The 55,622-nt window shown below is 45.7% G+C and carries 70 protein-coding genes and 1 other annotated feature; of the genes, 68 read left to right on the forward strand and 2 right to left on the reverse strand.

Annotated features, from left to right (window positions below; genetic code table 11):
• Positions 1-436: 436 nt before the first annotated feature.
• The 67 genes from AR337_RS21425 (at position 437) to rpsI (ending at position 52,956) form a co-directional block, all read left to right on the forward strand.
• Positions 437-898, forward strand: coding sequence for a CtsR family transcriptional regulator (locus AR337_RS21425; protein ID WP_059174099.1), 462 nt, complete (start codon positions 437-439; stop codon positions 896-898).
• 47 nt (positions 899-945) lie between these two features.
• Positions 946-1,494: a UvrB/UvrC motif-containing protein gene (locus AR337_RS21430; RefSeq protein WP_059174100.1), complete on the forward strand. Its 549-nt coding sequence runs from the start codon at positions 946-948 to the stop codon at positions 1,492-1,494.
• Between the two features lies 1 nt (position 1,495).
• Positions 1,496-2,569, forward strand: a complete 1,074-nt coding sequence (locus AR337_RS21435) for a protein arginine kinase (protein ID WP_059174101.1) — start codon at positions 1,496-1,498, stop codon at positions 2,567-2,569.
• A 13-nt stretch (positions 2,570-2,582) separates the two neighbouring features.
• Complete coding sequence (gene clpC / locus AR337_RS21440; protein WP_059174102.1) at positions 2,583-5,021, forward strand: ATP-dependent protease ATP-binding subunit ClpC; 2,439 nt, start codon at positions 2,583-2,585, stop codon at positions 5,019-5,021.
• Positions 5,022-5,151: 130 nt separating this feature from the next.
• Positions 5,152-6,531, forward strand: a complete 1,380-nt coding sequence (radA, locus tag AR337_RS21445; protein WP_059174103.1) for a DNA repair protein RadA — start codon at positions 5,152-5,154, stop codon at positions 6,529-6,531.
• Between the two features lie 141 nt (positions 6,532-6,672).
• Positions 6,673-7,755, forward strand: a complete 1,083-nt coding sequence (locus AR337_RS21450; RefSeq protein ID WP_059174104.1) for a PIN/TRAM domain-containing protein — start codon at positions 6,673-6,675, stop codon at positions 7,753-7,755.
• 54 nt (positions 7,756-7,809) lie between these two features.
• Positions 7,810-8,502 carry a 2-C-methyl-D-erythritol 4-phosphate cytidylyltransferase gene (gene ispD, locus AR337_RS21455; protein ID WP_059174105.1) on the forward strand — a complete coding sequence of 231 codons (693 nt, stop codon included), beginning with the start codon at positions 7,810-7,812 and terminating at the stop codon, positions 8,500-8,502.
• Positions 8,503-8,551: 49 nt separating this feature from the next.
• Positions 8,552-9,034: a 2-C-methyl-D-erythritol 2,4-cyclodiphosphate synthase gene (gene ispF / locus AR337_RS21460; RefSeq protein ID WP_059174106.1), complete on the forward strand. Its 483-nt coding sequence runs from the start codon at positions 8,552-8,554 to the stop codon at positions 9,032-9,034.
• A gap of 85 nt (positions 9,035-9,119) precedes the next feature.
• Complete coding sequence (gltX, locus tag AR337_RS21465) at positions 9,120-10,577, forward strand: glutamate--tRNA ligase (protein WP_059174107.1); 1,458 nt, start codon at positions 9,120-9,122, stop codon at positions 10,575-10,577.
• A 358-nt stretch (positions 10,578-10,935) separates the two neighbouring features.
• On the forward strand, positions 10,936-11,583 hold the full coding sequence (gene cysE / locus AR337_RS21470; RefSeq protein ID WP_059174167.1) for a serine O-acetyltransferase: 648 nt from the start codon (positions 10,936-10,938) through the stop codon (positions 11,581-11,583).
• Between the two features lies 1 nt (position 11,584).
• Positions 11,585-12,982: a cysteine--tRNA ligase gene (gene cysS / locus AR337_RS21475; RefSeq protein ID WP_059174108.1), complete on the forward strand. Its 1,398-nt coding sequence runs from the start codon at positions 11,585-11,587 to the stop codon at positions 12,980-12,982.
• A gap of 4 nt (positions 12,983-12,986) precedes the next feature.
• Positions 12,987-13,415, forward strand: coding sequence for a Mini-ribonuclease 3 (locus AR337_RS21480; protein WP_059174109.1), 429 nt, complete (start codon positions 12,987-12,989; stop codon positions 13,413-13,415).
• Positions 13,408-14,151, forward strand: a complete 744-nt coding sequence (gene rlmB / locus AR337_RS21485; RefSeq protein ID WP_059174110.1) for a 23S rRNA (guanosine(2251)-2'-O)-methyltransferase RlmB — start codon at positions 13,408-13,410, stop codon at positions 14,149-14,151. Before AR337_RS21480 ends, rlmB begins: the two co-directional genes overlap by 8 nt.
• Positions 14,152-14,153: 2 nt before the next feature.
• Complete coding sequence (locus tag AR337_RS21490; RefSeq protein WP_059174111.1) at positions 14,154-14,663, forward strand: NYN domain-containing protein; 510 nt, start codon at positions 14,154-14,156, stop codon at positions 14,661-14,663.
• 76 nt (positions 14,664-14,739) lie between these two features.
• Positions 14,740-15,384: an RNA polymerase sporulation sigma factor SigH gene (gene sigH / locus AR337_RS21495; RefSeq protein ID WP_172797587.1), complete on the forward strand. Its 645-nt coding sequence runs from the start codon at positions 14,740-14,742 to the stop codon at positions 15,382-15,384.
• A 108-nt stretch (positions 15,385-15,492) separates the two neighbouring features.
• Complete coding sequence (gene rpmG / locus AR337_RS21500; protein WP_059174113.1) at positions 15,493-15,642, forward strand: 50S ribosomal protein L33; 150 nt, start codon at positions 15,493-15,495, stop codon at positions 15,640-15,642.
• A gap of 43 nt (positions 15,643-15,685) precedes the next feature.
• Positions 15,686-15,868, forward strand: a complete 183-nt coding sequence (secE, locus tag AR337_RS21505; RefSeq protein ID WP_059174114.1) for a preprotein translocase subunit SecE — start codon at positions 15,686-15,688, stop codon at positions 15,866-15,868.
• Between the two features lie 309 nt (positions 15,869-16,177).
• The gene (nusG, locus tag AR337_RS21510; protein ID WP_059174168.1) at positions 16,178-16,711 is read left to right on the forward strand and encodes a transcription termination/antitermination protein NusG; all 534 of its coding nucleotides are present in this window, start codon (positions 16,178-16,180) and stop codon (positions 16,709-16,711) included.
• 223 nt (positions 16,712-16,934) lie between these two features.
• On the forward strand, positions 16,935-17,360 hold the full coding sequence (rplK, locus tag AR337_RS21515; RefSeq protein ID WP_059174115.1) for a 50S ribosomal protein L11: 426 nt from the start codon (positions 16,935-16,937) through the stop codon (positions 17,358-17,360).
• 184 nt (positions 17,361-17,544) lie between these two features.
• Positions 17,545-18,243, forward strand: coding sequence for a 50S ribosomal protein L1 (rplA, locus tag AR337_RS21520; protein WP_059174116.1), 699 nt, complete (start codon positions 17,545-17,547; stop codon positions 18,241-18,243).
• Positions 18,244-18,289: 46 nt separating this feature from the next.
• Positions 18,290-18,433 (forward strand) — a sequence feature (ribosomal protein L10 leader region).
• Between the two features lie 32 nt (positions 18,434-18,465).
• Positions 18,466-18,966, forward strand: coding sequence for a 50S ribosomal protein L10 (gene rplJ, locus AR337_RS21525; protein ID WP_059174117.1), 501 nt, complete (start codon positions 18,466-18,468; stop codon positions 18,964-18,966).
• 56 nt (positions 18,967-19,022) lie between these two features.
• Entirely contained in the window at positions 19,023-19,385 is a 363-nt protein-coding gene (gene rplL / locus AR337_RS21530; RefSeq protein ID WP_059174118.1) for a 50S ribosomal protein L7/L12, read from the forward strand.
• 64 nt (positions 19,386-19,449) lie between these two features.
• Entirely contained in the window at positions 19,450-20,052 is a 603-nt protein-coding gene (locus AR337_RS21535; protein WP_059174119.1) for a class I SAM-dependent methyltransferase, read from the forward strand.
• A gap of 297 nt (positions 20,053-20,349) precedes the next feature.
• On the forward strand, positions 20,350-23,910 hold the full coding sequence (gene rpoB / locus AR337_RS21540) for a DNA-directed RNA polymerase subunit beta (protein ID WP_059174120.1): 3,561 nt from the start codon (positions 20,350-20,352) through the stop codon (positions 23,908-23,910).
• Positions 23,911-24,000: 90 nt separating this feature from the next.
• Positions 24,001-27,594, forward strand: coding sequence for a DNA-directed RNA polymerase subunit beta' (gene rpoC, locus AR337_RS21545; RefSeq protein ID WP_059174121.1), 3,594 nt, complete (start codon positions 24,001-24,003; stop codon positions 27,592-27,594).
• A gap of 169 nt (positions 27,595-27,763) precedes the next feature.
• A complete protein-coding gene (locus AR337_RS21550; protein WP_059174122.1) occupies positions 27,764-28,012 on the forward strand; it encodes a 50S ribosomal protein L7ae-like protein in 249 nt (82 codons plus the stop codon).
• Between the two features lie 100 nt (positions 28,013-28,112).
• Positions 28,113-28,535 (forward strand): 30S ribosomal protein S12, encoded by a 423-nt coding sequence (gene rpsL, locus AR337_RS21555; protein WP_059174123.1) that lies wholly within the window; start codon positions 28,113-28,115, stop codon positions 28,533-28,535.
• Positions 28,536-28,579: 44 nt separating this feature from the next.
• Positions 28,580-29,050 (forward strand): 30S ribosomal protein S7, encoded by a 471-nt coding sequence (gene rpsG / locus AR337_RS21560; protein WP_059174124.1) that lies wholly within the window; start codon positions 28,580-28,582, stop codon positions 29,048-29,050.
• A 155-nt stretch (positions 29,051-29,205) separates the two neighbouring features.
• Positions 29,206-31,287 carry an elongation factor G gene (gene fusA, locus AR337_RS21565; RefSeq protein ID WP_059174125.1) on the forward strand — a complete coding sequence of 694 codons (2,082 nt, stop codon included), beginning with the start codon at positions 29,206-29,208 and terminating at the stop codon, positions 31,285-31,287.
• A 115-nt stretch (positions 31,288-31,402) separates the two neighbouring features.
• Entirely contained in the window at positions 31,403-32,590 is a 1,188-nt protein-coding gene (tuf, locus tag AR337_RS21570) for an elongation factor Tu (protein ID WP_059174126.1), read from the forward strand.
• 558 nt (positions 32,591-33,148) lie between these two features.
• Positions 33,149-33,457, forward strand: a complete 309-nt coding sequence (gene rpsJ / locus AR337_RS21575) for a 30S ribosomal protein S10 (RefSeq protein WP_059174169.1) — start codon at positions 33,149-33,151, stop codon at positions 33,455-33,457.
• A 35-nt stretch (positions 33,458-33,492) separates the two neighbouring features.
• The gene (rplC, locus tag AR337_RS21580; protein ID WP_059174127.1) at positions 33,493-34,119 is read left to right on the forward strand and encodes a 50S ribosomal protein L3; all 627 of its coding nucleotides are present in this window, start codon (positions 33,493-33,495) and stop codon (positions 34,117-34,119) included.
• A 28-nt stretch (positions 34,120-34,147) separates the two neighbouring features.
• Positions 34,148-34,771 (forward strand): 50S ribosomal protein L4, encoded by a 624-nt coding sequence (gene rplD, locus AR337_RS21585; protein ID WP_059174128.1) that lies wholly within the window; start codon positions 34,148-34,150, stop codon positions 34,769-34,771.
• Positions 34,768-35,055 (forward strand): 50S ribosomal protein L23, encoded by a 288-nt coding sequence (gene rplW, locus AR337_RS21590; RefSeq protein ID WP_172797588.1) that lies wholly within the window; start codon positions 34,768-34,770, stop codon positions 35,053-35,055. Before rplD ends, rplW begins: the two co-directional genes overlap by 4 nt.
• A 29-nt stretch (positions 35,056-35,084) precedes the next feature.
• The gene (gene rplB, locus AR337_RS21595) at positions 35,085-35,915 is read left to right on the forward strand and encodes a 50S ribosomal protein L2 (RefSeq protein ID WP_059174129.1); all 831 of its coding nucleotides are present in this window, start codon (positions 35,085-35,087) and stop codon (positions 35,913-35,915) included.
• A 60-nt stretch (positions 35,916-35,975) separates the two neighbouring features.
• Positions 35,976-36,251 (forward strand): 30S ribosomal protein S19, encoded by a 276-nt coding sequence (rpsS, locus tag AR337_RS21600; RefSeq protein WP_053364773.1) that lies wholly within the window; start codon positions 35,976-35,978, stop codon positions 36,249-36,251.
• Positions 36,252-36,271: 20 nt separating this feature from the next.
• On the forward strand, positions 36,272-36,613 hold the full coding sequence (gene rplV / locus AR337_RS21605; protein ID WP_059174130.1) for a 50S ribosomal protein L22: 342 nt from the start codon (positions 36,272-36,274) through the stop codon (positions 36,611-36,613).
• 3 nt (positions 36,614-36,616) lie between these two features.
• On the forward strand, positions 36,617-37,273 hold the full coding sequence (gene rpsC / locus AR337_RS21610; RefSeq protein WP_059174131.1) for a 30S ribosomal protein S3: 657 nt from the start codon (positions 36,617-36,619) through the stop codon (positions 37,271-37,273).
• 2 nt (positions 37,274-37,275) lie between these two features.
• Positions 37,276-37,710 (forward strand): 50S ribosomal protein L16, encoded by a 435-nt coding sequence (rplP, locus tag AR337_RS21615; RefSeq protein WP_053364776.1) that lies wholly within the window; start codon positions 37,276-37,278, stop codon positions 37,708-37,710.
• Entirely contained in the window at positions 37,700-37,903 is a 204-nt protein-coding gene (rpmC, locus tag AR337_RS21620) for a 50S ribosomal protein L29 (protein WP_043931561.1), read from the forward strand. Before rplP ends, rpmC begins: the two co-directional genes overlap by 11 nt.
• A gap of 19 nt (positions 37,904-37,922) precedes the next feature.
• Positions 37,923-38,186, forward strand: coding sequence for a 30S ribosomal protein S17 (gene rpsQ, locus AR337_RS21625; protein ID WP_059174132.1), 264 nt, complete (start codon positions 37,923-37,925; stop codon positions 38,184-38,186).
• 39 nt (positions 38,187-38,225) lie between these two features.
• On the forward strand, positions 38,226-38,594 hold the full coding sequence (gene rplN / locus AR337_RS21630) for a 50S ribosomal protein L14 (protein ID WP_059174133.1): 369 nt from the start codon (positions 38,226-38,228) through the stop codon (positions 38,592-38,594).
• 54 nt (positions 38,595-38,648) lie between these two features.
• Positions 38,649-38,954 carry a 50S ribosomal protein L24 gene (rplX, locus tag AR337_RS21635; protein WP_059174134.1) on the forward strand — a complete coding sequence of 102 codons (306 nt, stop codon included), beginning with the start codon at positions 38,649-38,651 and terminating at the stop codon, positions 38,952-38,954.
• Between the two features lie 25 nt (positions 38,955-38,979).
• The gene (gene rplE, locus AR337_RS21640; protein WP_059174135.1) at positions 38,980-39,519 is read left to right on the forward strand and encodes a 50S ribosomal protein L5; all 540 of its coding nucleotides are present in this window, start codon (positions 38,980-38,982) and stop codon (positions 39,517-39,519) included.
• A 24-nt stretch (positions 39,520-39,543) separates the two neighbouring features.
• On the forward strand, positions 39,544-39,729 hold the full coding sequence (gene rpsN, locus AR337_RS22960) for a 30S ribosomal protein S14 (RefSeq protein WP_009499044.1): 186 nt from the start codon (positions 39,544-39,546) through the stop codon (positions 39,727-39,729).
• 29 nt (positions 39,730-39,758) lie between these two features.
• Positions 39,759-40,157 carry a 30S ribosomal protein S8 gene (gene rpsH, locus AR337_RS21645; protein ID WP_059174136.1) on the forward strand — a complete coding sequence of 133 codons (399 nt, stop codon included), beginning with the start codon at positions 39,759-39,761 and terminating at the stop codon, positions 40,155-40,157.
• A gap of 30 nt (positions 40,158-40,187) precedes the next feature.
• A complete protein-coding gene (gene rplF / locus AR337_RS21650; RefSeq protein WP_059174137.1) occupies positions 40,188-40,724 on the forward strand; it encodes a 50S ribosomal protein L6 in 537 nt (178 codons plus the stop codon).
• 32 nt (positions 40,725-40,756) lie between these two features.
• Positions 40,757-41,119 carry a 50S ribosomal protein L18 gene (gene rplR / locus AR337_RS21655; protein ID WP_059174138.1) on the forward strand — a complete coding sequence of 121 codons (363 nt, stop codon included), beginning with the start codon at positions 40,757-40,759 and terminating at the stop codon, positions 41,117-41,119.
• A 24-nt stretch (positions 41,120-41,143) separates the two neighbouring features.
• Positions 41,144-41,644 carry a 30S ribosomal protein S5 gene (gene rpsE / locus AR337_RS21660; RefSeq protein ID WP_059174139.1) on the forward strand — a complete coding sequence of 167 codons (501 nt, stop codon included), beginning with the start codon at positions 41,144-41,146 and terminating at the stop codon, positions 41,642-41,644.
• Positions 41,645-41,658: 14 nt separating this feature from the next.
• The gene (gene rpmD / locus AR337_RS21665) at positions 41,659-41,841 is read left to right on the forward strand and encodes a 50S ribosomal protein L30 (protein ID WP_059174140.1); all 183 of its coding nucleotides are present in this window, start codon (positions 41,659-41,661) and stop codon (positions 41,839-41,841) included.
• A gap of 31 nt (positions 41,842-41,872) precedes the next feature.
• A complete protein-coding gene (gene rplO / locus AR337_RS21670) occupies positions 41,873-42,313 on the forward strand; it encodes a 50S ribosomal protein L15 (protein WP_059174141.1) in 441 nt (146 codons plus the stop codon).
• Positions 42,313-43,608 (forward strand): preprotein translocase subunit SecY, encoded by a 1,296-nt coding sequence (gene secY / locus AR337_RS21675; protein ID WP_059174142.1) that lies wholly within the window; start codon positions 42,313-42,315, stop codon positions 43,606-43,608. The genes rplO and secY overlap by 1 nt, the downstream gene beginning before the upstream one ends.
• 59 nt (positions 43,609-43,667) lie before the next feature.
• A complete protein-coding gene (locus AR337_RS21680; protein WP_059174143.1) occupies positions 43,668-44,318 on the forward strand; it encodes an adenylate kinase in 651 nt (216 codons plus the stop codon).
• Positions 44,318-45,064, forward strand: coding sequence for a type I methionyl aminopeptidase (gene map, locus AR337_RS21685; protein WP_059174144.1), 747 nt, complete (start codon positions 44,318-44,320; stop codon positions 45,062-45,064). The genes AR337_RS21680 and map overlap by 1 nt, the downstream gene beginning before the upstream one ends.
• Positions 45,042-45,377: a KOW domain-containing RNA-binding protein gene (locus AR337_RS21690; protein WP_253702073.1), complete on the forward strand. Its 336-nt coding sequence runs from the start codon at positions 45,042-45,044 to the stop codon at positions 45,375-45,377. Before map ends, AR337_RS21690 begins: the two co-directional genes overlap by 23 nt.
• Positions 45,370-45,588, forward strand: coding sequence for a translation initiation factor IF-1 (infA, locus tag AR337_RS21695; protein ID WP_048823029.1), 219 nt, complete (start codon positions 45,370-45,372; stop codon positions 45,586-45,588). The genes AR337_RS21690 and infA overlap by 8 nt, the downstream gene beginning before the upstream one ends.
• Before the next feature lie 37 nt (positions 45,589-45,625).
• Positions 45,626-45,739 (forward strand): 50S ribosomal protein L36, encoded by a 114-nt coding sequence (gene rpmJ, locus AR337_RS21700; RefSeq protein ID WP_000868344.1) that lies wholly within the window; start codon positions 45,626-45,628, stop codon positions 45,737-45,739.
• 24 nt (positions 45,740-45,763) lie between these two features.
• On the forward strand, positions 45,764-46,129 hold the full coding sequence (rpsM, locus tag AR337_RS21705) for a 30S ribosomal protein S13 (protein ID WP_059174145.1): 366 nt from the start codon (positions 45,764-45,766) through the stop codon (positions 46,127-46,129).
• 22 nt (positions 46,130-46,151) lie between these two features.
• Positions 46,152-46,541 (forward strand): 30S ribosomal protein S11, encoded by a 390-nt coding sequence (gene rpsK / locus AR337_RS21710; protein WP_043931544.1) that lies wholly within the window; start codon positions 46,152-46,154, stop codon positions 46,539-46,541.
• Between the two features lie 169 nt (positions 46,542-46,710).
• Positions 46,711-47,655 carry a DNA-directed RNA polymerase subunit alpha gene (locus AR337_RS21715; RefSeq protein ID WP_059174146.1) on the forward strand — a complete coding sequence of 315 codons (945 nt, stop codon included), beginning with the start codon at positions 46,711-46,713 and terminating at the stop codon, positions 47,653-47,655.
• A gap of 57 nt (positions 47,656-47,712) precedes the next feature.
• The gene (gene rplQ, locus AR337_RS21720) at positions 47,713-48,075 is read left to right on the forward strand and encodes a 50S ribosomal protein L17 (RefSeq protein WP_059174147.1); all 363 of its coding nucleotides are present in this window, start codon (positions 47,713-47,715) and stop codon (positions 48,073-48,075) included.
• A gap of 546 nt (positions 48,076-48,621) precedes the next feature.
• Entirely contained in the window at positions 48,622-49,461 is an 840-nt protein-coding gene (locus AR337_RS21725; protein ID WP_059174148.1) for an energy-coupling factor ABC transporter ATP-binding protein, read from the forward strand.
• On the forward strand, positions 49,437-50,303 hold the full coding sequence (locus tag AR337_RS21730; protein ID WP_059174149.1) for an energy-coupling factor ABC transporter ATP-binding protein: 867 nt from the start codon (positions 49,437-49,439) through the stop codon (positions 50,301-50,303). Before AR337_RS21725 ends, AR337_RS21730 begins: the two co-directional genes overlap by 25 nt.
• Complete coding sequence (locus tag AR337_RS21735; protein WP_059174150.1) at positions 50,300-51,097, forward strand: energy-coupling factor transporter transmembrane protein EcfT; 798 nt, start codon at positions 50,300-50,302, stop codon at positions 51,095-51,097. Before AR337_RS21730 ends, AR337_RS21735 begins: the two co-directional genes overlap by 4 nt.
• Before the next feature lie 11 nt (positions 51,098-51,108).
• Positions 51,109-51,852, forward strand: coding sequence for a tRNA pseudouridine(38-40) synthase TruA (gene truA, locus AR337_RS21740; protein ID WP_059174151.1), 744 nt, complete (start codon positions 51,109-51,111; stop codon positions 51,850-51,852).
• Positions 51,853-52,107: 255 nt separating this feature from the next.
• Positions 52,108-52,545, forward strand: coding sequence for a 50S ribosomal protein L13 (gene rplM / locus AR337_RS21745; RefSeq protein WP_059174152.1), 438 nt, complete (start codon positions 52,108-52,110; stop codon positions 52,543-52,545).
• Positions 52,546-52,563: 18 nt separating this feature from the next.
• Positions 52,564-52,956: a 30S ribosomal protein S9 gene (rpsI, locus tag AR337_RS21750; RefSeq protein WP_059174153.1), complete on the forward strand. Its 393-nt coding sequence runs from the start codon at positions 52,564-52,566 to the stop codon at positions 52,954-52,956.
• A 204-nt stretch (positions 52,957-53,160) separates the two neighbouring features.
• On the opposite strand, the gene AR337_RS21755 is transcribed toward rpsI, so the two are convergent.
• Together AR337_RS21755 and AR337_RS21760 are read right to left on the reverse strand one after the other, a co-directional pair.
• Positions 53,161-54,084 carry a DsbA family protein gene (locus AR337_RS21755; protein WP_059174154.1) on the reverse strand — a complete coding sequence of 308 codons (924 nt, stop codon included), beginning with the start codon at positions 54,082-54,084 and terminating at the stop codon, positions 53,161-53,163.
• A 45-nt stretch (positions 54,085-54,129) separates the two neighbouring features.
• Entirely contained in the window at positions 54,130-54,693 is a 564-nt protein-coding gene (locus tag AR337_RS21760) for an NADPH-dependent FMN reductase (protein WP_059174155.1), read from the reverse strand.
• Between the two features lie 177 nt (positions 54,694-54,870).
• Here AR337_RS21760 and AR337_RS21765 point away from each other — a divergent pair, with 177 nt between their 5' ends.
• A complete protein-coding gene (locus tag AR337_RS21765; protein ID WP_059174156.1) occupies positions 54,871-55,440 on the forward strand; it encodes a TetR/AcrR family transcriptional regulator in 570 nt (189 codons plus the stop codon).
• Positions 55,441-55,622 lie beyond the last annotated feature (182 nt).

Raw genomic sequence — 55,622 nt, forward strand, 5'->3', positions numbered from 1 at the left:
GTAGTTGGGGCCTTGCCCCTGTGAGAGTAGGACGCTGCCGGGCAATGCGAAAGGCAACCTTATAAAAGGGTTGCCTTTTTTGTATTTCCACCACTTTTAAGACAGTTGCCTAACTTTCCGGTATAAAGTGAACTGAAAGCTTTTTAAAAACATTCCCTTCTTTTAAACAGACCTACCCCAAAAACTACATTATTAAAGCCCACACATCGGACGATACCAGAAATATATTACAAATGAAAATCTTTTAAAACTAAGGGGTACCTGTTTAATTTTACGAAACTAGGGTAGAAGAAAAACCCCTTCTTAAAACATCCCATAGAGGTTTTGAGTCAGCCGTAATTGGAGAAAATATCTATGATTAAAAAAATTGCAAGTACATAACACCATCATGTATAATAAAAGTCAAATATAGTCAAAGTCAGAAGGGGGTGGCAAGTTGAGAAATATCTCTGATATAATCGAAAACTACTTGAAAAAGGTTCTTGAATTAAGTGAGGAGGACCTTGTTGAAATCAGAAGGAGTGAGATTGCGGATAAATTTCAATGTGTCCCTTCCCAAATAAATTATGTAATAAATACAAGGTTTACTATAGAGCGGGGATACATTGTCGAGAGTAAGCGTGGTGGTGGCGGATATATACGGATTATGAAGGTCCAGTCGAATGATCATGCCCATTTGCTCGATCATGTTCTTTCCCTTATTCAGGAACATGTCAGCCAAAGCAGGGCTGAAGCAATTATTATCCGATTAATTGAAGAAAAGGTAATTACCGAGCGCGAAGCAAAAATTATGTTAAGTGTAATTGACAGATCAATATTGTTTATTGATTTACCCTACAGGGATGAGTTAAGGGCTCGGATGCTAAAGGCAATGCTGACAACTCTTAAATATAAATAAGAAAGGGCAGAATTTGCCCGCCATTTACGTACTAAGAAGGTGAGAAGATGATTTGCGATGAATGCAAACAAAAGCCGGCAACGATGCATTTTACAAAAATCCTTAATGGTCAGAAAACCGAATTTCATCTTTGCGAACATTGTGCACGTGAAAAGGGCGACATGTTTATGATGAATGGAGGGGCAGGATTTTCGATTAACAATCTGTTAGCCGGCCTCCTTAATTTCGATAATACTTACCAGCAATCTGGACAGGACGCATTCAAGAAGGAAGAAGTTCAGCAATGTCCCGAATGTAAAATGACGTTCCCGCAGTTTGTTAAATTGGGGAGATTTGGATGTGCCAATTGTTATAGTGCATTTTCTAGTAGCCTACAGCCTATTTTGAAGCGGCTGCATGGCGGTAATTGGAAACATAATGGGAAAATACCTAAAAGGGTTGGCGGAACCATTCATATTCGTAAAAAGCTCGAAGAAACAAAGCGTCTATTGAAGGAACTGATTTCCAGGGAGGAATTCGAAAAGGCAGCAGAAATCCGCGACGAAATCCGCGCGTTGGAACACCTGATGAAAGGTTCAGCCGGAGGTGGAAAGTAATATGTCTTTAGAGAATTTCTTAAATCATGCTGTTAGCTCCTGGATGAATGAGGAAGGCCCGGATTCGGATATTGTCCTTAGTTCAAGGGTCAGGCTGGCTAGGAATTTTGAAGAATATAAATTCCCGACGCTTCTTACTAGTGAAGATGGTCAGGCGATTATTTCAAAACTGAACGAAATGGTAGACAATCACGCAATCACATCATTTGGGAAACTTGAGCTTCTCCCAATGCATGAGCTTAAGCCGCTGCAAAAAAGGGTGTTAGTCGAAAAGCATTTAATAAGCCCCAATTTGGCAGAGGATTCTCCTTTCGGGGCATGCCTACTCTCAGAAAATGAAGAAATCAGTGTGATGGTTAATGAGGAAGACCACATCAGGATTCAATGCCTGTTCCCCGGACTCCAGCTTTCAAAGGCGCTGGAGGCGGCAAATGGGTTTGATGACTGGTTGGAAGAGAAAATAAAGTATGCTTTCAGTGAAGAACTCGGCTATTTGACCAGTTGTCCAACAAATGTGGGAACCGGACTACGGGCTTCGGTAATGATGCATCTTCCAGGATTAATATTAACACAGCAAATTAGTGGAATTATACCAGCCATTAACCAGCTTGGCCTGGTTGTCCGGGGGATTTATGGAGAAGGCAGCGAGGCTCTTGGAAATATTTTTCAAATATCCAACCAAATTACACTAGGAAAGTCGGAAGAGGACATTGTCGAGGATTTAATTAGTGTTGTAAGGCAGCTAATTGCACAGGAAAGGGCTGCAAGGGAAGCATTGGAGAAAACATCCCACATACAATTAGAAGACCGGGTATTTCGCTCATTTGGAATCCTCGAAAACAGCAGGATTATTGAAACAAAAGAGGCAGCTCGGTGTTTATCAGATGTTAGGCTTGGAATTGATATGGGGTATATAAAGAATATCTCCAGAACAATATTGAATGAACTGATGATTTTAACACAGCCGGGGTTCCTTCAGCAATATGCTGGCGGGCCATTGAGGCCGGAGGAAAGGGATATCCGACGTGCTGGCCTTATCAGGGAACGATTGAAACTGGAAATGGATAATAGATGAGGAGGAAACCACGATGATGTTTGGCCGTTTTACAGAAAGAGCCCAAAAGGTACTGGCTCTCGCGCAGGAAGAGGCAATCCGCCTCGGACACAATAATATTGGAACTGAACATATTTTGCTCGGCCTCGTCCGTGAGGGAGATGGAATTGCCGCAAAAGCTCTGTATGGACTAGGGCTTGGTGCTGAAAAAATTCAAAGTGAAGTTGAGACGCTTATTGGAAGAGGGCAGGAAGTCCCGCAGACGATCCATTATACCCCGAGAGCTAAAAAAGTTATTGAATTATCAATGGATGAAGCCAGGAAGCTCGGCCACTCGTATGTTGGAACAGAGCATATTCTTCTTGGCCTCATCAGAGAAGGCGAAGGGGTTGCGGCAAGAGTACTAAACAATCTTGGGGTGAGCTTGAATAAGGCGCGCCAGCAGGTTCTCCAGCTTCTCGGCAGCAATGAATCCGGAGGGCACCCAGGGAGTACTTCTGTCAGCGCCAATACGCCGACGCTAGATAGCCTGGCAAGAGATTTAACGGTCATTGCAAGGGAAGGCACCCTTGACCCCGTCATCGGCCGGAGTAAGGAAATTCAGCGCGTAATCGAAGTCCTCAGCCGCCGGACGAAAAACAATCCGGTGTTAATTGGGGAGCCGGGTGTAGGGAAAACAGCTATTGCCGAAGGGCTTGCACAGCAAATTGTTAATAATGAAGTTCCTGAAATCCTTCGTGACAAGCGTGTTATGACCCTGGATATGGGGACGGTTGTTGCTGGTACTAAATACAGGGGTGAATTTGAAGATCGCCTGAAAAAGGTTATGGATGAAATTAGGCAGGCAGGAAATATCATACTTTTCATTGATGAATTGCATACATTAATTGGCGCTGGCGGTGCGGAAGGAGCAATTGACGCATCGAATATTCTTAAGCCGTCCCTTGCAAGGGGGGAACTGCAATGTATTGGTGCTACAACCCTTGATGAATACAGGAAGTACATTGAAAAGGATGCAGCGCTCGAACGCCGTTTCCAGCCAATCCGGGTAGAGGAACCGACGGCGGATGAATCTGTTCAAATTCTGCAAGGATTGCGCGATCGTTATGAGGCCCATCACAGGGTAACGATTACTGATGAGGCAATCGAGGCAGCTGTTAAGCTTTCTGACAGATATATTTCCGATCGCTTCCTGCCTGATAAGGCCATTGACTTAATTGATGAAGCAGGCTCAAAAGTACGCCTTCGTTCTTACACCACACCTCCTAACCTGAAGGAACTGGAAGTGAAACTTGAAGAGGTGAGAAAGGAAAAGGATGCTGCCGTCCAAAGCCAGGAGTTCGAAAAAGCGGCATCATTAAGGGATTCGGAACAGCGTCTTCGCGAACAGCTTGAAGAAACAAAGAAAAGCTGGAAAGAGCAGCAGGGCAAGGAAAACAGCGAGGTTACAGTTGAAGATATTGCACATGTCGTTTCCAGCTGGACCGGCATTCCGGTTTCAAAGCTTGCCCAGACTGAGACACAAAAACTGCTTAACCTTGAAGAAATTCTCCATTCAAGGGTCATCGGTCAGGAAGAAGCAGTAAAGGCTGTTTCAAAAGCTGTCCGCCGTGCCCGGGCAGGCCTAAAAGATCCAAAGCGTCCCATTGGTTCATTTATATTCCTCGGCCCAACCGGGGTAGGGAAAACAGAGCTTGCACGCGCTCTTGCGGAAGCGATGTTCGGCGATGAGGATGCCATGATCCGGATTGATATGTCCGAATACATGGAAAAACATTCAACATCAAGGCTGGTTGGATCCCCTCCAGGATATGTGGGGTATGAGGAAGGCGGGCAACTTACCGAAAAGGTCCGCCGTAAGCCATATTCCGTTGTCCTTCTGGACGAAATTGAAAAGGCGCATCCTGACGTGTTCAATATCCTGCTTCAAGTATTGGAGGATGGGCGCCTGACGGATTCAAAGGGCCGGACAGTTGACTTCAGGAACACAGTTTTGATTTTGACGTCTAACGTTGGTGCTGAAGCGCTTAAGCGTAACAAATATGTAGGCTTCAATATCCAGGACGGGGAACAGGATTACAAGGATATGAAGGGGAAGGTAATGGAAGAACTGAAAAAAGCGTTCCGTCCAGAATTCCTTAACAGAATCGATGAAATTATCGTCTTCCACTCCCTTGAAAGGAAGCATCTTAAGGAAATTGTTACCCTCCTATCCGACCAACTGATCAAGCGCTTGAAAGAGCAGGACATTACATTGGTCTTGACCGATACGGCTAAGGAAAAAATTTCGCAGGAAGGCTATGACCCTGAATATGGTGCACGCCCGCTACGCAGGGCTATCCAGAAGCATATTGAAGACCGCCTGTCGGAGGAATTGCTTAAAGGTACATTATTGACTGGCCAGCATGTTATAATCGATGTAGATAATGGCGAGTTCACTGTGAAAACGGCGGCAAAGGATGCTGTTAGATAAGACCGGCCGCAGTTTTGGATAGTTTATTAATCAAGGAGGTCCGCGCTTATTTATCTGGCGGTACCTCCTTGCTTTTTTTCCTTTATTCCAGTGAATCTATAAAATTTAGAAGTGATGGAGAGAGCAAGAGATGGCAAAACGTAAAACAAAGTTCATGTGTACGAGTTGCGGATACGAGTCGCCAAAATGGATGGGGAAATGCCCAGGCTGTGGGGAATGGAACAAGATGGTTGAAGAAATGGAACCCGCTTCGACTGGAAGAAGGGGTGCTTTTGCCCATTCCGAGGGTTCAGCGGTTGCTTCAAAAGCCATGCCCATTACCGCCATTGAAACTGTCAGTGAACCAAGAATTTACACCGAAATGGCCGAAATGAACCGTGTGCTTGGCGGCGGGGTAGTTAAGGGCTCGCTTGTATTGATTGGCGGTGATCCGGGAATTGGGAAATCAACCCTTCTCCTTCAGGTATCTTCTCAGCTGGCGAATAACGGGCATAAAGTCCTCTATATATCTGGAGAGGAGTCACTTAGGCAAACAAAATTACGCGCTGAAAGGCTCGGGGTTGCCTCGGAGAATCTTCTGGTGTACTCTGAAACCAATCTTGAAGAAATCAGCCGGACAATTGAACAGGCTAATCCGGAATTTGTTATTGTAGATTCCATACAGACCGTTTTCCATCCTGAGGTAACCTCGGCTCCGGGCAGTGTCTCACAGGTTAGGGAATGTACAGCAGAGCTGATGAGGATCGGGAAAACAAAAGGAATCGCCATTTTCATTGTCGGCCATGTAACAAAGGAAGGCAATATTGCCGGCCCTCGGCTTTTAGAGCATATGGTTGATACAGTTCTTTACTTTGAAGGGGAACGGCATCATACGTATCGGATTCTCCGGGCTGTCAAAAATCGTTTCGGCTCAACGAATGAAATGGGTATTTTTGAAATGAAGGAAGCAGGCCTTGAAGAAGTCGAAAATCCATCGGAAATCTTTCTGGAGGAGCGCTCCCGGGGGACGGCAGGGTCTACGGTTGTTGCTTCCATGGAGGGGACTAGGCCGGTCCTTGTTGAAATACAGGCTCTTATTTCGCCTACCAGCTTTGGGAACCCACGACGGATGGCGACAGGAATAGACCATAACAGGGTTCCGCTTTTAATGGCTGTCCTTGAAAAACGGGTTGGCATGCTGCTGCAAAACCAGGATGCCTATCTGAAGGTTGCAGGGGGAGTCAAGCTGGATGAGCCAGCCATTGACCTTGCAGTTGCGGTGAGCATCGCTTCTAGCTTCAGGGATAAGCCAACGAGACCGACCGATTGCATAATCGGCGAGGTGGGGCTGACCGGTGAGGTAAGGCGTGTATCTAGAATCGAACAGCGCGTCCAGGAGGCGGCAAAGCTAGGGTTTGAGCGTGTCATCCTCCCTGCCAATAATATAGGCGGATGGACAGGGCCAAAAGGAATGGAACTTATCGGTGTGTCAACTGTAAGCCAAGCGCTCAAGGCAGCGCTCGGAGAATAACGAGGCATAGCCGCTGTTGAGGGCTGCTTGCCTTAAAGTGTACGGTTGTGTAAGAAAAATGCTTCTATTTGGAAAAATGTCAAGATATTTAAGGTTTCAATTAAAGGTTTTTGTTTATAATGATTAAAAGGAGGTGAAGGGATGTTAAAACGAATCGTTCAGGCGTGTTTTCTCATTACCGGGGGAACGCTTGGGATCTTTTTAATTCCACTATTATTAACTATTATTAAGGCTGACGGAATTTCGTTTTTGAATAATTCCTATATGGCAGCCATAATAGGTGCACTTATTTTTTATTTTCTTACTTTTTGGGCTATTGAGTACGTAATAAATTTTGTTAAATGGGTTGAAGATACCCTTGTTAGGGTTCCGGTGACCGATGTCCTTTTTGGGAGCCTTGGGCTGACATTCGGTTTGATTGTTGCTTTCTTGGTCGGCTTTGCCCTTAATGCTATCGAAGTACCTGTCCTTAATACTGCTGCACCAATTCTCCTCACCCTTCTTTTTGGGTATCTGGGCTTCCAGGTAGGCTTTAAAAAGCGGGATGAAATGATGAATCTTTTTTCAAGTAAAAAGAAAAAAGCAACGGAAGAAGAGCAGGATAAAGCCGCCACGTATTCTTTTAAAATACTCGATACGAGTGTTATCATCGATGGTAGGATTGCGGATATTTGCCAGACAGGTTTCCTTGAGGGAACGATTGTAATTCCGCGTTTTGTTCTTGAGGAACTACAACATATCGCGGATTCCTCGGATGTACTGAAACGGAACAGGGGGAGGCGCGGCCTTGATATCCTGAACCGGATTCAGAAAGAGATTGCTGTAAATGTTGAAATCTGTGAAACTGATTTCGATGATATACAGGAAGTGGACAGCAAATTGGTGAAGCTTGCTAAGGAAACAGGCGGAATCCTCGTTACCAACGATTTTAACCTGAATAAGGTAAGCGAATTCCAGAATGTTTCCGTCCTGAATATTAATGACCTTGCCAATGCGGTTAAGCCTGTTGTTTTGCCTGGAGAAGAACTGAGTGTCCAGGTCATAAAGGATGGCAAGGAGCATCACCAGGGAGTTGCCTATCTAGATGATGGAACGATGATTGTCGTAGAAGAGGGCCGCGAGTATATTGGCAAAAGAATTGATGTCATGGTAACGAGTGTTTTACAAACTTCGGCCGGCAGGATGATTTTTGCGAAGCCGAAGCTTTATGAAAAAGCATTGTAAGGAATGCGACCATTAGAAGGCTAATGGACTAATATATGAATTTGGGGTTATTTTATGGCTTATAAAGTGATTCTTCCGGCTGCCGGCCGGGGGAAACGAATGGGAGCGGGAATCAATAAGCTTCTGCTTGACCTTAATAGTGTGCCCGTCCTCATTCATACACTTTTGATATTTGAAAGTGATGAAGAGTGTGAAGGCATGATCCTGGTAGTAAATCCGGACGAGCAAGCGGAAATGAAAGGCCTTCTCGATGAATATAAAATCCGGAAGCCGATTGCTTTTGCCAAGGGAGGAGCTGAGCGCCAACAAAGCGTCTATAACGGGTTAAAGAAAGCCGGCGATTCTAGGCTGATTCTTGTCCACGACGCAGCCCGCCCATTCATCACAATAGGTCTGATCAGGAAGCTTTGTGAAGCGGCGGTACGCGATGGGGCGGCTGTGTTGGCAGTGCCAGTAAAGGATACAGTAAAAAAGGTATCCGGGAATCATGTTGCGGAAACAATTGAACGTTCCAGCTTGTGGGCAGTCCAAACCCCACAAGCTTTTCGCATTTCGGTACTCCATGAGGCGCATGAAAGGGCCGAGCGGGACGGCTTTCTTGGTACGGATGATGCGAGTCTGGTGGAAAGGCTTCACCATCCTGTTGCAGTTGTCCAAGGGGATTACAACAATATTAAACTGACAACCAGGGAAGACCTCGTTTTTGCGGAAGCGATTTTAAAACAGCGGGGCAGCCAGGACAACTAACATGGCATGGGAAAACGAGCTTTTATTTTATTTTAAAGGAGATACGAATATGTTTAGGATAGGACAGGGGTTTGATGTTCACCAGCTGGTGGAAGGCCGCCCGCTTATTATCGGGGGGATTACCATCCCATATGAAAAAGGTCTGCTTGGCCATTCTGATGCGGATGTTCTTTTGCATACTGTAGCGGATGCCTGCCTGGGAGCAATTGGAGAAGGGGATATCGGAAGGCATTTCCCGGATACCGATGAAGCATACAAGGATGCAGATTCTGCAAAATTGCTCGAACACGTATGGGCCAAGGTTAAAGAACAAGGGTTTGAGCTGTGCAATGCAGATTGCACCATCATTGCCCAGAAGCCGAAAATGGCTCCCTATATTGAGGAAATGAGGGCAAGGATTGCAGAACTGCTTGAAGCGGATCTAAGCCAAATCAATGTAAAAGCCACAACGACCGAGAAACTTGGATTTACTGGAAGGGGCGAGGGGATTGCTTCCCAGGTTGCCGTCTTGTTGCAAAAAAGAAAGGGCTAGCGTTGCGTCCAGCCTTTCAGCATTGAATACTCAGTGTTAAAATGGAGCATGAAGTTAAATCAGCAGCACGTTTAGGAGGATTTTTATGTCAAACACAGTTCGAGTGCGGTATGCGCCAAGCCCGACAGGACATTTACATATTGGAAATGCCCGTACAGCATTGTTTAACTATTTGTTTGCCCGGAGCCAAGGCGGCAAATTTATTATCCGAATTGAGGATACGGATAAGAAACGCAATATTGAAGGCGGGGAAGAGAGCCAGCTGAAATACCTAAAATGGCTCGGCATGGATTGGGATGAAAGTGTTGATAAAGATGGCGGATTCGGCCCATACCGGCAATCCGAACGGAATGATATTTATAAGGAGTATTACACAAAACTTACTGAAGAAGGCCATGCCTATAAATGCTATTGCACCGAGGAAGAGCTTGAAGCTGAACGTGAGGAGCAATCAGCCCGGGGTGAGACTCCGCACTATTCGGGGAAATGCCGAAATCTGACGGATGAAGAACAGAGCCGCCTTGTAAGCGAAGGAAGGCAACCTAGCATTCGCCTGAAGGTTCCTTCCGGGAAAACATATACATTCAATGACATGGTAAAAGGAGAAGTCTCCTTTGAGTCTGAAGGTATGGGAGACTGGGTCATGATCAAAAAAGATGGTACGCCGACATACAATTTTGCTGTGGCAATCGACGACCATACGATGGAAATCACCCATGTCCTTCGCGGAGATGACCATATTTCCAATACGCCAAAGCAATTGATGGTATATGAAGCCCTTGGCTGGGAAGCCCCGATATTCGGCCATATGACGCTAATTGTCAATGAAAGCCGCAAAAAACTTAGCAAGCGGGATGAATCAATCATCCAATTCATTGAACAGTACGAGGAGCTTGGCTATTTGCCGGAAGCACTTTTCAACTTCATCGGCCTCTTGGGCTGGTCGCCTGCAGGGGAAGAAGAAATCTTTTCAAAAGAGGAATTCATTGAGAAATTTGACCCTGCGAGGCTTTCTAAATCTCCGGCTCTTTTCGATAAACAAAAGCTTGCCTGGATGAATAACCAGTATATGAAAATGGTTGACCTTGACAGACTAGTCGGCACCTCACTGCCGCACCTTGTCAAAGCGGGGCTTGTTAAAAAGGAATTGAATGACCAGGAAAAAGAGTGGGTCGTCAGCCTGATTGCCCTTTTCCAGGAAAAAATGAGCTATGGTGCGGAAATAGTCGAAATGTCGGATCTTTTCTTCCGAGAGAAGACCAATCCCGATGAGGAAGCGAAAGAGGTCCTTTCCGAGGGCCAGGTGCCAGAGGTGCTGAAGGCTTTCCTTGATGAAATCGGAAAACTTGAGGTTTTTGAGGCGGATGGAATTCAGGCCGCCATGAAGGCTGTCCAAAAGTCAACAGGCCACAAAGGGAAGAAGCTTTTCATGCCGATACGCGCGGCTGTTACAGGCCAGACGCATGGACCGGACCTGCCGAAAACAATTGAATTATTGGGCAGGGAAAAAATTCAAAAGAGATTGAGCGATTTAATTAGTTAACAATTGGTCTAAAATGGTATATAGTAAGAGTAATCCTATAGCAACAAATCAAAGACGGGGAAAAGTAGAAAAACGATGCTTAAAAGAGAGAACCATCACCGGCTGAAAGTGGTTTAGGCCTCTCGCTTTTTGAAATGCACCCCTGAGTCCCTCCCGAACCGGCGCAAATGCCGCAGTAGGAGACGGGCGGCGCCTGCCGTTATAAGGCTTGAGTTGGGGTCGGCTTCCTTTAACAGCAAAAGAATGAGGCCCAAACAGAGTGGAACCGCGCACAAGCGTCTCTGTCATTTATGGCAGGGGCGTTTTTTTTGTTTATCGAGAAGATTCAAATTATATTCCTGAGTTGGGAGGGAAAAGGATGTTAAAAACGATCAGGGAAGATATCGATGTTGTGTTTGAGCAGGATCCAGCCGCAAGGAGCACATTTGAAGTCGTTTTGACCTATTCGGGCTTGCATGCTATTTGGGCCCACCGGATTGCCCATGCATTGTTTAAACGAAAATTTTTCTTTTTGGCACGCTTGATATCACAAATCAGCCGGTTCTTCACCGGTATTGAAATACATCCAGGGGCCATTATTGGACGCCGATTCTTTATTGACCATGGAATGGGTGTGGTCATTGGTGAAACGTGTGAAATCGGGAATAATGTAACTGTATACCAGGGGGTTACGCTAGGGGGGACTGGGAAGGAAAAAGGAAAGCGCCATCCCACAATCCTGAATAATGCCCTAATTGCTGCGGGTGCCAAAGTGCTAGGTTCAATTACAATTGGAGAACATGCAAAAATCGGTGCTGGCTCAGTCGTCCTGAAAGATGTGCCTGCACATTCGACAGTGGTGGGCATTCCGGGCAAAATCGTCATCCAAAACGGCGTCAAGGTCGGCAGGGAGCTCGATCATACCGATTTGCCAGATCCAACAGGCGATCGTTTCAAAGAACTAGAAAAAGAGCTTTCGTTGTTAAAAGAAGAACTAAAAGCCATAAAATTTAAGGAGGCCAGGTGAAATGGCGATCCAGCTATATAATACTCTCAAAAGAACAAAAGAGCCGTTTGTCCCGCTTGAAGAGGGCAAGATAAAAATGTATGTGTGCGGCCCGACCGTCTACAACTATATCCATATTGGGAACTCCAGGCCAGCCATCGTGTTCGACACGGTCAGGAGATATTTTGAATTCCGCGGCTACGATGTAAAATACATCTCGAATTTCACCGATGTGGACGATAAGCTCATCAGGGCGGCAAAGGAGCTTGGCGAAGACGTTCCGACAATCGCCGAAAGATTCATAAATGCCTACTTCGAGGACGTTTCAGCTCTCGGCTGCAAAAAGGCGGATGCCCATCCACGTGTAACGGAAAGCATGGACATTATCATTGATTTTATTGCGTCATTAATTGACAAAGGGTATGCCTATGAAGCTGGCGGTGATGTATATTTCCGTACCAGGAAATTTGAAGGCTATGGAAAGTTGTCGCATCAATCCATTGACGAATTGAAGGTAGGAGCAAGGATTGAGCGTGGCGAGAAAAAGCAGGATGCACTTGATTTTGCTCTTTGGAAGGCAGCGAAGGAAGGCGAGATTTTCTGGGAGAGCCCGTGGGGAAAAGGGCGCCCCGGCTGGCATATTGAATGCTCGGCAATGGCTAAAAAATACCTGGGCGAGACAATTGATATTCACGCGGGTGGACAGGATTTGGCCTTCCCGCACCACGAAAATGAAATTGCCCAGTCCGAGGCATTGACGGGCAAGACATTCGCTCGTTACTGGATGCATAACGGCTATATTAATATCGATAATGAGAAAATGTCGAAATCGCTCGGAAACTTTGTGCTTGTCCATGATATTTTGAAAAAACACGATCCGCAGGTACTCCGTTTCTTCATGCTTTCAGTCCATTACAGGAATCCAATCAATTACAGCGAGGAGCTGCTTGAAAACACAAAGGCTGCTTTGGAAAGGCTGAAGACTTCCTACCAGAACCTAAAGCACAGGAGGGAGTCCAGCACGGGACTGACAGAGGACAATAGGCGCTGGATTTCTGAAATCGAAGCGCTGAGGGAGCAATTCATAAAGGAAATGGACGATGATTTCAATACGGCAAATGCGGTATCCGTCTTATTTGACCTATCAAAATTGGCAAACCAATACCTTTTGGAAAAGACAACAGCTGTCGAAGTCATTGATCGCTTTACAAAAGAATTCGATGAGTTGTTCGACGTTTTGGGGCTGAAGCTTGGTGCTGAAGAACTTCTCGATGAAGAAGTAGAATCGTTGATTGAACAGCGGAACCAGGCAAGGAAAGACCGGAATTTCAAGCTGTCAGACCAGATTAGGGACCAGTTGAAGGACATGAATATCATTCTGGAAGATACGCCTCAAGGTACGAGATGGAAAAGAGGCTGACCTAATGATTCATTACGAAACGAACATTGACGAAAAACAACTGAATAGCCTGGCGCTAGCCTATATGGGGGATGCGGTGCTTGAAGTGTATGTCCGGCGCCACCTCCTCCAGAAAGGGACGGTTAAGCCGCATCGCCTTCATACAGAGGCAACAAATTATGTTTCCGCAAAAGCCCAATCACAAATTCTTTTCAGCCTGATGGAAGAGGAATTGCTTACCGAGGAAGAAACAGCAGTGGTAAAACGGGGAAGGAACGCGAAATCAGGGTCGGTCCCGAAAAATACCGATGTTGTCACTTACCGTCATAGTACAGCATTTGAGGCATTGATAGGAACTTTATATTTATCGGGCAATCTAGAACGACTTGAAGAGCTGGTTGAAAAATCATTTGAGTATGTAGAGGGCACGAAAGGAAGGGTTAAGGATGAGTGAGGACACAATCATTGGCAAAAATCCCGTCCTAGAGGCTTTAAGGTCGCAGCGGGATATCAACAAAATCTTGATCGCCGAAGGTTCACAGCGCGGTCAAATGCAGCAAATTACAGAAATGGCCAGGGAAGCAAACGTCATCGTCCAATATGTACCCAAGAAAAAAATCGACCAGCTGACAGATGGGAACCATCAAGGGGTGCTGGCATATGTGGCAGCCTATCAGTATGCCGAGGTGGATGACCTTTTTTCCGCGGCAAAAAAGAAGGGGGAGGAGCCGTTTTTCCTCATCCTTGATGAAATTGAAGACCCCCATAACCTCGGCTCAATTATGAGGACCGCCGATGCAGTAGGCGCCCACGGGATCATTATCCCGAAGCGGCGGGCGGTAGGGCTTACCTCCACCGTTTCGAAAGCTTCGACGGGCGCGATTGAGTATATTCCCGTCGCCCGGGTCACAAATCTCGCTCGGACAATTGATGAATTGAAAGAGCGCGGCGTCTGGATTGCTGGAACCGATGCAAAAGGAAGCGTAGATTACCGGAAACAGGATTTCACTATGCCGCTTGGGCTTGTTATTGGCAGCGAAGGAAAGGGGATGGGGAGGTTGATTCGTGAAAAATGTGATTTCCTCGTTCATTTGCCCATGGCGGGGAAAGTAACTTCCCTGAATGCATCGGTGGCAGCGGCCTTGTTGATGTACGAGGTTTACCGAAAACGGAATCCTCTTGAGGGATAGGGATGGATATCCTTTTAGTTGACGGCTATAACATTATTGGTGCCTGGCCGGAACTTCGGGAATTGAAGGCCCGGGACTTCGCAGCTGCACGGGACAGGCTGATTGAATTGATGGCTGAATATCAAGGATATTCAGGATACCGGGTCATTGTTGTTTTCGATGCCCACTATGTACAGGGGATTGAGAAAAAGATTAAAAACCATAAGGTTGAAGTAATTTTTACACGGGAAAATGAAACCGCGGACGAAAGAATTGAGAAACTTGCAGTCAAGCTGGGCAACAGGAAAACGCAAATCCATGTGGCCACGTCCGATTATACCGAACAATGGGTCATTTTTGGACAAGGGGCGTTAAGAAAGTCAGCGCGGGAACTACTTATTGAAATGTCCTCGGTAGAAAAAAAAATTGAAAAAAACGTCCGGAAAATCCAGGAAAAAAGGCCGGTAACCCGAATTCCGATAAGCGAGGATTTGGCAGAAATTTTTGAAAAGTGGCGCAGAGGCGAAAAATGAGCATTGACGCTTAAAAAATACCTACTGTATAATATTTCTAACTATGCATGTACATGCGAGGGGGATCTCAGTGAGTGTGGATGTAAGGTCAAGGGCAGGCGATGAGTTTCTAATTCTGGAAGATGAAGAGATCGTTTATTTGGTGCACAATGGCAACAGCGAAGCCCTGGATTACTTAATCCACAAATATCGCAATTTTGTCAGGGCAAAAGCAAGGTCCTATTTCCTGATTGGTGCGGACAAAGAAGATATTGTCCAAGAAGGAATGATTGGACTTTATAAGGCAATCAGAGATTTTCGTGATGACAAGCTCACGTCCTTCAAGGCTTTTGCAGAGCTTTGCATAACGAGGCAAATCATAACGGCAATTAAAACAGCTACCAGGCAAAAGCATATTCCGCTGAATTCCTATGTTTCATTGGACAAGCCAATATTTGACGACGAGTCAGACCGTACCCTCATGGATGTCTTGAGCGGAACGAAGGCGACGGATCCGGAACAGCTTATTATCAACCAGGAAGAATTCGATCATATCGAGATAAAAATGAGCGAACTTCTGAGTGACCTGGAACGGAAAGTCCTTGCCCTATATCTTGACGGCCAGTCCTATCAGGAGATTTCCGAAGAGCTGAACCGGCATGTGAAATCGATAGACAATGCCCTTCAGCGGGTCAAGAGAAAGCTTGAGCGGTATCTGGAGATTCGGGAATACTCGCATTAGGGCGAGTAAAATTTTGTATATTCTATGAAACCCCTTCCAGCGGTTATTGACAGTAACTGGTTGCCGTGATACAGTTTTAAGGACAAAAAATTGGCAGCAGGTGACAAAATGACAAAAAAAGCAGTCCTTGCTTGTACCATTTGCGGTTCACGTAATTATTCGACTGCGGCAGGTAACCAGGCCAGGGATGAACGGCTTGAATTAAAAAAGTACTGTAAAACCTGCAACGCTTCTACGGTTCATAAAGAAACCAGGTAGGAGCCGGCAGGATTCGCATACAGATAGATGGAGGTCACAAACAATGCAGCGCATAACGAATTTTTTTCGCGACATAGCCCGAGAAATGAGGAAAGTCAGTTGGCCGAAACGTGAAGAGCTTACCCGCTACACGATAACGGTTATTTCGACTGTGGCAATCTTTGCGGTATTCTTTGCGGTTGTCGATCTAGGCATTTCCAAGTTGATTCGATTAATTCTTGAATAAAGGCACCCTGTTCATGGTATAATGGGAAATAATGCAGGAAATTTCTACAAAGCCCGGTTAAACGGGTTTTTTCATTTGGTGTAAGAAAAGCGTAAACAGCCGTTTAGCGCCGTATGGACTGGAGGGCCCCGATGGAGATAAAGGAAACACGAAGAGCGGAAGCGATTCGATGTTGACTTATCGTAGCGAGGGGACCGAAGTACACTAGGCGCTGGCTGTTGGAGCTGGACAATGAAAAGCGCAAGCAGCCGTTTTGGCCGTATAGCGAAAAGTAAAAGCAGGGAGGGACGGACGTTAGAGTCCTTTGAAATGGAAAAGAACTGGTATGTGGTCCATACGTACTCCGGATATGAAAATAAAGTGAAGGCGAATCTCGAAAAACGTGTTGAATCCATGGGGATGCAGGATAAGATTTTTCGTGTTGTCGTTCCGGAGGAAGAAGAAACAGATTATAAAAATGGCAAAAAGAAAACAGTAAAGCGTAAGGTGTTTCCTGGTTATGTGCTTGTTGAAATCGTCATGACCGACGATTCTTGGTACGTAGTCCGCAACACTCCGGGCGTAACCGGCTTCGTAGGTTCTGCCGGCTCCGGCTCGAAGCCAACTCCACTGCTTCCGGAGGAAGTATCGGCCATCCTAAAGAGGATGGGTGTGGAAGAAAAGCGGGTTGACATCAATTTTGAAATCGGCGAAACGGTCAGGGTAAAGGAAGGACCGTTTACAGATAAGACTGGTATCATTGAGGAAATGGATAAAACAAAATCGAAACTGCGTGTGCTAGTCGATATGTTTGGCCGCGATACACCGGTTGAACTCGACTTTTCGCAAATTGATAAATTATAATCTTCGAAGCAAAACGAAGAAAAAACAAAAGAAAAATTATCTGATATTGTAAAATAGCTTGAAATTAAGTTGGAAAAGTGGTAACATTTCAAAGGTCAGTATGTCTTGGACAGAAAATACCGGACATTTGTCAAGCTCTTTATTTTTAATAAAGGCTTTTATAATGAGTGGGAGGGGGATACCCCTATTACCACATCACGGACTTTTTAAGGAGGTGTGTCTCGTGGCTAAAAAAGTAATTAAGTTAGTTAAATTGCAAATCCCTGCTGGCAAAGCTAACCCTGCGCCGCCGGTTGGTCCGGCTTTGGGTCAAGCTGGTGTTAACATCATGGGATTCTGTAAAGAATTTAACGCACGTACAGCGGACCAGGCAGGTCTGATTATTCCTGTTGAAATTACGGTATTTGAAGACCGTTCCTTTACATTTATTACGAAAACTCCTCCAGCTGCAGTTCTTTTGAAAGTAGCAGCCGGAATCCAGTCTGGTTCAGGCCAGCCTAACCGTAATAAAGTAGCAACAGTTAAGCGCAACACGGTGCGCGAGATTGCTGAACAGAAAATGCCTGACCTGAATGCGGCCAGCGTTGAAGCAGCAATGCGCATGGTCGAAGGTACAGCGCGCAGCATGGGTATCGCAATCGAAGATTAATCCATGCCGGACTGTTAAGGTATGATGGGGTTGCGTAGCTGATTTATCACACGCAACCTTTGTTCTGTTGATGGGCTATTGGATACCGGAGTCAATCCGGATCCAGCGCCTTGAACAAGGCGCTATGCCTTTTCACGTGGGAGGTCCATTCCGTTATAACCACAAATCAAGGAGGAATTTTAACATGGCTAAGAAAAGCAAAAAGTACCAAGAAGCCGCTAAGCTTGTCGACCGTACAAAAGCTTATCCGGTAAGCGAAGCAATTGAGCTTGCAAAAAAAGCAAACTACGCGAAATTTGATGCAACTGTTGAAGTTGCTTTCCGTCTTGGAGTAGATCCGAAGAAAGCTGACCAGCAAATCCGTGGAGCAGTAGTGCTTCCTAATGGAACTGGTAAAACACAGCGCGTCCTCGTTTTCGCAAAAGGTGAAAAAGTGAAGGAAGCAGAAGCTGCTGGTGCAGATTATGTAGGCGATGCTGAGTATATCAACAAAATCCAGCAAGGATGGTTCGAATTCGATGTTATCGTTGCGACTCCAGACATGATGGGTGAAGTTGGTAAGCTTGGACGTACGCTTGGACCAAAAGGCTTAATGCCGAACCCTAAGACTGGCACAGTTACTTTTGATGTAACCAAAGCTATTAATGAAATCAAAGCAGGTAAAGTGGAATACCGTGTTGATAAAGCAGGAAACATCCACGTTCCAATCGGCAAGATTTCTTTCGAAGATGAGAAGCTTGTTGAAAACTTTAGAACTGTTTTTGATACAATGCAGAAGGTTAAGCCAGCAGCCGCTAAAGGCACATACATGAAGAATGTAACAGTTTCTTCAACAATGGGCCCTGGCGTAAAAGTTGATCCATCTTCCGTAACAGCGAAATAATTATTGACAAAAGAATTAAAGTTTGTTAATATTACTTCTGTTGTTTAAATTTAATACATTTGTACCGAAGACAGCAGGTGCTGACCAGCTTAAATAGCCTGCCGAGGGAATACGATAGAATTAGCCTTTCGTACGGCTTTTTGTATTATGCCTCCATGTCTTCTGATATGGAGGCTTTTTATTTGCCCGGTATAAATGCAGAAATCTATAGGAGGTGTAAATATGAGCAGCGTTATCGAACAAAAGAAATTAATCGTCGATGAAATCGCCGGTAAATTTAAGAACAGCGTAACATCCGTAGTTGTTGACTATCGCGGATTGAATGTGGCCCAATTAACCGAGCTTCGTAAGCAGCTTCGTGAAGCTGGGATTGAGTTCAAAGTTTACAAAAACTCGATGAGCCGCCGTGCGGCAGAGGCTTCCGAACTTGCTGGCCTTAACGAATCACTAACTGGCCCTAACGCAATTGCGTTCAGTCCGGAAGATGTAGTTGCTCCAGCGAAGATCATCAATGATTTCGCGAAGAAGAACGACGCTTTGGAAATCAAAGCGGGTGTAATTGAAGGGAACGTCGCAACTGCTGAGGAAATCAAGGCACTTGCAGAACTTCCATCACGCGAAGGCTTGCTTTCCATGCTTCTCAGCGTACTGCAGGCTCCTATCCGCAACCTTGCTCTTGCTACAAAAGCTGTTGCAGAACAGAAAGAAGAACAAGGCGCGTAAGCTGACCGTTTTCGCTTTACCATAAAAAAACAAACAATTCGAGGAGGAAATATACAATGACTAAAGAACAAATCATTGAAGCAGTCAAATCCATGACTGTTCTAGAACTTAACGACCTAGTAAAAGCAATCGAAGAAGAATTTGGCGTAACTGCAGCTGCTCCTGTAGCAATGGCTGGCGCAGGCGCAGGCCCAGTTGCTGAAGAGCAAACTGAGTTTGATGTTATCCTTGCATCTGCAGGCGACCAAAAAATCAAGGTTATCAAAGTTGTCCGTGAAATCACTGGACTTGGCCTTAAAGAAGCGAAAGACCTTGTTGACAACACTCCGAAGGCAGTCAAAGAAGGCGTTTCTAAGGAAGATGCTGAAGCTATCAAAGCTAAGCTTGATGAAGTTGGAGCTAACGTCGAAGTTAAGTAATCAACCAATAAGAAAGCTCGCTGCCTAAGCGGGCTTTTTTCTGCTTTCCTTGGAGGTGGAATTGATGGCGGATCATTATTATTCACGGAAGCCGCATGTTGAGAGTGCACCAAAGCATTGGGAGTATACACTGAGAAACGTTCGTTTCCGATTCAAGTCCGATAGCGGCGTTTTTTCAAAAAATGAAGTCGACTTTGGTTCAAGGTTGTTGATAGAAACATTTGTTTTGCCTGAACCAGCGGGGTCTCTTCTTGATGTTGGCTGCGGATACGGGCCTATTGGTTTAGCGCTCGCCAAGCAATATCCCGACCGAACCGTACATATGGTCGATGTTAATGAACGTGCGCTTGAACTGGCAAAAGAAAATGCAAAGGCGAATGGGATTGAAAATACCCTGGTTTATGAAAGTGACAGACTGTTTGGGGTGGAAGAGACGGGTTTTTCAGCAATTCTCACCAATCCCCCGATTCGGGCCGGCAAAAAAACCGTCCATGATATTTTCGCGCAGGCAAAGGAAAAGCTTGTGGCGAATGGCGAGTTGTGGGTGGTCATCCGGAAAAAGCAGGGAGCGCCATCCGCTTTAGAAAAGCTGAGTGAACTGTTCGGAGAAGTTGGGGTAGTCGAAAAGGAAAAGGGATACTTCATTATTAAAGCGAAAAACATTTGACTCAAAAATGCCGCTATGTTAATATTATAAAATGCCATTATCATATTTTCGGTACTATTTCCGAATGTCAAGCTTTTTTTTCACTTAGGAATAAACTTTCTTTGTAAAAGAAAGGAAGTTCCGATTGTATAAAATTGGTATAGGAAGGAAAAGATGACAAAATAATAGGTGAAAATGTGAAAAATGTGGTTTTTGCGTCAAAAACCCTTTTTCTTTTTTGTCTGTTGCGGGACAGCTGTCCAGCCGCAGGCTCCAAATAGAATTAAAATATAACTCTTGATTTGAGGGGTGAATCAGTTGACAGGTCAACTAGTTCAGTATGGACGACACCGCCAACGAAGAAGTTACGCGCGAATCAGTGAAGTTTTAGAATTACCAAATCTTATTGAAATCCAAACCTCTTCTTATCAATGGTTTCTTGATGAGGGACTGCGTGAAATGTTCCAGGATATTTCACCGATTGAAGACTTTACTGGTAACCTATCTCTAGAATTTATTGATTATAGCCTTGGCGATCCAAAATATTCCGTTGAGGAATCAAAGGAACGAGATGTGACATTTTCCGCACCACTGCGTGTAAAAGTGCGTCTCGTCAACAAAGAAACAGGGGAAGTAAAAGACCAGGATGTTTTCATGGGCGATTTCCCGCTAATGACTGAAACGGGCACCTTTGTCATTAATGGTGCAGAGCGTGTCATCGTTTCCCAGCTCGTCCGTTCCCCAAGCGTTTACTACAGCGGGAAAGTGGACAAAAACGGGAAAAAAGGTTTTACAGCCACCGTTATTCCGAACCGCGGCGCCTGGCTTGAATATGAAACAGATGCCAAGGATGTCGTATACGTAAGGATTGATCGTACCCGGAAGCTGCCAGTTACGGTTCTTTTGCGTGCACTCGGGTTCGGCTCTGATCAAGAAATCATCGATCTCATTGGCGACAATGAGTATATCCGCAATACACTTGAAAAAGACAATACCGACAGCATCGATAAGGCGCTACTTGAAATCTACGAAAGGCTTCGCCCAGGCGAACCGCCGACTGTAGATAATGCAAAGAGCCTCCTCGTTTCACGTTTCTTCGACCCTAAACGCTATGATTTGGCTAGTGTGGGACGATACAAAATCAACAAAAAACTTCATATAAAAAACCGCCTATTTGGCCAGCGCCTTGCAGAAGCATTGGTCGACCCGGAAACCGGTGAAATCATTGCAGAAGTTGGCACTTTGCTCGACCGCAGGAATCTTGACCGAATCATCCCCCACCTGGAAAACAACATTAACATGGACAGTTACCAGCCGGGAGGCGGAGTGGTGGATGGGGATATTGTCCTCCAAGGCATCAAAATTTTTGCTCCAACCGATGATAACGAAAAAGTAATAAATGTTTTGAGCAATGCATATGTGCCTGAACAGATAAAAAACATTACTTCGGCAGATATCATTGCATCTATTAGCTATTTCTTCAACCTGCTCCATGGTGTGGGTGATACTGACGATATCGACCACCTTGGAAACCGCCGTCTGCGCTCAGTAGGAGAACTGCTGCAAAATCAGTTCCGTATCGGTCTGTCAAGGATGGAGCGGGTCGTCCGTGAGAGGATGTCAATCCAAGATACAGCGACCATCACTCCGCAGCAGCTAATCAATATCCGTCCGGTAATTGCGTCCATAAAAGAGTTCTTTGGAAGCTCTCAGCTTTCGCAATTTATGGACCAGACCAATCCGCTTGCAGAATTGACGCATAAACGCCGTCTTTCCGCATTGGGACCAGGCGGTTTGACACGTGAGCGAGCGGGCTTTGAGGTGCGTGACGTCCACTATTCCCACTATGGGCGTATGTGTCCGATTGAAACGCCTGAGGGACCTAACATCGGATTGATCAACTCGCTTTCTTCATATGCAAAGGTTAACCGCTTTGGCTTTATTGAAACGCCATACCGCCGGGTAGATCCTGAAACCGGAAAAGTGACGGATCGCATTGATTACCTGACTGCGGATGAAGAGGACCTTTATGTAGTGGCCCAGGCCAACGCAAGGCTTAATGAAGACGGCTCGTTTATCGATGATGACATCGTGGCCCGTTTCCGAAGCGACAATACGGTTGTACCAAGAGAACGTGTTGATTACATGGATGTATCACCAAAGCAGGTTGTATCTGCGGCAACAGCATGCATTCCGTTCCTTGAAAATGATGACTCAAACCGTGCTCTTATGGGAGCGAACATGCAGCGACAAGCTGTTCCGCTAATGCAGCCGGAAGCTCCAAGGGTTGGTACAGGGATGGAGCACGTTTCCGCTAAAGATTCGGGTGCAGCAGTCATTTGCAAGCATGAAGGTATCGTTGAGCATGTTGAAGCCCGTGAGGTTTGGGTTCGCCGCTTTAAGGAAGTTGATGGCCAGGAGACTAAAGGCGACCTGGATAAGTACAGAATGCTAAAATTCATCCGTTCCAACCAGGGAACATGCTATAATCAGCGGCCGATTGTTTCGGTAGGAGATAGAGTAACAAAAGGCGAAATCCTTGCTGACGGCCCTTCAATGGAAAAAGGTGAGTTGGCACTTGGGCGAAACGTACTTGTCGCGTTCCTGAACTGGGACGGATACAATTACGAGGATGCCATTATCATGAGTGAACGCCTTGTAAAGGATGATGTATATACATCCATCCATATTGAAGAATATGAATCTGAGTCCCGCGATACAAAGCTGGGACCTGAAGAAATAACTCGAGATATTCCGAACGTCGGGGAGGATGCTTTGCGTAACCTTGACGAACGCGGAATCATCCGTACAGGTGCGGAAGTTAGAGACGGCGACCTGCTTGTCGGTAAGGTTACCCCTAAAGGCGTGACTGAACTGACAGCTGAAGAGCGGCTCCTTCATGCAATCTTCGGTGAAAAGGCCCGCGAAGTACGAGATACCTCGCTACGTGTACCACACGGCGGCGGAGGAATTGTCCTTGACGTTAAAGTATTCAACCGAGAAGACGGTGATGAGCTGCCTCCAGGAGTAAACCAGCTTGTCCGAGTGTATATCGTCCAAAAACGTAAAATCTCCGAAGGGGATAAGATGGCTGGACGACACGGAAACAAAGGGGTAATCTCCCGTATTCTTCCGGAAGAGGATATGCCGTACCTTCCAGACGGCACCCCGGTGGACATCATGCTTAACCCACTGGGCGTACCTTCCCGTATGAATATCGGTCAGGTGCTTGAACTCCATCTTGGAATGGCAGCTAGGGAACTTGGAATTCATGTTGCGTCGCCTGTATTTGACGGTGCGACCGAGGAAGATGTCTGGGCAACGATTGAAGAAGCCGGAATGGCGCGCGATGCAAAAACCGTCCTCTACGACGGTCGTTCAGGCGAGCCGTTTGATAACAGAGTTTCTGTCGGTGTCATGTATATGATCAAGCTTGCCCACATGGTTGACGATAAGTTGCATGCCCGTTCCACAGGTCCTTACTCGCTTGTTACCCAGCAGCCGCTCGGCGGAAAGGCACAATTTGGCGGCCAGCGTTTCGGGGAGATGGAGGTTTGGGCGCTTGAGGCGTATGGGGCAGCCTATACACTTCAGGAAATCCTTACTGTCAAGTCCGATGATGTGGTCGGCCGTGTGAAAACATACGAGGCAATTGTCAAAGGTGAGAACGTACCGGAACCAGGTGTTCCTGAGTCGTTTAAGGTATTAATTAAAGAACTTCAGAGCCTTGGCCTGGATGTAAAAATCCTGTCCGGCGATGAAGAGGAAATAGAGATGCGCGACTTAGAAGACGATGATGAAATGCAGCAGGTTGATACATTGACGATTGCTCCGGAAGCACAGAGCATCGAGTCGGAAAAAGTAGGTTCGAAAGAGTAACTCCATAATAGTCCGGGTGCCAATTCGGCGCCCGGCGGGGTTATGTCAGCTACAGGGTAAAACCTGGAGATTAAAAGGGAGGTAGGCCCCTTGCTGGATGTTAATAATTTTGAGTATATGAAAATCGGCCTTGCATCGCCGGACAAGATTCGTTCTTGGTCCTTTGGTGAAGTCAAGAAGCCGGAAACAATCAACTATCGTACATTAAAACCAGAGAAAGACGGCCTTTTCTGTGAAAGGATTTTCGGTCCGACAAAGGACTGGGAGTGCCATTGCGGAAAGTACAAGCGCGTCCGATATAAGGGAGTCGTCTGTGACCGATGCGGTGTTGAAGTAACACGAGCAAAAGTACGCCGTGAACGGATGGGTCATATCGAGCTTGCCGCACCTGTTTCCCATATATGGTATTTCAAAGGAATCCCGAGCAGGATGGGGCTTGTTCTTGACATGTCTCCGCGGGCACTTGAGGAAGTTATCTATTTCGCTTCCTATGTTGTAACGGAATCCGGGGATACAGCCCTTGAAAAGAAGCAGCTTTTATCCGAAAAGGAATACCGAGCATACCGCGAAAAGTACGGAAATAAGTTCCAGGCTTCCATGGGGGCTGAAGCAATTCGCAAGCTCCTTCAGGACATTGACCTGAACAAAGAAGCTGAGTCATTAAAAGAAGAATTAAAGACTGCCCAAGGCCAGCGCCGCACACGCGCAATCAAACGCCTTGAGGTGATAGAAGCATTCCGCGGATCGGGCAATGAACCGTCTTGGATGGTCTTAGATGTCCTTCCTGTCATTCCGCCAGAACTTCGCCCCATGGTCCAACTAGATGGAGGCCGCTTTGCGACATCCGACCTGAATGACCTTTACCGCCGTGTAATCAACCGGAACAACCGTCTGAAGCGATTACTCGACCTGGGAGCTCCAAGCATTATTGTACAAAATGAGAAACGGATGCTGCAGGAAGCTGTTGATGCATTAATCGACAACGGCCGACGTGGGCGCCCTGTAACGGGGCCGGGCAACCGTCCGTTGAAATCCCTCTCCCACATGCTGAAGGGAAAACAAGGACGTTTCCGCCAAAACCTTCTTGGAAAGCGTGTTGACTACTCAGGCCGTTCGGTTATCGTCGTAGGGCCGAACCTGAAGATGTATCAGTGCGGGCTTCCAAAGGAAATGGCGCTTGAATTGTTCAAGCCTTTTGTTATGAAAGAGCTTGTTGAGAAGGGACTTGCCCATAACATCAAATCCGCCAAGCGGAAAATTGAGCGCGTACAGCCTGAGGTTTGGGATGTGCTTGAAGAAGTCATTCGCGAGCATCCTGTTCTGCTAAACCGCGCACCAACGCTTCATAGACTTGGAATCCAGGCATTTGAGCCGACGCTTGTCGAGGGACGGGCAATCCGCCTTCACCCGCTTGTATGTACTGCATACAACGCGGACTTCGACGGTGACCAGATGGCTGTGCACGTACCGCTTTCTGCAGAGGCACAGGCTGAAGCACGCCTCTTGATGCTTGCGGCTCAAAACATTCTTAACCCTAAAGATGGCAAGCCGGTCGTAACACCTTCCCAGGACATGGTATTGGGTAACTATTACCTAACCTTGGAACGCGATGGCGCCATCGGCGAAGGCTTGATCTTCAAAGATACGAACGAAGCGCTTATTGCCTACCAAAATGGCTATGCGCATTTGCATACACGAGTTGCTGTACATGCAGGTTCGCTTCATAATGAAACGTTTACTGAAGAACAGAACCAGCAGCTCTTGCTCACGACAGTCGGAAAGCTCATATTCAATGAAATTTTGCCGAAGTCGTTCCCTTATATCAATGAACCGACAAAGCATAATCTCGAAGTAAAGACGCCGGAAATATACTTTGTCGAAAAGGGAGCTGACGTCCGAGCAAGAATAAAGGAAATGTCGCTAGTTGAGCCGTTTAAAAAGAAAATCCTTGGGAACATCATTGCTGAGGTATTTAAACGCTTCAAAATTACTGAAACATCGAAAATGCTTGACCGAATGAAGGATCTCGGCTTCAAGTATTCGACAAAAGCAGGGATTACGGTCGGTGTCGCCGACATCGTCGTCCTCAGTGAAAAAGAAGAAATCCTCACCGATGCTCAAAACAGGGTGGATAATGTCCAGAAGCAATTCAGGCGCGGCTTGATTACTGAAGATGAACGGTATGACCGTGTTATTTCCATCTGGAGCCAGGCGAAAGATACCATTCAGGGCAAGCTGATGCAGTCCCTTAATAAAACGAATCCGATCTTCATGATGAGTGATTCCGGAGCGCGTGGTAATGCGTCCAACTTCACTCAGCTCGCGGGTATGCGTGGTATGATGGCCAACCCGGCTGGACGGATTATCGAGTTGCCAATCAAATCTTCCTTCCGCGAAGGTTTGACGGTATTGGAATACTTTATATCGACGCACGGTGCGCGTAAAGGCCTTGCTGATACAGCCCTTAAAACGGCTGACTCCGGCTACCTTACACGCCGCCTTGTCGATGTTGCCCAGGATGTCATTGTCCGCGACGACGATTGCGGAACGGACCGCGGTTTAAAAATTCGCGCCCTAAAGGATGGCACAGAAGTCATCGAACCGCTTGATGAACGTTTAATTGGCCGATATGCCAGAAGGAATATCAAACATCCTGAAACAGGAGAAATCATTGTTCCGGAAAACGGTCTGATTACAGAAGACCTGGCAGTCGAAGTCATAGAAGCAGGCATCGAGGAAGTACAAATCCGATCGGCATTCACATGTAATACGCGCCATGGCGTATGTAAAAAATGTTATGGACGCAACCTTGCAACAGGCCAGGAAGTGGAAGTGGGCGAAGCTGTCGGTATCATTGCGGCCCAGTCAATCGGGGAACCGGGAACCCAGCTAACCATGCGTACGTTCCATACTGGCGGGGTAGCAGGGGATGATATCACCCAAGGTTTGCCGCGTATCCAGGAGCTTTTCGAAGCACGGAACCCGAAAGGCCAGGCAGTCATTGCCGAATTGGAAGGTGTCGTTGTCGGAATCAACGAAGGGCGTGACCGCCAACAGGAAATTATTGTCCAAGGAGAGGTTGAATCCAGGACCTATACAGCTCCTTACACAGCAAGGCTTAAGGTGGCAGTCAACGACAAAGTTTACCGCGGCCAGGACCTTACTGAAGGTTCAATCGATCCAAAAGAGCTATTGAAAGTAACCGATGTCGGCAACGTCCAGGAGTACCTGCTCCGAGAAGTGCAGAAGGTTTACCGGATGCAGGGCGTTGAAATTGGTGACAAGCACATCGAGGTTATGGTTCGCCAGATGCTTCGGAAGATTAGGATTATCGATGCGGGTGAAACCGATGTCCTTCCGGGAATGCTTCTTGACATCCATCAATTTACCGATGCGAACGAGAAAGCTCTTTTAAATGGCAAAATGCCTGCAACAGGGCGTCCGGTCCTTCTTGGTATCACGAAGGCTTCACTTGAGACAGACTCATTCTTGTCAGCCGCTTCCTTCCAGGAAACAACACGCGTGCTTACTGATGCTGCCATTAAAGGCAAGCGAGATGAATTGCTCGGGCTTAAGGAAAACGTCATAATCGGGAAGTTGATTCCGGCTGGAACTGGGATGCAGCGTTACCGCAAGGCGGAACCAATCCTTCAGCAGGAAGAAGAAGGTATCGTAATCGAATAAGAAGGCGGCGAGCTTTCTTATTTGTAAATCGCGGCACCAGTCAAAGGGCTGGTGCCGTTTTTTAAGATTTATTTTTAAAATTAAAGCGAGATTAGTTGACATCCATTTTTTATGATGGTAATATAGCAAAGGTGCTCCTATTTACCTGTAACTTTGGAGGATATGAGCTATGTCTTATGAAAAAGTTTTGCAGGCCAGGAAACTGCTGATAGGAACAAAGCAGGCAGTCAGAGCACTTGAAGAAGGAACCGCTAGTGAGCTGGTTGTAGCAGCGGACGCTGACCCGAAATTAACGGCAGCAGCCGTTGAAGCAGCCAATGATCTGGGCGTGCCAGTTCTGCAGGTTGATTCGATGAAAAAACTCGGTAAAGCCAGCGGGATTAAAGTGGGAACTTCGGCTGTCGCAATAATCCGTTAAAAACTGTTTTTGCAGATGCTGCTGCAAGAACTTTGTTTTTGCCAAAAAAAGAACCACCTGGATGTGTGGGTCTACAAATGTCGTGAAGGGAGGAAAAAACATGCCTACAATTAACCAATTAGTGCGCAAGCCTCGTAAATCTACTGAGGAAACATCAAAATCTCCTGCGCTTAATAAAGGTTACAACAGCTTCAAAAAATCACAAACCAACGTAACATCACCACAAAAACGCGGTGTTTGCACCCGTGTTGGTACGATGACTCCAAAGAAACCAAACTCAGCGCTTCGTAAATATGCTCGTGTGCGTTTGACAAATGGTATCGAGGTAACTGCTTACATTCCTGGTATCGGTCACAACCTTCAAGAACACAGTGTTGTTCTTATCCGTGGAGGCCGTGTAAAAGACTTGCCGGGTGTTCGTTACCACATCGTTCGTGGCGCGCTTGATACGGCTGGAGTTAACAACCGTATGCAAAGTCGTTCCAAATACGGTACGAAGCGTCCAAAAGCAGCTAAAAAATAATAACCTTAACCTAAATAGAAGATTTTCTGAAAGGAGGAAAAAATATGCCTCGTAAAGGTCCTGTTGCAAAAAGAGACGTTTTGCCAGATCCGCTTTACAATTCAAAGCTAGTTACCCGCCTGATCAACAAAATGATGATCGACGGTAAAAGAGGTACATCCCAGGCCATTCTTTACAATGCATTCGATATCATCCGTGAGCGTTCAGGAAAAGAGCCTATGGAAGTGTTTGATGCAGCGCTAAAGAATATTATGCCTGTTCTTGAAGTAAAAGCCCGCCGTGTAGGTGGCGCGAACTACCAGGTTCCAATCGAGGTGCGCCCAGACCGACGTACTACTCTAGGTCTTCGCTGGTTGGTAAACTACGCAAGGCTTCGTGGTGAAAAGACAATGGAACAGCGTCTTGCCAATGAAATCCTTGATGCAGCAAACAACAGTGGCGCATCTGTTAAGAAGCGTGAAGATACGCATAAAATGGCTGAAGCTAACAAAGCATTCGCACATTACCGTTGGTAAAATAATACTGTTTGAGCACCCGCAATGGGTCCTTAAACAAGACAAGCTAGATAGAACAATACCTGGCCGGGCGAGCTCCCCGGCTTCAGGTACAGTTTCCGCATAGCTGATGGACGGATCTCTAAAACACTCATACAAGGAAGGAGAAAGACCCAATGGCAAGAGAGTTCTCCTTGAAAAATACCCGTAATATCGGCATCATGGCCCATATCGATGCGGGAAAGACAACTACAACAGAACGCGTCCTTTATTATACTGGACGTATCCATAAAATTGGCGAAACTCACGAAGGTGCTGCCCAGATGGACTGGATGGAGCAGGAGCAAGAGCGTGGAATCACGATCACTTCCGCTGCAACCACTGCACAGTGGAAAGGCCACCGCGTAAATATCATTGACACCCCTGGACACGTAGACTTCACTGTTGAGGTTGAGCGTTCCTTGCGTGTACTCGATGGTGCGGTAGCAGTACTCGATGCCCAGTCAGGCGTTGAGCCGCAAACCGAAACAGTATGGCGCCAGGCTACTACTTACGGAGTTCCGCGAGTAGTGTTCGTAAATAAAATGGATAAGATTGGTGCTGACTTCCTATATTCTGTAGGGACACTGCATGACCGCCTACAGGCGAATGCTCATCCTATCCAGCTTCCAATTGGTGCTGAGGATAAGTTTGAAGGAATCATTGATCTTGTAGAAATGAAAGCTACTTTCTATGGCAATGATACCGGTACAGATATTGAAGTCCGCGAAATTCCAGAAGAGTACCTCCCTCAAGCGGAAGAATACCGCGAAAAGTTAATCGAAGCGGTTGCTGAGCTTGACGAAGAACTTATGGAAAAATACCTTGGCGGAGAAGAGCTTACGATTGAAGAAATCAAAGCTGCCATCCGTAAAGGCACAAATTCTGTTGAATTCTACCCTGTTATTTGCGGTTCCGCATTTAAAAACAAGGGTGTTCAATTAATGCTTGATGCAGTAATCGACTATCTTCCATCTCCTCTTGACGTACCTGCAATCAATGGACATGTTCCTGGTGAGGAAGATGTAATTATTGAAAAGCACTCAAGCGATGAAGAGCCATTCGCAGCACTTGCATTTAAAGTTATGACTGACCCTTATGTGGGTAAACTAACGTTCTTCCGTGTTTACTCCGGTACTTTAGAAGCTGGATCCTATGTCCAGAACTCTACTAAAGGAAAGCGTGAGCGTGTTGGACGTATTCTGCAAATGCATGCTAACAGCCGCCAAGAAATCTCGAAGGTTTATTCGGGTGATATTGCTGCAGCCGTTGGCTTAAAGGATACTACTACAGGGGACACATTGTGCGACGACAAGAGTCCTGTTATTCTTGAGTCCATGAATTTCCCTGAACCGGTTATCCAGCTTTCCGTGGAGCCTAAGTCCAAAGCGGACCAGGATAAAATGTCCACTGCATTGCAAAAGCTCCAGGAAGAGGATCCTACCTTCCGTGCACATACTGACCAGGAAACTGGACAGGTTATTATTGCGGGTATGGGTGAGCTTCACTTGGATATCCTCGTTGACCGTATGCGCCGGGAGTTCAAGGTAGAAGCAAACGTGGGTGCTCCTCAGGTTGCCTACCGTGAAACATTCCGCGATTCTGCACAGGTTGAAGGCAAATTTGCCCGCCAATCCGGTGGACGTGGACAATACGGACACGTTTGGATTGAGTTCTCTCCAAACGAAGAAGGAAAAGGCTTTGAATTCGTAAACGGAATCGTTGGCGGTGTCGTTCCTCGTGAATACGTGCCAGCCGTACAAGCAGGTCTTGAAGATGCCCTTGATAGAGGTGTTCTTGCCGGTTATCCGTTAGTAGATATCAAAGCAAAACTGTTTGATGGATCCTACCATGATGTAGACTCCTCTGAAATGGCGTTTAAAATTGCCGCTTCCATGGCGCTTAAGAATGCAGCTTCCAAGTGTAAGCCTGTTATCCTTGAGCCAGTCATGAAGGTAGAGGTTGTTATTCCTGAGGAATACCTCGGCGACATCATGGGACAAATCACTTCCCGCCGCGGACGTGTTGAAGGTATGGACGCACGTGGGAATGCCCAGGTAGTCCGTGCAATGGTACCTCTTTCAGAAATGTTCGGTTATGCAACTTCCCTTCGTTCCAGCACACAGGGACGCGGTGTATTCTCAATGCACTTCGACCACTACGAAGAAGTTCCTAAATCGATCTCAGAGGAAATCATCAAAAAAAATAAAGGTGAATAATTGATTTTCACCTTTCAATCAAGTATAACTACTATGTAAGCATAGGCTGAGGCAGGCTTGCCTTCCTCGGCCCCTAATAATACTTAACTTTTTAAAATTAAAGGAGGAAATCCTAATGGGTAAAGCTAAATTCGACCGTTCCAAGCCACACGTTAACATTGGAACAATCGGTCACGTTGACCATGGTAAAACTACTTTGACTGCAGCAATCACGACTGTCCTTTCAAAAGCAGGCGGCGGTGAAGCGCGCGGTTATGATCAAATCGACAACGCTCCAGAAGAAAAAGAGCGTGGTATCACAATTTCAACTTCTCACGTTGAATATGAAACTAATAATCGCCACTACGCACACGTAGACTGCCCAGGACACGCCGACTATGTTAAAAACATGATCACAGGCGCTGCTCAAATGGACGGCGGTATCCTTGTTGTATCCGCAACTGACGGCCCAATGCCGCAAACTCGCGAGCATATCCTTCTTTCCCGTCAGGTAGGCGTACCTTACCTTGTTGTATTCATGAACAAGTGCGACATGGTAGACGACGAAGAACTACTTGAGCTAGTTGAAATGGAAATCCGTGACCTTCTTACTGAATATGAGTTCCCTGGCGATGACACTCCAGTTATCAAAGGTTCTGCTCTTAAAGCTCTTGAAGGCGAGTCTGCTTGGGAAGAAAAAATCATCGAACTTATGGATGCAGTTGACAGCTACATCCCAACTCCAGCACGTGACACTGAAAAGCCATTCATGATGCCTGTTGAGGATGTATTCTCCATCACTGGCCGTGGAACAGTTGCTACTGGACGTGTAGAGCGCGGACAAGTAAAAGTTGGTGACGTTGTTGAAATCGTTGGTTTCACTGAAGAGCCTAAATCTACAACTGTAACAGGTGTAGAAATGTTCCGTAAACTTCTTGACTATGCAGAAGCTGGAGACAACATCGGTGCACTTCTTCGTGGCGTAGCCCGTGAAGACATTGAGCGTGGACAAGTTTTGGCAAAGCCAAAGTCCATCACTCCGCACACAAAGTTCAAAGCTGAAGTTTACGTATTGTCCAAAGAAGAAGGTGGACGTCACACTCCATTCTTCACAAACTACCGCCCACAATTCTATTTCCGTACTTCTGACATTACAGGTATCTGTAACCTTCCAGAAGGCGTAGAAATGGTTATGCCTGGCGACAACATTGAAATGTCAGTTGAGCTTATCGCTCCAGTTGCGATCGAAGAAGGAACTAAGTTCTCTATTCGTGAAGGCGGACGTACAGTAGGCGCTGGCGTTGTTGCTACAATTGTTGAGTAATAAATAAACAAGAAGCGGACGGGTGACGACCCATCCGCTTTTTTTTATCGTCCAGGAAGTTTTTAAATAAATCAACTTAAAGAGAGTTAGTTTAATCCAGCTCCACCAGAACAAGCTTCGAAAGCATATTCCTTGCGCGAAGAAATAGCGAACACAAGTAAAGGTACCGATAATTTACGTCGCAGGAACAGGAGATCTTTATCTGTCGTGTAGGTGCATGCGCATGTTGTTCTGCATACAAAATCCGAGTTTCTTCTATATATAATAGAATGGTCAAGGACGATAAGACTGCTAGGCCAGGAAATCAGGGAAGTCCTCCAAAAAAACATTGCAATCTATAGATGATGCCGCTATAATATTAAAAGTGTGCGAAACATAAAAAACCCTCAAAAGTTATTGCGTTTGGGCGGTGTTTTATGTATAATAGACAATGTTGGTCTTTGACTGCGATGATGTGAGAGGTTGCTGACACACCCGGCCGCTTTGCCATGGCGAGTGTGCAGGAGATTTTCACGGAGAATGTCTATTTTAAAAATAGGCGAAAAGGAGGGAAAAGTAATGGCAAAACAAAAAATTCGTATCCGTTTAAAAGCGTATGATCACAGGATCCTGGATCAGTCTGCGGAAAAAATTGTTGAAACAGCTAAACGTTCAGGTGCTGCAGTATCAGGCCCGATTCCGTTGCCAACTGAGAAAACAATTTACACAATCCTTCGTGCGGTCCATAAGTACAAGGATTCCCGTGAGCAATTCGAGATGCGTACACACAAGCGTCTGATCGACATTGTGAACCCAACTCCGCAAACAGTTGATTCATTAATGCGTTTAGATCTGCCATCCGGCGTAGATATCGAAATCAAACTATAATCATCATAAATTTAATTATTCAGGAGGTGTGACGAATGACCAAAGGAATCTTAGGAAGAAAGATTGGTATGACTCAAGTATTTGCTGAGAACGGAACATTAATTCCTGTAACAGTAATTGCGGCAGCAGGCAACGTTGTCCTTCAAAAGAAAACGATCGAAAACGACGGCTATGAAGCTGTCCAGGTTGGCTTTGAAGACAAGCGTGAAAAGCTCGCCAATAAGCCTGAAAAAGGCCATGTTGCAAAAGCGGATACTGCTCCTAAGCGCTTCATTCGCGAATTCCGCGGAGTAGACTTGGCAGCATATGAAGTTGGTCAGGAAGTCAAGGTTGATATTTTTGCAGAAGGCGACATCGTAGATGTTACCGGAGTATCGAAAGGGAAAGGTTTCCAAGGCTCAATCAAGCGCCATGGACAATCGCGTGGCCCTATGTCCCACGGTTCCCGCTACCATCGCCGCCCGGGTTCAATGGGACCTGTTGCCCCTAACCGCGTTTTCAAAGGCAAAGCATTGCCAGGACGTATGGGTGGAGAAGTAGTTACAGTTCAAAACCTTGAAATTGTAAAAGTAGATACAGAACGCAATTTGCTTCTTGTAAAGGGCAATGTGCCTGGACCTAGGAAAGCAATGATCAAAGTTAAAAGTGCGGTAAAAGCATAGAACTTCTTAAGAAAGGAGGAACAAAGGAATGCCTAAAGTAGCATTATTTAACCAAAACGGTTCCCAAGTTGGGGAAATCGAACTTAATGATACAGTTTTCGGCATTGAGCCAAACCAGCATGTGCTTTTCGAAGCGGTGTTGATGCAAAGGGCTTCAATGCGCCAGGGAACACACAAAACTAAAATTCGTTCTGAAGTTTCCGGTGGTGGACGCAAGCCATGGAGACAAAAAGGGACTGGCCGTGCGCGCCAAGGTTCCATCCGTTCGCCACAATGGAAAGGCGGCGGTATCGTATTTGGACCGGTACCACGCAGCTACAGCTATAAATTGCCAAGGAAGGTACGCCGCCTTGCAATTAAATCGGCTCTTTCCACTAAGGTACTTGAAGAAAACATTTTGGTTCTTGAAAGCCTTGCTTTCGATGCACCTAAAACAAAAGACTTTATAAATGTCCTAAAAGGACTTTCCGTAGAAAAGAAAGCACTCGTTGTAACTGCTGATCTTGATGAAAATGTTGCGTTGTCTGCAAGGAACATTCCTGGCGTTACAGTAGTAGCGGCCAACGGCATCAGTGTCGTGGATGTCCTGAATCATGATAAGCTAATCATCACTAAAGCAGCGGTTGAAAAAGTAGAGGAGGTGCTTGCATAATGGATGCACGCGATGTCATTAAGCGCCCCGTTATCACTGAACGTTCTACAGATTTGATGGCTGAAAAGAAATACACGTTCGAAGTTGACGTAAGAGCCAACAAAACACAAGTAAAAGACGCTGTTGAAAAAATCTTTGGCGTGGATGTTGAAAAAGTTAACATCATGAACTACAAAGGTAAATTCAAGCGTATGGGCAAATTTGGCGGATACACAAACAAACGCCGCAAGGCAATTGTTAAACTGACTGCCGACAGCAAAGAAATCGAAATTTTTGAATCCTAGAATTTTAACTAGAAGAGGAGGGAATAGAAATGGCGATTAAAAAGTACAAACCTACCTCTAATGGTCGTCGCGGCATGACTGTTTCTGATTTCGCTGAAATCACAACCAGCACTCCGGAAAAGTCTTTGTTGGCTCCGCTGACAAGAAAAGGCGGCCGTAACAACCAGGGTAAGTTAACTGTTCGTCATCAAGGTGGCGGCCATAAGCGTCAATACCGTTTAATCGATTTTAAACGCGATAAAGACGGCATTCCAGGACGCGTTGCCACTATCGAATATGATCCAAACCGTTCAGCAAATATTGCACTAATTAACTATGTGGATGGGGAAAAGCGTTACATCCTTGCTCCTAAAAACCTTAAGGTTGGCATGGAAGTAATGTCCGGACCAGAAGCTGATATCAAAACAGGTAATGCACTTCCACTTGCAAACATTCCTGTCGGTACAGTTGTCCACAACATTGAGCTTAAGCCTGGCAAAGGCGGCCAATTGGTCCGTTCTGCTGGTACTTCAGCACAGGTGCTTGGTAAGGAAGGTAAATACGTACTTGTACGTCTTACTTCCGGCGAAGTTCGCATGATCCTTGCTACTTGCCGCGCTTCAATCGGCCAAGTAGGAAACGAGCAACACGAATTGATCAACATCGGTAAAGCAGGCCGTTCCCGCTGGTTAGGCAAACGCCCAACAGTCCGTGGATCTGTTATGAACCCGAATGATCACCCACACGGTGGTGGTGAAGGACGTTCACCAATCGGTCGTAAATCACCAATGTCACCATGGGGCAAACCAACTCTTGGACGCAAAACTCGTAAGAAAAAGAACAAGTCCGATAAATTCATTGTACGACGCCGTAAAAAATAACGTGATTGAACTACGGTTCAGAAGCAGAACCGTAGAACGGTCTCGAAGGGAGGTACCCTCATGGGTCGCAGTTTGAAAAAAGGACCTTTTGTTGATGATCATTTACTAAAAAAGGTCGAAAACCTTGGTGCTGACAGCAAGCATGTAATCAAAACTTGGTCACGCCGTTCAACAATTTTCCCACAATTCATCGGCCACACTATCGCTGTGTACGATGGACGAAAACATGTACCAGTCTATGTCACTGAAGACATGGTAGGACACAAGCTTGGAGAATTCGCTCCAACACGTGCTTATAAAGGCCATGGCAATGACGATAAGAAAACCAGACGTTAATGAGAGGAGGGCATCACATCATGCAAGCTAAAGCTGTTGCAAGAACAGTCCGTATTGCTCCTCGTAAAGCTCGTTTAGTCGTAGATTTAATTCGAGGAAAGCAAGTTGGCGAAGCGGTAGCCATTTTAACTTTGACTCCGAAGGCTGCTTCTCCAGTCATTGAAAAAGTGTTGAAATCTGCTATGGCAAATGCAGAACACAACTATGAAATGGATGTTAACAATCTTGTGATTGAGCAAGCATTTGTTGACGAAGGGCCGACACTGAAACGTTTCCGCCCGCGTGCACAAGGCCGTGCCAGTGCAATTAACAAGCGTACGAGCCACATCACAATCGTTCTATCAGAAAAGAAGGAGGGATAATTAGTGGGTCAAAAAGTAAATCCAATTGGTTTGCGTATCGGCATCATCCGTGATTGGGAATCCAAATGGTACGCAGGTAAAGACTTTGCAGATCTTCTTCATGAAGACTTAAGAGTTCGTGAATACATCCAGAAGCGCCTAAAAGACGCGTCTGTTTCAAAAGTAGAAATCGAACGCGCTGCAAACCGTGTTAACGTTACTGTACACACTGCGAAGCCAGGTATGGTAATCGGTAAGGGCGGTACAGAAGTTGAAGCGCTCCGTAAAGCGTTGAACCAGCTTACTGGCAAGCGTGTCCACATTAATATCCTTGAAATCAAAAGGGCTGACATCGATGCGAAGCTCGTTGCTGAAAACATCGCTCGCCAGCTAGAAAACCGTGTATCTTTCCGCCGTGCACAGAAGCAAGTTATCCAACGTGCGATGCGTGCAGGAGCTAAAGGTATCAAAACAATGGTATCCGGCCGTCTTGGCGGTGCAGATATCGCTCGTTCTGAACACTACAGCGAAGGAACTGTTCCCCTTCATACACTTCGTGCAGACATTGACTATGCAGCTGCCGAAGCAGATACTACTTACGGCAAGCTTGGCGTAAAGGTATGGATTTATAAGGGTGAGGTCCTTCCAACGAAGAAGAAAACTGAGGAAGGAGGCAAATAATCATGTTATTGCCTAAGCGTGTAAAATACCGCCGTGTGCACCGTGGAAAAATGCGCGGTCAAGCAAAAGGCGGAACTGAAGTAACTTTCGGTGAATTCGGTTTGCAGGCAACTGAAGCCTCCTGGATCACAAACCGCCAAATTGAATCTGCCCGTATCGCAATGACTCGTTACATGAAGCGTGGCGGTAAAGTTTGGATCAAAATTTTCCCTCACAAACCATATACTGCAAAACCTCTAGAAGTACGGATGGGTTCCGGTAAAGGTGCTCCTGAAGGCTGGGTAGCAGTTGTAAAGCCTGGCAAGATCATGTTTGAAATTGCCGGCGTTTCTGAAGAAATCGCACGTGAGGCACTTCGCCTTGCCGCGCACAAACTTCCTGTTAAGTGCAAGTTTGTAAAACGAGAAGAAATTGGTGGTGAATCAAATGAAAGCTAATGAACTTCGTGACCTAACCACTGCCGAACTAGAACAAAAAGTCAAGTCATTAAAAGAAGAACTCTTCAACCTTCGCTTTCAATTGGCGACTGGACAGCTTGAAAACACTGCCCGCATCAGGGAAGTGCGCAAGTCTATCGCCCGCATGAAAACTGTTGTCCGTGAAAGAGAAATCGGCGTTAACAATCGATAATTGAGAGGAGGTCCGCCTAATGAGCGAACGCAACCAACGCAAAGTTTACACCGGACGCGTGGTTTCCGACAAAATGGATAAGACTGTTACTGTTCTTGTCGAGACACACAAAAAACATCCTTTTTATGGTAAACGCGTTAAGTACTCTAAAAAGTTTAAGGCGCATGATGAGCAGAATCAGGCTAATATTGGTGATATTGTACGCATCATGGAAACTCGCCCGCTTTCGGCTACAAAACGCTTCCGCCTTGTAGAAGTAATTGAAAAAGCAGTTATTATTTAATTGTTCGGATAAGCTTTCATCCGAAGGGAGGTTACACGCATGATTCAACAGGAAACACGTTTAAAAGTTGCTGACAACTCTGGTGCCCGTGAAGTTCTGACAATTAAAGTGCTTGGTGGCTCTGGCCGCAAAACTGCAGGCATTGGCGATGTGATCGTCTGCACAGTGAAACAAGCAACACCAGGTGGCGTTGTTAAAAAAGGTGACATTGTTAAAGCAGTTATCGTACGAACTAAGAGCGGTGCACGCCGCCCAGACGGAACTTACATTAAGTTTGACGAAAACGCATGTGTAATTATCCGTGATGACAAAAGCCCACGCGGAACGCGTATTTTTGGGCCAGTTGCACGCGAACTCCGCGACAGCAATTTCATGAAAATCATTTCCCTTGCTCCAGAAGTACTTTAATTATCAGTACTTACAATAAACCAATCTTAAATGCCTTTAAGGAGGTGCGCACAGATGCACGTAAAAAAAGGTGACAAAGTAATGGTCATCTCTGGCAAGGATAAAGGCAAAACAGGAACAATCCTGGAAGCTTATCCGAAAAATAGCCGTGTCCTTGTTGAGGGAGTCAACATCGTGAAGAAGCATTCCAAGCCTTCTCAAGCGAATCCCCAAGGTGGCATCAGCAGCCAGGAAGCACCTGTACACGTATCAAACGTCATGCCTATCGACAAGTCCGGCAAACCAAGCCGTGTAGGATATAAAATGGTTGATGGCAAAAAAGTACGCGTAACAAAATCCGGTGAAGTTTTAGATAAATAGTTCATGAAGAAGGGAGGTACAATAGATGAACCGCCTAAAGGAAAAGTATGTTAAAGAGATTACTCCTGCTCTAGTGAGCAAGTTCAACTATAAATCTGTAATGCAGGTTCCTAAAGTAGAAAAAATCGTTGTAAACATGGGTGTTGGCGATGCAGTAGCGAACGCAAAAGCCCTTGACAGCGCTGTTGAAGAACTTACAAGCATCACTGGCCAAAAGCCGGTCGTTACTCGTGCGAAAAAGTCTATCGCTGGCTTCCGCCTTCGTGAAGGCATGCCGATTGGAGCGAAAGTTACTTTGCGCGGTAAGCGTATGTACGATTTCCTGGACAAATTAATTTCAGTCTCTCTGCCACGGGTGCGCGACTTCCGCGGTATTTCCAAGAAAGCATTCGATGGCCGCGGCAACTACACTCTTGGTGTGAAAGAACAATTGATCTTCCCTGAAATTGATTACGATAAAGTAAGCAAGGTCCGTGGAATGGATATCGTTATTGTAACGACAGCCAACACTGATGAAGAAGCACGTGAACTTTTAACTCAGTTTGGAATGCCGTTCCAGAAGTAATCTATAAATAAGGGAGGCGAAAACGTGGCTAAAAAGTCAATGATTGCGAAGCAAAAACGCACGCCTAAATATAAGGTACAAGAGTATACCCGCTGCGAACGCTGTGGCCGTCCACACTCTGTATACCGCAAATTTAAGCTTTGCCGTATTTGTTTCCGTGAATTAGCATACAAAGGCCAGATTCCTGGTGTTAAAAAAGCTAGCTGGTAAACCCCAAGTCTGGGAAGGAGGTAAAAATAATGGTCATGACAGATCCAATTGCAGATATGCTTACCCGCATCCGTAATGCGAACATGGTTCGCCATGAAAAGCTGGAAGTACCTGCTTCCAATATCAAAAAAGAAATCGCTGAAATCCTTAAGCGTGAAGGTTTCGTGCGTGATGTTGAGATGATTGAAGACAATAAGCAGGGCATCATCCGTATCTTCCTTAAGTACGGTGCAAACAACGAGCGCGTTATTACAGGCCTTAAAAGGATTTCCAAGCCTGGCCTTCGTGTTTATGCAAAATCAACAGAAGTGCCTCGCGTACTGAACGGCCTAGGAATCGCCCTTGTTTCAACTTCACAGGGTGTCGTTACTGATAAAGAAGCCCGTGCAAAGCAAATCGGCGGAGAAGTACTAGCATACATCTGGTAAGAAGTTTTTGAATGAATGGAGGTGCACTAAATGTCTCGCATAGGAAAAAAACCAATCGAAATTCCAGCAGGAGTTACGGTTGCTCTAGATAATCACACTGTTACAGTAAAAGGTCCTAAAGGCGAATTGGTTCGTTCTTTCAGCCCTGAAATCAGCATCCTCGTAGAAGATAATACCGTTACGATTACACGCCCATCCGATGTAAAGGAAATCCGTGCCTTGCATGGTACTACACGCGCTGTACTTTCCAACATGGTTGAAGGTGTTTCCAAAGGCTTCGAAAAAGGTTTGGAGCTAGTAGGGGTTGGTTACCGTGCTTCCAAACAGGGTAACAAGCTAGTCCTTAACGTTGGATATTCCCATCCGGTTGAAATCGAACCTGAAACAGGACTTGAAATCGAAGTACCTGCAAATACGAAGGTAATCGTTAAAGGCAACGACAAAGAACGTGTTGGCGCACTTGCTGCAAACATCCGTGGCGTCCGTCCTCCAGAGCCTTACAAAGGCAAAGGAATTCGCTATGAAGGCGAAGTTGTCCGCCGTAAGGAAGGTAAAAAAGGTAAGTAATGCCGCAAAGTAATACGAAAGGAGTGACGTAAATGATTACGAAGCTTGACAAAAACGTGAGCCGTAAGAAAAGACATGCGCGTGTCCGTTCAAAGCTTAGCGGAACAGCTGCCCGTCCTCGTCTGAATGTGTTTCGTTCCAATAAACACATTTACGCTCAGTTAATCGACGATATGAACGGAGTTACTCTAGCTAGTGCTTCGACAATGGAAAAAGATTTCGGACTGGAATCTTCCAACAATAAAGAAGCTGCGCAAAAAGTCGGAGAGCTTATTGCGAAGCGCGCAGTCGAAAAGGGCATCTCTTCAGTAGTCTTTGACCGCGGAGGGTACCTGTACCATGGCCGCATTCAGACTCTTGCTGATGCAGCCCGCGAAAACGGCTTGCAATTTTAATAGACAAAGGAGGGACACACAAAGATGCGTCGCATTGATCCAAACAAACTTGAACTTGAAGAACGCGTAGTTACGGTCAACCGTGTTGCGAAGGTTGTTAAAGGCGGACGCCGTTTCCGTTTCACTGCTCTTGTCGTAGTAGGAGATAAAAATGGCCATGTCGGTTTCGGCACTGGTAAAGCACAGGAAGTTCCTGATGCAATCCGTAAGGCAATCGAAGATGCAAAGAAAAACCTGGTTTCCGTGCCGATGGTTGGAACTACTATTCCCCATCAGGTAATCGGCCGCTTCGGAGCTGGTGAAATCCTTATGAAGCCTGCTTATGAAGGTACTGGAGTTATCGCTGGCGGACCTGTCCGTGCGGTACTTGAACTTGCCGGTATTTCCGACATTCTTTCAAAATCGCTTGGAACGAACACGCCAATCAACGTAGTTCGCGCTACTATTGACGGCATTAAGCAACTAAAGCGTGCTGAAGATGTTGCGAAACTTCGCGGAAAATCAGTAGAAGAACTGTTAGGATAAGGGAGGGAAATCAAATGGCTAACAAGTTGCAAATTACCCTCACTAAAAGCGTAATCGGCCGTCCACAGGACCAGCGCGAAACAGTTAAGGCTCTCGGCTTGCGAAAAGTGAACCAGACAGTTGAGCAACAGGACAACGCGGCTATCCGCGGAATGATCAATAAGGTTGCCCACCTTGTTTCGGTTAAAGAACAATAAATGATTCATTCTTTCTTAAGGAGGTGCCCAAATGAAACTTCATGAATTAATGCCAGCAGAAGGCTCCCGCAAAGAGCGCAAGCGTAAAGGCCGCGGTATCGGTTCCGGCAACGGAAAAACCGCAGGTAAGGGACATAAGGGTCAAAAAGCCCGTTCCGGTGGTGGCGTACGCCTAGGTTTTGAGGGTGGACAGACGCCTTTATTCCGCCGTTTGCCAAAACGCGGATTCACGAACATCAACCGCAAGGAATACGCGATTGTAAACCTTGATGCCCTGAACAGCTTTGAAGACGGTACAGAAGTAACTCCAGAACTTCTTATCGAATCAGGCCTTGTCAGGAACGAAAAAGCAGGAATCAAGATTCTTGCAAAAGGGAACGTTGAGAAAAAATTGACTGTAAAAGCTCACAAATTTTCCTCTGCTGCCAAGGAAGCAATCGAAGCTGCTGGTGGAAACACTGAGGTGATCTAATGTTCCGGACAATCTCCAATTTTATGCGCGTGGGTGAAATAAGGAATAAAATTATCTTCACCCTTTTGATGTTATTAATCTTCCGTATCGGAACTTTTATTCCGGTTCCAAACGTCAATGCTGATATTCTCAAAGCCCAGGACCAATTTAGTGTATTTGGCGTGCTGAATACATTTGGTGGAGGGGCGCTGCAAAACTTCTCCATTCTTGCGATGGGCATCATGCCGTACATCACTGCTTCGATCATCATCCAGCTTTTGCAAATGGATGTTGTACCGAAGTTTACCGAGTGGTCAAAGCAGGGAGATGCGGGAAGAAGGAAGCTTGCACAGTTCACCCGTTATTTCACTATTGTGCTCGGGTTTATCCAGGCATTGGGCATGTCCTATGGGTTTAACAACTTGTCCCAGGGACAGCTGATTGAAAGCTCGGGAATCGGAACGTACTTGCTGATTGCGACAGTCTTGACAGCCGGTACGGCCTTCTTAATGTGGCTCGGTGAGCAAATCACGGCAAAAGGTGTCGGCAACGGGATCTCAATTATCATCTTCGCAGGAATTGCAGCCGGAATTCCGACTACTGTCAACCAAATTTACATCCAGCAGTTCCAGGATGTGAAAGATGACTTGTTCATCCGCATTCTGACTGTTCTCTTGATTGCCCTGGCTGTCATCGCCATTGTAGTTGGCGTAATCTTCATCCAGCAGGCAACAAGGAAAATTCCGATCCAATATGCAAAAAGAATGACTGCGGGACGTACGCCTGTAGGCGGCCAGTCCACCCATATGCCTTTAAAAGTAAACGCAGCAGGGGTTATTCCAGTCATTTTCGCAGTATCGTTTATCATTACTCCAAAGACAATTGCATCCTTTTTTCCAGTAAATGGTGTGACGCTTTGGATCCAACGGGTATTCGACTATACTCATCCAATCGGGATGGTACTATATGCCGGATTGATCATCGCGTTTACGTATTTTTATGCGTTTATCCAGGTGAATCCTGAACAGGCGGCTGAAAATCTGCAAAAGCAGAGCGGCTATATTCCTGGGATCCGGCCAGGTAAACCAACACAGGAATACTTCACACGTGTTCTTTATCGCCTGACATTTGTCGGGGCGATTTTCCTGGCAGTGATCGCTGTCCTTCCAGTTGTTTTCATCCAGGTGGCAAACCTTCCGCAATCAGCACAAATTGGCGGTACGAGCCTTCTGATTGTTGTTGGTGTCGCGCTTGAAACAATGAAACAGCTTGAAGCCCAGTTGGTCAAACGCCATTATAAAGGCTTTATCAAGTAAGGATGGTTTTGGGGAATTCTTGTTCCCTAAAACCACTTAATCCCCAAGGGGGTATAAGAGTGAACTTAGTATTAATGGGTCTTCCTGGTGCCGGGAAAGGCACTCAGGCTGAAAAAATCGTAGAACAATATGGCATCCCCCATATCTCAACAGGAGATATGTTCCGTGCCGCCATGAAAGAGGGTACGGAATTGGGGCTGAAAGCAAAGGCGTTCATGGATGAAGGGGCACTTGTTCCTGATGAAGTGACGATTGGCATTGTGCGTGAAAGGCTAAGCAAGGAAGACTGTAACAACGGATTCCTTCTCGATGGCTTTCCAAGGACTGTTCCCCAGGCTGAAGCACTTGAGAGCATACTGGACGGGCTGAACAAAAAAATAGACTATGTCCTCAATATTGATGTTGACCAGTCTATTTTGATGGAGCGCCTGACTGGGCGCCGCATTTGCAAAAACTGCGGGTCCACATACCATCTTGTTTTCAATCCGCCGGCTGTTGAAGGAGTATGTGACCGCTGTGGCGGAGAACTCTATCAAAGAGCGGATGACAACGCGGACACTGTACAGAACAGGCTTGACGTCAACATGAAGCAATCGAAGCCATTGCTTGATTTTTACACTGAAAAAGGCTACTTGCGCAATATTGATGGCCAGCGAGAAATCACCGAGGTTTTCGCTGACATTGAATCATTGCTTGGGGGCTTGAAGTAATGATTATCTGCAAAACTCCCCGTGAGCTGGAAATCATGCGAGAAGCGGGCAGAATTGTGGCATTGACCCATGAGGAGCTGAAGAAACATATTGCTCCCGGGATTACCACAAAAGAACTGGACCGCGTTGCAGAACAGATAATCCGCAATCACGATGCGATTCCTTCCTTTAAAGGCTATAACGGGTTTACCGGAAGCATTTGTGCTTCTGTCAACGAAGAACTTGTTCACGGGATACCTGGCGGTCGTGTTTTAAAAGAAGGAGATATCATTAGCATCGATATCGGAGCTCAATACAACGGTTATCACGGTGACTCGGCCTGGACCTATCCTGTCGGAAAAATAGACGAGGAAACAGCGCGGCTATTGGATGTGACGGAGCAGTCCCTTTATAAAGGGCTGGAAGAGGCAAAGCCAGGTGAGCGTCTCTCGAATATCTCGCATGCGATTCAGGTGTATGTGGAAGAAAACGGTTTTTCCATCGTGCGGGAGTATGTAGGGCACGGAGTAGGTCAAGACTTACATGAGGAACCTCAGGTTCCACATTACGGACCGCCTAATAAGGGCCCTCGGCTCAGGCCTGGCATGGTGCTGGCAGTTGAACCGATGGTAAATGCGGGCAGCCGGTATGTTAAAACACTGGCTGATGACTGGACAGTTGTAACAGTTGATGGCAAAAACTGCGCCCATTTTGAGCATACGATTGCCATTACGGAGGCAGGCTTTGAAATCCTCACAAAACTGTGATGGGATTTCTGGCCCAGTTCCCGGGCAGATCGCACTCGTAAAAAGCGGACGCTGTGCCGGGCAATATGTTATAATTATAAAGTTGGTTGATGGACAATTTGTTCTAATTGCTGATGGCGAGGCGCTAAAAAACTTTCGCCCAAAGAAGAAGAATATCCGGCATCTCCAACTGGTGGACCGCATAGTTCCGGAAGTTTATAACAGTATCATGGAAACAGGCTGCGTAACGAACGGAAAGCTGCGTTTCGCACTTACAAGGTTTTTAAACGAACGCCTGACCGATGAAGAGAAGGGAGACGAATTCGATGGCTAAAGATGATGTAATTGAAATTGAAGGCAAGGTAATTGAAACTTTGCCAAACGCCATGTTTAAGGTAGAATTAGAAAATGGCCATACGATCCTTGCCCACGTATCAGGCAAGATTCGTATGCACTTCATCAGAATTCTGCCTGGCGATAAAGTAACAGTGGAGCTATCCCCATACGACTTAACGCGCGGCAGGATTACCTACCGCTTCAAATAAGCCGATTGCACTCCGTACTGCTAAGGAGGTTAGGATAATGAAAGTAAGACCATCTGTAAAACCGATCTGCGAAAAGTGCAAAGTTATCCGCAGACGCGGGAAAGTTATGGTTATTTGTGAAAACCCTAAACACAAACAAAAACAAGGTTAATAATAAAGGAGGTGCTCCATATTTATGGCACGTATTGCTGGTGTAGATATTCCGCGTGAAAAGCGTGTGGTTATCTCTTTAACTTACATCTATGGTATTGGTAAAAATACAGCACAAAAGGTCCTTGCTGAAGCGGGCGTTTCTGAAGACACTCGTGTGCGCGATCTTACAGAAGACGAACTGAACAAAATCCGTGAAATCGTTGACAAGCTGAAGATTGAAGGCGACCTTCGCCGTGAAATTTCCCTGAACATCAAACGCTTGATGGAAATCGGGAGCTACCGTGGTTTGCGCCATCGCCGTGGGCTGCCTGTTCGTGGACAAAACACGAAGAACAATGCCCGTACGCGTAAAGGCCCACGTAAAACTGTAGCGAACAAGAAGAAGTAATCAGTAAAGGAGGTACTTACAAATGGCACGTAAAACTAATACTCGCAAACGCCGTGTGAGAAAGAATATTGAAGCAGGTATCGCTCATATTCGCTCAACATTCAACAATACGATTGTTACCATCACTGATGTTCATGGTAATGCTATTTCTTGGTCAAGTGCAGGTGCGCTTGGATTTAAGGGTTCCCGTAAATCCACTCCATACGCAGCGCAAATGGCTGCTGAAACTGCTGCTAAAACATCAATGGAACATGGTTTGAAAACTCTTGAAGTAACTGTAAAAGGCCCTGGCGCCGGCCGTGAAGCTGCCATCCGTGCTCTTCAGGCTGCTGGTCTGGAAGTTACTGCAATTAAAGATGTTACTCCTGTTCCGCATAATGGTTGCCGTCCGCCAAAACGCCGCCGTGTATAATTTTTCTGTATAGAAATTGTATCTATGTCTATAATGGGATATGATACCATTTTTCGTTCAGCAGAATCACTATTCCAGTTGTTGTGCACAAACAGGGACGAATACAGGGGGAATTTCGGTTGGACAATGACCGGCCGGGTTTTCGACGTTTTGAAGGAGGGTATATTTGATGATCGAAATAGAAAAACCAAAAATCGAAACGGTTGAGATCAGCGATGATGCCAAATACGGGAAGTTCGTCGTAGAGCCACTTGAGCGTGGATATGGTACAACTCTGGGTAACTCCTTACGTCGTATCCTACTATCATCACTCCCAGGTGCCGCGGTTACATCAATCCAGGTAGATGGTGTACTTCATGAGTTTTCAACAATTGAAGGTGTCGTTGAGGATGTTACATCCATTATCTTAAACATTAAGAAAATCGCACTGAAAATATACTCCGATGAAGAAAAAACGCTTGAAATTGATGTGCAAGGCGAGGGCGAGATCAAGGCGGGTGATATCACCCACGACAGTGATGTCGAAATCCTGAACCCGAATCTCCATATTGCTACATTAGGTTCAAACGGGCATCTTCGCATGCGGCTGACTGCAAAGCGCGGACGTGGTTATACTCCAGCTGACCAGAATAAGAGAGAAGACCAGCCGATTGGTGTAATTCCGATTGACTCGATCTTTACTCCGGTTTCCCGTGTGTCCTACCAAGTGGAAAATACACGTGTTGGCCAAATGACCAACTACGACAAATTAACATTTGATGTTTGGACAGACGGCAGCACAGGTCCTCAGGAAGCCATTGCATTCGGAGCGAAAATTTTGACAGAGCATTTGAATATCTTCGTCGGCCTTACTGATGAAGCTCAAAATGCCGAAATCATGATTGAAAAAGAAGAAGACCAAAAAGAAAAAGTCCTCGAAATGACGATTGAAGAACTCGACCTTTCGGTTCGTTCTTACAACTGCCTTAAGCGTGCAGGAATCAATACTGTCCAGGAGCTTGCCAACAAGACCGAGGAAGATATGATGAAAGTGCGCAACCTTGGCCGCAAATCGCTCGAGGAAGTAAAAGCGAAACTTGAAGAGCTGGGATTGGGCCTGCGGAAGGACGACTAGATTGTCCCGCATAGCCACCTTAGCCTTTACTGACTTCAACAAAGGAGGGAACCCTTCATGGCATACAGGAAATTAGGCCGCACAAGCTCTCAGCGTAAAGCGATGCTTCGTGACCTTACAACTGACTTAATTATTAACGAACGTATCCAGACTACTGAAACTCGTGCGAAGGAATTGCGTTCTGTAGTAGAAAAGATGATCACTCTTGGAAAGCGCGGAGATTTGCATGCCCGCCGTCAAGCTGCATCTTACATCCGCAACGAAGTGGCAGATGTTGAAACCAATACAGATGCACTTCAAAAATTGTTTGCTGACATTGCTCCTCGTTACGAAGAGCGTCAGGGTGGATACACTCGCATCATGAAAGTTGGTCCTCGCCGCGGCGACGGTGCACCAATGGTCATCATCGAGCTAGTTTAATACACCGTTTAGAAGGCAAGGGACAGTTTCATGAAACTTGTTTCTTGTCTTTTTTACAAGAAAAGCGAAGGCGCCTTGCTCAGCCCCGACAAGCGCTGGAGGGCACGAAGGAGAAGTCGTTCTGTGACTTCACCTTCGGGACCGAAGCGACCTCGAGGGGCTAGGTGCCGCAGCTGGACAGAAGAAGAGCGTAAGCGCTGAAGCTGGACAGAAGAAAAGCGTAAGCGCCCGTTCAACTTACATTATGAAAATAATAGTTTTACCGCACAAGCCAAAAAGAGCGTTACGATGGGCAGGAATATCATTTTGATAACCGGCCGGCCAAGTCTGGCCCCATCCCCGGAAGAATGCAGCAACCTTGGGCATTAATGTCTGTAATCTTTTCCTGTCCCGTCTAGCTCATGCACCCCTCCCGTTTCTTAAAAGAAACCCTGTAATACATCAGATCCTGTATCTGAAGGGGGGTGGGGTGCAGGCTTTTTTTGCTTTACGGGAAATGTATTGGAGCAGAGAGAGAATAGTCGAGCCGAGAGGAGGATGGCCCTGATGAAGAAAGCAATTATCAGCCTTGAGAATGTTTCATTTCAATATAACAATGGAGATAGGTATGCCCTCCAGGATGTAAGTTTTAACGTGTATGAGGGTGAGTGGCTTGCGATTGTGGGCCATAATGGGTCTGGAAAATCTACATTGGCTAGACTGTTAAACGGCCTCCAATATCCTCAAAAAGGGGAAATTGTTGTCGGAGGAATCCCGCTCAGCGAACAGACTGTCTGGGATATCCGCAAGAAACTCGGTATGGTGTTTCAGAATCCGGACAATCAATTTGTTGGCACGACAGTAAAAGATGATGTGGCTTTTGGTTTGGAAAACAATGGCATCCCTCAAGAGGAGATGGCCGTCTCGGTATCAGAAGCTTTGGCAAAGGTTAAGATGGAACAATTTCTTAATCAAGAGCCGCACCATCTTTCCGGCGGGCAAAAACAGCGGGTAGCAATTGCCGGAGTCCTGGCACTTAGGCCTTCAATCATCATTCTTGATGAAGCTACCTCGATGCTGGATCCAAGAGGACGGGAGGAAGTGCTTGAAACCGTCAGGCTATTAAAGGATGAGAAGTCCTTGACCGTCATTTCCATTACCCATGACCTTGATGAAGCTTCCCGGGCTGATAGGATCATTGTCATGAACCAGGGGAAGGTTTACCGGGAAGGGAACCCGGAAGAAATTTTTGCTCTGGATGAAGAACTGGTCTCCCTCGGCCTTGATATTCCGTTTGCGGTAAAAATGGGGAAGGCGTTAGTTGAAAAAGGCATGAAGCTGCCAAAAAATTATTTGTCTGAAGAAGAGTTGGTGACTGAACTATGGACATATCACTCCAGGATATAGAGTACAAATACCAGGCCGGTACGCCTTTTGAAAGGTTGGCTGTCAGTAATGTTACACTTGATATTCCATCAGGAACTTATTTGGCAATCATTGGCCATACCGGCTCCGGAAAATCGACTGTTCTTCAACATTTAAACGGCCTGCTTCAGCCTACTTCAGGAAGTGTCGAAATCGGAGACAGGACAATCAAGGCAGGAAAAAAGGAGAAAAACCTGAAGGCAGTTCGCCAAAAGGTGGGGATTGTTTTCCAGTTCCCTGAACACCAGCTTTTTGAGGAAACGGTTGAAAAGGATATTTGCTTCGGGCCAATGAACTTTGGCGTATCGGAAGCGGAAGCAAAGGAAAGAGCAAGGGTCGCTATCCGACAGGTGGGCCTTGGCGAAGAAATTTTACAAAAGTCCCCCTTCGAGCTGTCAGGGGGGCAAATGCGCCGTGTCGCCATTGCCGGTGTTCTGGCTATGGAGCCTGAAGTCATCGTTCTGGATGAACCAACCGCAGGGCTTGACCCCCGCGGGAGGAAGGAAATTATGGATATGTTTTACCGCCTTCACCGCGACAGGGGGCTGTCGACTATACTGGTAACGCACAGCATGGAGGATGCCGCGCGATATGCGGACAAAATTGCCATACTGCACCAGGGCAGGACAGTTAAAATCGGCACGCCTGAAGAAATATTTTCAAACCCGGCTGAGCTGGTTTCGCTCGGTCTTGATGTTCCTGAGGCGGTACGCTTCCAGCTGAAATGGGAAGAGAAAATGGGCACTAAGCTCGGCAGGACGTATTTGACAATTGAAGAGCTCGCCGATACGCTTTCCCGGTACATTGGGGGTGGGCAGCCATGATGGAGAAAATGATTTTCGGGCGATACGTCCCTGCTGAATCGGCAGTCCATCAAATGGATCCTCGCTCAAAACTGATACTCGTCTTTACCTTTGTAGGGATTGTATTCCTTGCAAATAATGTCTTAACCTATTCTTTATTGGGAATTTATACGTTTTATTTATTGGGACTGTCGAAAATTCCGATCAGGTTCTTATTTGAAGGGCTAAAGCCAATTTTTTTCCTTGTCATTTTTACGTTGCTGCTCCATCTGTTCCTGACCAAAGAAGGGGACGTCGTTGCCGATCTTGGCTTTGTGAAAATTTACGAAGGCGGCATCAGGCAGGGGATTTTCATCTCAATGCGCTTTTTCTTCCTGATTCTCGTTACGTCACTTTTGACATTGACTACGACGCCGATTGAGATTACGGACGGCCTTGAGACTCTTTTAAACCCGCTGAAGAAAATTCGCTTCCCGGTTCACGAAATGGCGTTAATGATGTCGATTTCCCTGAGGTTCATTCCAACCCTTATGCAGGAAACAGATAAAATCATGAAAGCCCAGACCGCAAGAGGCGTTGAATTTGCGAGCGGCCCGATTAAGGAACGGGTGAAAGCAATCATCCCATTGCTAATCCCTCTGTTTGTCAGTTCATTTAAACGGGCTGAGGATCTGGCGACGGCAATGGAGGCAAGGGGATACCGGGGCGGCGAAGGCCGGACACGTTTCCGCCAGCTGCAATGGAAGCCGCTTGATACACTGCAAATCTGCCTGCTTTTATTACTGGCTGTTGTTCTTGTTTTACTAAGGTCTTAATGGAGGTCGCCATGCAGCGTTACAAATGCATTGTTTCGTATGATGGGACAGGCTTTGCCGGCTATCAGGTCCAGCCTGGGAAACGAACGGTCCAGGGAGAAATCGAAGCCGCCCTGGCAAAGATTCATAAAGGTGAAGAGGTCAAGGTCACTGCATCAGGAAGAACGGATTCAGGTGTGCATGCGAAGGGGCAGGTCATCCACTTTGACTCTCCTCTTCCGATTCCGACAGACCGCTGGCCAGTTGCTCTGAACTCTCTGCTTGGCGGGGAAATAGTCATCCTCTCGGTTAAAAAAGTGAGCCAGGGCTTCCATGCCCGGTTTGATGCGGCCGCGAAGGAGTACCGATATGTCCTTTATCTCGGCAGACACAAAAACCCCTTTAAACGAAATTATGCCTCCCATTATCCTTATCCGCTCGATATTGGGAAAATGGAGGAGGCTGCCAGGCATTTATGCGGAACCCATGATTTCACAAGCTTTTGTGCTTCCAACACAGAAGTAGTCGACAAGGTAAGGACCATTAATGAGATTTCTTTTAAAAAAGAAGACGATTGCCTTGTACTGGTATTCAAAGGAAATGGATTTTTATACAATATGGTAAGGATTTTGACTGGGACGTTGATTGAGGTAGGCTCGGGAGCAAGGGAGCCTGAGGGAATTCCTGGGCTGATTGAGGCTCGGGACAGGACCCTTTCAGGGAAAACGGCACCGGCAAATGGCTTATATCTTTGGAAAGTATTATACGAGGATTAACGATAGAATGTAAAACAACTAAACCTGGTGTATAATATTTTCTTGACATACGGACCGGAAGGATTTATTATATCATATGTATGTATTTTAATCCCACGATAAAGCCCCGGAAAGCCTCATCGTGATTAGAAATATATGAACATGAACTTGATGGCGCAAACCCGTCCCACTGCCGCTCCCGGAACAGAGCCGGCCAGATGGAAGACGAGATGAAGCGCGTAACTACTATTTTTGGATTTAATAGGAGGGAAACCCATGCGTACAACATTTATGGCGAATGCCAACAATATCGAGCGTAAATGGTACGTAGTTGATGCTGAAGGCAAAACTCTTGGACGCCTTGCTTCCGAGGTTGCAGCAATTCTACGTGGTAAAAACAAACCAACTTTCACACCGCATGTTGACACTGGTGACAATGTAATCATCCTGAATGCTTCCAAGGTCCATCTGACTGGAAACAAGCTTCATGACAAGATTTACTACCGCCACACCCAGCATCCAGGCGGCCTTAAGCAAAGGACTGCACTTGAAATGCGCACAAACTATGCTGAGAAAATGATCGAGCTTGCTATTAAAGGCATGCTTCCAAAAAATTCTCTTGGCCGTCAAATGTTCAAAAAGCTGCACGTATATGCAGGCAGCGAGCATCCGCACCAAGCACAAAAACCAGAAGTTTACGAACTTCGCGGATAATAAAGGGAGGGTATTAACTTGGCACAAGTTCAATATATCGGCACAGGCCGTCGTAAAAGCTCCGTTGCCCGCGTACGTCTAGTTCCAGGCAATGGACAAATCCTAATCAATGATCGTGAAATCACTAGCTACATCCCGTTCGAAGCGTTGCGCGAAGTTGTTAAGCAGCCGCTTGTTGCTACTGAAACTCTTGGCAACTACAACATTCTTGTAAACGTTAAGGGCGGCGGTTATACTGGCCAGGCTGGCGCTATCCGCCACGGCATTGCCCGTGCATTGCTGCAAGCTGACCCGGAATTTCGTCCAACACTGAAGCGCGCAGGCCTTCTTACTCGTGACGCCCGCATGAAAGAGCGTAAGAAATACGGTCTTAAAGGCGCACGCCGTGCACCTCAGTTCTCAAAGCGTTAATATCGTTTTTATATCAACGTTTACAGGCTATTTCATTTATGATGAAATAGCCTGTTTTTGTTTTAATAAAAGTTGTGATTGTAAATTGAATGTACCTATGTTGATGACAGGCACAAACAGTGGTATTGGAAAAATCCAAAAATTGATTCATAAAAAAAAATCTGTAAACCTTTATTTTGGTTGTACAGATTTTTTGGTTGATTGCTACTTTTTCAAAATATATGTCTCACCCAGAACTTCCTTAGCCTCGTAAGTTAATGGTGTTAATTCCTTTTCAATAAAAGAGTTAACATCTGATTGTTCGATATCATACATTACTTCAATTTCTTTGGAAAATAGAAGTTTTTCCTCTTCAAGCAAGGTAGAAAGAGATGGCTGTTGTTTTGGTTGTAGTTCTTCCAGATTTAGAACTTGTTTTAATCCGTCAACATAGTATTCAAACGGACGACCACCAACAATTTTCACACCTTTATTTTCCTCATTAATCATGATAATAGTAGGAAAACCTCTGGCTCCCAAGCTTCTAGTAAGAGCAAAATCTTCATTCAATAATTGTTGTCCGATGGGTTGTTCAGCTTCATTTACAATGGCATTTCCATCAAGTCCTAGTTTATTTACGATTTCAATCATAACGGATTGTTCTGAAATATTTTGATTAAATGCGAATAGTGCTTCTCGTGCACGGCGCAAAAATTCAAATGCCATAGCTTCATTATGATTTTTTTGAATGACCTTAAATACACGAGAAGGCGGGTAGGAAGATTGCACTGGATTATCAATCATTAAAGTCCCATCGATTGGCATTCTTGAATATTCTCCAACTTCTCTCCAGTGGCCAGCAACATCGGCTGGTTTATAAATGCCGTTCGCAGGGTCGATAGGTCCGTCATGCCATTTTTCCAGCAAGCCGCCCATAACTGTATGAAAGTTAAAATAATTACCATACTGCTTTACAAAACGACGGAGCACAGGTTCAATTGCCCAGCAATGGGAACAAATTGGATCAGTCACATAATAAAGGTTAATTGATTTTTCTGGTTTATTAAAATCAATAATCTCCATCTCCTCTTCCTCAGCTACTCCGCAAATGCCTGTTTCTAGATCACAAATCATATTATTATTTTTCAATTCAATCTTCCTCTTTTCTATATAGAATTAAATCATATCCATAAATTACTTTCTAATTGTTTTCAATGCAGTAGACCAAGCTATGACCTCATTTAACATTGTTTGAACGGTTTCTTCATGAAACGGTGCCGGTTTAAAGGTTCTCATTTCTTCAAAATCAGTAAAGAGGCTTAATGCCGGCTGGGTACCTACTGTTGCAACCTTTGGCACAGTTAAAATCAATCGTAAATTATTGGCTGCAGTAACTCCAAGAGTAGAACCATAACTTACAATGCCTGCAGCTTTATGATTCCACTCAACATACAAATAATCTATGGCATCTTTTAACCCTGACGTAACGGCTTTGTTGTACTCCGGAGTGACAAAAACAAAGCCATCAAGTTCATTAATTTTTTTTGACCAAACTTTTGCTTCTGGTGCTTGATAATCCTGTGACATAATGGCAGGAATAGGTTCATTAAATTGTGGCAGGCCGTAATCTTTAATATCTACCAACTCAAATTCAGCATCATCCGCTCTTTTATCCGCGATTGATTTCACCCATTCCGCCACTTGTAAATTTACTCTTGAATCTCTTGTACTCCCAGTAATAATACCAATTTTAATCATAGTTCTTCCTCCTGAGATTGTTTTATTTCCCTTTATATTTTCTTGGGCAAAGTTGATTATTTGCCTTACAATTGAATCTTAAGTCATAATGAACATGACCAACACCAATAGTTCTCTGGATTTGTCGTTTATACAACACATTGAAGAAATTGTTTAGAAAGTAGGCGTGGGTAACAAATGATTCAATCAAAGACGGACCCCCGAGTTCTGCGTACTCGCAAATTAATAATGGATTCTTTCATTGACCTTTCAGGGGAAAAGGAATTTAAGGATATTACTGTTAAGGATATTACATCTAAGGCTATGATTAATCGCGCCACATTCTATTATCATTTTGAGGATATATATGACTTACTGGAAAAGGTATTATCAGAAGTATTGTTAGTTAATTTGGATTATGATTACTACCAAAATAACGGACTAAATGAAGAGGCGCTGGTTAACATTTTCATAGCGATCACAAGTTTTCAAAAGTCATTATCTAATCGCTGCCATAGAGGATATGAAGATACCATTGCCCGTATTATTAGGGAACAGCTTGAAATCATTTTTTATAAAATGTTGTTAAAACAACGGCCAACTGAAGATGAGCATCCCCTAAAGGTTACAGCTGTCGTGCTGAGTTGGGGAATTTACGGGGCTTCTGTAGAATGGAGGAGAAATAGTAAGGAGATACCACCCGAGGAATTTATCAAATCAGCAATTCCTTATATATTGTTGGGAAGTAATTTTGGGGCAACTAACTAAAATATATGGACGATTATTAATCGTAAACTCTTTGGTATATCAACTTTTACAGGCTATCTCTTTTATGATGAGATAGCCTGTTTTTGTGTTTGGAGTCGTTAGTAAATAGAGATAAGGGTAATTGATGGAAATCTATGTTAGCAAGGTAATAGAAGAAATGTTTTATTTCATGCTTCGGGAGC

Source organism: Bacillus sp. FJAT-27445, assembly GCF_001510665.1.
Lineage (GTDB): Bacteria > Bacillota > Bacilli > Bacillales > Cytobacillaceae > Bacillus_D.

Bases quoted from the DNA above. Each gene is read 5' to 3' on its own strand.
- rplA (WP_059174116.1), top strand. From the start codon at position 17,545: ATGGCTAAGAAAAGCAAAAAGTACCAAGAAGCCGCTAAGCTTGTCGAC.
- rpsS (WP_053364773.1), top strand. From the start codon at position 35,976: ATGGGTCGCAGTTTGAAAAAAGGACCTTTTGTTGATGATCATTTACTA.
- secE (WP_059174114.1), top strand. From the start codon at position 15,686: ATGCAGCGCATAACGAATTTTTTTCGCGACATAGCCCGAGAAATGAGG.
- rplO (WP_059174141.1), top strand. From the start codon at position 41,873: ATGAAACTTCATGAATTAATGCCAGCAGAAGGCTCCCGCAAAGAGCGC.
- rplL (WP_059174118.1), top strand. From the start codon at position 19,023: ATGACTAAAGAACAAATCATTGAAGCAGTCAAATCCATGACTGTTCTA.
- rpmD (WP_059174140.1), top strand. From the start codon at position 41,659: ATGGCTAACAAGTTGCAAATTACCCTCACTAAAAGCGTAATCGGCCGT.
- AR337_RS21435 (WP_059174101.1), top strand. From the start codon at position 1,496: ATGTCTTTAGAGAATTTCTTAAATCATGCTGTTAGCTCCTGGATGAAT.
- rpsK (WP_043931544.1), top strand. From the start codon at position 46,152: ATGGCACGTAAAACTAATACTCGCAAACGCCGTGTGAGAAAGAATATT.
- radA (WP_059174103.1), top strand. From the start codon at position 5,152: ATGGCAAAACGTAAAACAAAGTTCATGTGTACGAGTTGCGGATACGAG.
- cysE (WP_059174167.1), top strand. From the start codon at position 10,936: ATGTTAAAAACGATCAGGGAAGATATCGATGTTGTGTTTGAGCAGGAT.
- map (WP_059174144.1), top strand. From the start codon at position 44,318: ATGATTATCTGCAAAACTCCCCGTGAGCTGGAAATCATGCGAGAAGCG.
- rpsL (WP_059174123.1), top strand. From the start codon at position 28,113: ATGCCTACAATTAACCAATTAGTGCGCAAGCCTCGTAAATCTACTGAG.
- rplC (WP_059174127.1), top strand. From the start codon at position 33,493: ATGACCAAAGGAATCTTAGGAAGAAAGATTGGTATGACTCAAGTATTT.
- AR337_RS21450 (WP_059174104.1), top strand. From the start codon at position 6,673: ATGTTAAAACGAATCGTTCAGGCGTGTTTTCTCATTACCGGGGGAACG.
- rplP (WP_053364776.1), top strand. From the start codon at position 37,276: ATGTTATTGCCTAAGCGTGTAAAATACCGCCGTGTGCACCGTGGAAAA.
- rpsG (WP_059174124.1), top strand. From the start codon at position 28,580: ATGCCTCGTAAAGGTCCTGTTGCAAAAAGAGACGTTTTGCCAGATCCG.
- AR337_RS21490 (WP_059174111.1), top strand. From the start codon at position 14,154: ATGGATATCCTTTTAGTTGACGGCTATAACATTATTGGTGCCTGGCCG.
- rplN (WP_059174133.1), top strand. From the start codon at position 38,226: ATGATTCAACAGGAAACACGTTTAAAAGTTGCTGACAACTCTGGTGCC.
- secY (WP_059174142.1), top strand. From the start codon at position 42,313: ATGTTCCGGACAATCTCCAATTTTATGCGCGTGGGTGAAATAAGGAAT.
- fusA (WP_059174125.1), top strand. From the start codon at position 29,206: ATGGCAAGAGAGTTCTCCTTGAAAAATACCCGTAATATCGGCATCATG.
- rpsH (WP_059174136.1), top strand. From the start codon at position 39,759: ATGGTCATGACAGATCCAATTGCAGATATGCTTACCCGCATCCGTAAT.
- AR337_RS21550 (WP_059174122.1), top strand. From the start codon at position 27,764: ATGTCTTATGAAAAAGTTTTGCAGGCCAGGAAACTGCTGATAGGAACA.
- ispD (WP_059174105.1), top strand. From the start codon at position 7,810: ATGGCTTATAAAGTGATTCTTCCGGCTGCCGGCCGGGGGAAACGAATG.
- AR337_RS21480 (WP_059174109.1), top strand. From the start codon at position 12,987: ATGATTCATTACGAAACGAACATTGACGAAAAACAACTGAATAGCCTG.
- tuf (WP_059174126.1), top strand. From the start codon at position 31,403: ATGGGTAAAGCTAAATTCGACCGTTCCAAGCCACACGTTAACATTGGA.
- cysS (WP_059174108.1), top strand. From the start codon at position 11,585: ATGGCGATCCAGCTATATAATACTCTCAAAAGAACAAAAGAGCCGTTT.
- rplV (WP_059174130.1), top strand. From the start codon at position 36,272: ATGCAAGCTAAAGCTGTTGCAAGAACAGTCCGTATTGCTCCTCGTAAA.
- infA (WP_048823029.1), top strand. From the start codon at position 45,370: ATGGCTAAAGATGATGTAATTGAAATTGAAGGCAAGGTAATTGAAACT.
- rplQ (WP_059174147.1), top strand. From the start codon at position 47,713: ATGGCATACAGGAAATTAGGCCGCACAAGCTCTCAGCGTAAAGCGATG.
- nusG (WP_059174168.1), top strand. From the start codon at position 16,178: ATGGAAAAGAACTGGTATGTGGTCCATACGTACTCCGGATATGAAAAT.
- AR337_RS21730 (WP_059174149.1), top strand. From the start codon at position 49,437: ATGGACATATCACTCCAGGATATAGAGTACAAATACCAGGCCGGTACG.
- rplD (WP_059174128.1), top strand. From the start codon at position 34,148: ATGCCTAAAGTAGCATTATTTAACCAAAACGGTTCCCAAGTTGGGGAA.
- AR337_RS21735 (WP_059174150.1), top strand. From the start codon at position 50,300: ATGATGGAGAAAATGATTTTCGGGCGATACGTCCCTGCTGAATCGGCA.
- gltX (WP_059174107.1), top strand. From the start codon at position 9,120: ATGTCAAACACAGTTCGAGTGCGGTATGCGCCAAGCCCGACAGGACAT.
- rpmC (WP_043931561.1), top strand. From the start codon at position 37,700: ATGAAAGCTAATGAACTTCGTGACCTAACCACTGCCGAACTAGAACAA.
- rpsE (WP_059174139.1), top strand. From the start codon at position 41,144: ATGCGTCGCATTGATCCAAACAAACTTGAACTTGAAGAACGCGTAGTT.
- rplJ (WP_059174117.1), top strand. From the start codon at position 18,466: ATGAGCAGCGTTATCGAACAAAAGAAATTAATCGTCGATGAAATCGCC.
- rplE (WP_059174135.1), top strand. From the start codon at position 38,980: ATGAACCGCCTAAAGGAAAAGTATGTTAAAGAGATTACTCCTGCTCTA.
- rlmB (WP_059174110.1), top strand. From the start codon at position 13,408: ATGAGTGAGGACACAATCATTGGCAAAAATCCCGTCCTAGAGGCTTTA.
- rplF (WP_059174137.1), top strand. From the start codon at position 40,188: ATGTCTCGCATAGGAAAAAAACCAATCGAAATTCCAGCAGGAGTTACG.
- AR337_RS21535 (WP_059174119.1), top strand. From the start codon at position 19,450: ATGGCGGATCATTATTATTCACGGAAGCCGCATGTTGAGAGTGCACCA.
- AR337_RS21715 (WP_059174146.1), top strand. From the start codon at position 46,711: ATGATCGAAATAGAAAAACCAAAAATCGAAACGGTTGAGATCAGCGAT.
- rpsJ (WP_059174169.1), top strand. From the start codon at position 33,149: ATGGCAAAACAAAAAATTCGTATCCGTTTAAAAGCGTATGATCACAGG.
- truA (WP_059174151.1), top strand. From the start codon at position 51,109: ATGCAGCGTTACAAATGCATTGTTTCGTATGATGGGACAGGCTTTGCC.
- ispF (WP_059174106.1), top strand. From the start codon at position 8,552: ATGTTTAGGATAGGACAGGGGTTTGATGTTCACCAGCTGGTGGAAGGC.
- AR337_RS21760 (WP_059174155.1), bottom strand. From the start codon at position 54,693: ATGATTAAAATTGGTATTATTACTGGGAGTACAAGAGATTCAAGAGTA.
- rpsQ (WP_059174132.1), top strand. From the start codon at position 37,923: ATGAGCGAACGCAACCAACGCAAAGTTTACACCGGACGCGTGGTTTCC.
- rplB (WP_059174129.1), top strand. From the start codon at position 35,085: ATGGCGATTAAAAAGTACAAACCTACCTCTAATGGTCGTCGCGGCATG.
- rpmG (WP_059174113.1), top strand. From the start codon at position 15,493: ATGACAAAAAAAGCAGTCCTTGCTTGTACCATTTGCGGTTCACGTAAT.
- rplX (WP_059174134.1), top strand. From the start codon at position 38,649: ATGCACGTAAAAAAAGGTGACAAAGTAATGGTCATCTCTGGCAAGGAT.
- AR337_RS21765 (WP_059174156.1), top strand. From the start codon at position 54,871: ATGATTCAATCAAAGACGGACCCCCGAGTTCTGCGTACTCGCAAATTA.
- rpmJ (WP_000868344.1), top strand. From the start codon at position 45,626: ATGAAAGTAAGACCATCTGTAAAACCGATCTGCGAAAAGTGCAAAGTT.
- AR337_RS21430 (WP_059174100.1), top strand. From the start codon at position 946: ATGATTTGCGATGAATGCAAACAAAAGCCGGCAACGATGCATTTTACA.
- rplM (WP_059174152.1), top strand. From the start codon at position 52,108: ATGCGTACAACATTTATGGCGAATGCCAACAATATCGAGCGTAAATGG.
- clpC (WP_059174102.1), top strand. From the start codon at position 2,583: ATGATGTTTGGCCGTTTTACAGAAAGAGCCCAAAAGGTACTGGCTCTC.
- rplR (WP_059174138.1), top strand. From the start codon at position 40,757: ATGATTACGAAGCTTGACAAAAACGTGAGCCGTAAGAAAAGACATGCG.
- rpsM (WP_059174145.1), top strand. From the start codon at position 45,764: ATGGCACGTATTGCTGGTGTAGATATTCCGCGTGAAAAGCGTGTGGTT.
- AR337_RS21725 (WP_059174148.1), top strand. From the start codon at position 48,622: ATGAAGAAAGCAATTATCAGCCTTGAGAATGTTTCATTTCAATATAAC.